The 44,848-nt window shown below is 71.2% G+C and carries 40 protein-coding genes and 3 pseudogenes; 22 read left to right on the top strand and 21 right to left on the bottom strand.

The annotated features are described in order from the left end of the window. Positions 1 to 202 (top strand): annotated as a pseudogene (locus ACFP2V_RS01360) (IS630 family transposase); the annotation flags it as partial. 288 nt (positions 203 to 490) lie between these two features. Here the strand turns inward: ACFP2V_RS01360 and ACFP2V_RS01355 are convergent. Beyond that, entirely contained in the window at positions 491 to 1,894 is a 1,404-nt protein-coding gene (locus ACFP2V_RS01355) for a DUF2786 domain-containing protein (RefSeq protein WP_381204420.1), read from the bottom strand. Between the two features lie 103 nt (positions 1,895 to 1,997). Between ACFP2V_RS01355 and ACFP2V_RS01350 the strand changes: the two genes are divergently transcribed. Further along, positions 1,998 to 2,819, top strand: coding sequence for a hypothetical protein (locus ACFP2V_RS01350; RefSeq protein ID WP_381204419.1), 822 nt, complete (start codon positions 1,998 to 2,000; stop codon positions 2,817 to 2,819). Positions 2,820 to 3,002: 183 nt separating this feature from the next. Here ACFP2V_RS01350 and ACFP2V_RS01345 read toward each other — a convergent pair whose 3' ends face one another. Continuing rightward, entirely contained in the window at positions 3,003 to 3,806 is an 804-nt protein-coding gene (locus ACFP2V_RS01345; RefSeq protein ID WP_381204418.1) for a VOC family protein, read from the bottom strand. 343 nt (positions 3,807 to 4,149) lie between these two features. Between ACFP2V_RS01345 and ACFP2V_RS01340 the strand changes: the two genes are divergently transcribed. After that, on the top strand, positions 4,150 to 5,001 hold the full coding sequence (locus ACFP2V_RS01340) for a sulfurtransferase (protein ID WP_381204417.1): 852 nt from the start codon (positions 4,150 to 4,152) through the stop codon (positions 4,999 to 5,001). Positions 5,002 to 5,095: 94 nt separating this feature from the next. On the opposite strand, the gene sepH is transcribed toward ACFP2V_RS01340, so the two are convergent. After that, positions 5,096 to 6,136, bottom strand: coding sequence for a septation protein SepH (sepH, locus tag ACFP2V_RS01335; RefSeq protein ID WP_381204416.1), 1,041 nt, complete (start codon positions 6,134 to 6,136; stop codon positions 5,096 to 5,098). 480 nt (positions 6,137 to 6,616) lie between these two features. Here sepH and ACFP2V_RS01330 point away from each other — a divergent pair, with 480 nt between their 5' ends. Continuing rightward, positions 6,617 to 7,474, top strand: a complete 858-nt coding sequence (locus tag ACFP2V_RS01330; protein WP_381204415.1) for a hypothetical protein — start codon at positions 6,617 to 6,619, stop codon at positions 7,472 to 7,474. Here the strand turns inward: ACFP2V_RS01330 and ACFP2V_RS01325 are convergent. After that, positions 7,398 to 8,726, bottom strand: a complete 1,329-nt coding sequence (locus ACFP2V_RS01325) for a D-arabinono-1,4-lactone oxidase (protein WP_381204414.1) — start codon at positions 8,724 to 8,726, stop codon at positions 7,398 to 7,400. The two genes, ACFP2V_RS01330 and ACFP2V_RS01325, sit on opposite strands and share 77 nt — an antisense overlap. Next, the gene (locus ACFP2V_RS01320; protein WP_381204413.1) at positions 8,686 to 9,945 is read right to left on the bottom strand and encodes an MFS transporter; all 1,260 of its coding nucleotides are present in this window, start codon (positions 9,943 to 9,945) and stop codon (positions 8,686 to 8,688) included. Before ACFP2V_RS01320 ends, ACFP2V_RS01325 begins: the two co-directional genes overlap by 41 nt. A gap of 147 nt (positions 9,946 to 10,092) precedes the next feature. Here ACFP2V_RS01320 and ACFP2V_RS01315 point away from each other — a divergent pair, with 147 nt between their 5' ends. Both ACFP2V_RS01315 and ACFP2V_RS01310 read left to right on the top strand, forming a co-directional pair. Beyond that, entirely contained in the window at positions 10,093 to 11,214 is a 1,122-nt protein-coding gene (locus ACFP2V_RS01315; RefSeq protein WP_381204412.1) for a ferrochelatase, read from the top strand. Positions 11,215 to 11,481: 267 nt separating this feature from the next. Next, positions 11,482 to 12,297: an inositol monophosphatase family protein gene (locus ACFP2V_RS01310; RefSeq protein WP_381204411.1), complete on the top strand. Its 816-nt coding sequence runs from the start codon at positions 11,482 to 11,484 to the stop codon at positions 12,295 to 12,297. A 97-nt stretch (positions 12,298 to 12,394) separates the two neighbouring features. On the opposite strand, the gene ACFP2V_RS01305 is transcribed toward ACFP2V_RS01310, so the two are convergent. After that, on the bottom strand, positions 12,395 to 12,568 hold the full coding sequence (locus tag ACFP2V_RS01305) for a hypothetical protein (RefSeq protein ID WP_381204410.1): 174 nt from the start codon (positions 12,566 to 12,568) through the stop codon (positions 12,395 to 12,397). Between the two features lie 544 nt (positions 12,569 to 13,112). Here ACFP2V_RS01305 and ACFP2V_RS01300 point away from each other — a divergent pair. The 4 genes from ACFP2V_RS01300 (at position 13,113) to ACFP2V_RS01285 (ending at position 16,711) form a co-directional block, all read left to right on the top strand. Next, complete coding sequence (locus tag ACFP2V_RS01300) at positions 13,113 to 13,766, top strand: response regulator transcription factor (RefSeq protein WP_266726523.1); 654 nt, start codon at positions 13,113 to 13,115, stop codon at positions 13,764 to 13,766. Positions 13,767 to 13,770: 4 nt separating this feature from the next. Further along, positions 13,771 to 15,018 carry a sensor histidine kinase gene (locus ACFP2V_RS01295; protein ID WP_381204409.1) on the top strand — a complete coding sequence of 416 codons (1,248 nt, stop codon included), beginning with the start codon at positions 13,771 to 13,773 and terminating at the stop codon, positions 15,016 to 15,018. A gap of 393 nt (positions 15,019 to 15,411) precedes the next feature. After that, positions 15,412 to 15,708 carry a DUF4193 domain-containing protein gene (locus ACFP2V_RS01290; protein ID WP_003993510.1) on the top strand — a complete coding sequence of 99 codons (297 nt, stop codon included), beginning with the start codon at positions 15,412 to 15,414 and terminating at the stop codon, positions 15,706 to 15,708. A gap of 13 nt (positions 15,709 to 15,721) precedes the next feature. Continuing rightward, positions 15,722 to 16,711, top strand: coding sequence for a hypothetical protein (locus ACFP2V_RS01285; RefSeq protein ID WP_381204408.1), 990 nt, complete (start codon positions 15,722 to 15,724; stop codon positions 16,709 to 16,711). 115 nt (positions 16,712 to 16,826) lie between these two features. Here the strand turns inward: ACFP2V_RS01285 and ACFP2V_RS01280 are convergent, their stop codons facing one another. Further along, positions 16,827 to 17,288 (bottom strand): DUF3093 domain-containing protein, encoded by a 462-nt coding sequence (locus ACFP2V_RS01280; protein WP_381204407.1) that lies wholly within the window; start codon positions 17,286 to 17,288, stop codon positions 16,827 to 16,829. 213 nt (positions 17,289 to 17,501) lie between these two features. Between ACFP2V_RS01280 and ACFP2V_RS01275 the strand changes: the two genes are divergently transcribed. From ACFP2V_RS01275 to ACFP2V_RS01245, 7 genes are all read left to right on the top strand, one after another. After that, positions 17,502 to 18,086: a PaaI family thioesterase gene (locus ACFP2V_RS01275; protein WP_381204406.1), complete on the top strand. Its 585-nt coding sequence runs from the start codon at positions 17,502 to 17,504 to the stop codon at positions 18,084 to 18,086. Then, entirely contained in the window at positions 18,083 to 18,658 is a 576-nt protein-coding gene (gene dut, locus ACFP2V_RS01270; RefSeq protein ID WP_381204405.1) for a dUTP diphosphatase, read from the top strand. Before ACFP2V_RS01275 ends, dut begins: the two co-directional genes overlap by 4 nt. 1 nt (position 18,659) lies before the next feature. Next, a complete protein-coding gene (locus ACFP2V_RS01265) occupies positions 18,660 to 19,421 on the top strand; it encodes a DUF3710 domain-containing protein (RefSeq protein ID WP_381204404.1) in 762 nt (253 codons plus the stop codon). A 285-nt stretch (positions 19,422 to 19,706) separates the two neighbouring features. Then, entirely contained in the window at positions 19,707 to 22,397 is a 2,691-nt protein-coding gene (locus ACFP2V_RS01260) for a sensor histidine kinase (protein ID WP_381204403.1), read from the top strand. Beyond that, positions 22,394 to 23,083 carry a response regulator gene (locus tag ACFP2V_RS01255; RefSeq protein WP_381204402.1) on the top strand — a complete coding sequence of 230 codons (690 nt, stop codon included), beginning with the start codon at positions 22,394 to 22,396 and terminating at the stop codon, positions 23,081 to 23,083. The genes ACFP2V_RS01260 and ACFP2V_RS01255 overlap by 4 nt, the downstream gene beginning before the upstream one ends. Before the next feature lie 96 nt (positions 23,084 to 23,179). Further along, complete coding sequence (locus ACFP2V_RS01250; RefSeq protein WP_381204401.1) at positions 23,180 to 23,578, top strand: OB-fold nucleic acid binding domain-containing protein; 399 nt, start codon at positions 23,180 to 23,182, stop codon at positions 23,576 to 23,578. A 3-nt stretch (positions 23,579 to 23,581) separates the two neighbouring features. Further along, the gene (locus ACFP2V_RS01245; RefSeq protein ID WP_381204400.1) at positions 23,582 to 24,361 is read left to right on the top strand and encodes a DUF3159 domain-containing protein; all 780 of its coding nucleotides are present in this window, start codon (positions 23,582 to 23,584) and stop codon (positions 24,359 to 24,361) included. Positions 24,362 to 24,451: 90 nt separating this feature from the next. Here ACFP2V_RS01245 and ACFP2V_RS01240 read toward each other — a convergent pair whose 3' ends face one another. Next, positions 24,452 to 25,129 (bottom strand): potassium channel family protein, encoded by a 678-nt coding sequence (locus tag ACFP2V_RS01240; RefSeq protein ID WP_381204399.1) that lies wholly within the window; start codon positions 25,127 to 25,129, stop codon positions 24,452 to 24,454. Then, entirely contained in the window at positions 25,129 to 25,800 is a 672-nt protein-coding gene (locus tag ACFP2V_RS01235; RefSeq protein ID WP_381204398.1) for a potassium channel family protein, read from the bottom strand. Before ACFP2V_RS01235 ends, ACFP2V_RS01240 begins: the two co-directional genes overlap by 1 nt. A gap of 584 nt (positions 25,801 to 26,384) precedes the next feature. On the opposite strand from ACFP2V_RS01235, the gene ACFP2V_RS01230 reads away from it, so the two are divergent. Further along, a complete protein-coding gene (locus tag ACFP2V_RS01230; protein ID WP_381204397.1) occupies positions 26,385 to 28,430 on the top strand; it encodes an APC family permease in 2,046 nt (681 codons plus the stop codon). 67 nt (positions 28,431 to 28,497) lie between these two features. Continuing rightward, entirely contained in the window at positions 28,498 to 29,826 is a 1,329-nt protein-coding gene (locus tag ACFP2V_RS01225) for a class I SAM-dependent RNA methyltransferase (protein ID WP_381204396.1), read from the top strand. Between the two features lie 339 nt (positions 29,827 to 30,165). Here ACFP2V_RS01225 and ACFP2V_RS01220 read toward each other — a convergent pair whose 3' ends face one another. After that, a complete protein-coding gene (locus ACFP2V_RS01220; RefSeq protein WP_381204395.1) occupies positions 30,166 to 31,296 on the bottom strand; it encodes a hypothetical protein in 1,131 nt (376 codons plus the stop codon). Positions 31,297 to 31,768: 472 nt separating this feature from the next. Here ACFP2V_RS01220 and ACFP2V_RS01215 point away from each other — a divergent pair, with 472 nt between their 5' ends. After that, the gene (locus ACFP2V_RS01215) at positions 31,769 to 31,996 is read left to right on the top strand and encodes a hypothetical protein (protein ID WP_381204394.1); all 228 of its coding nucleotides are present in this window, start codon (positions 31,769 to 31,771) and stop codon (positions 31,994 to 31,996) included. 9 nt (positions 31,997 to 32,005) lie between these two features. Here the strand turns inward: ACFP2V_RS01215 and ACFP2V_RS01210 are convergent, their stop codons facing one another. Both ACFP2V_RS01210 and ACFP2V_RS01205 read right to left on the bottom strand, forming a co-directional pair. Next, a complete protein-coding gene (locus ACFP2V_RS01210; RefSeq protein ID WP_381204393.1) occupies positions 32,006 to 33,268 on the bottom strand; it encodes a hypothetical protein in 1,263 nt (420 codons plus the stop codon). Next, positions 33,265 to 33,621 carry a hypothetical protein gene (locus ACFP2V_RS01205; RefSeq protein ID WP_381204392.1) on the bottom strand — a complete coding sequence of 119 codons (357 nt, stop codon included), beginning with the start codon at positions 33,619 to 33,621 and terminating at the stop codon, positions 33,265 to 33,267. The genes ACFP2V_RS01210 and ACFP2V_RS01205 overlap by 4 nt, the downstream gene beginning before the upstream one ends. Positions 33,622 to 34,018: 397 nt before the next feature. On the opposite strand from ACFP2V_RS01205, the gene ACFP2V_RS01200 reads away from it, so the two are divergent. After that, positions 34,019 to 34,723 (top strand): hypothetical protein, encoded by a 705-nt coding sequence (locus ACFP2V_RS01200; protein ID WP_381204391.1) that lies wholly within the window; start codon positions 34,019 to 34,021, stop codon positions 34,721 to 34,723. An 11-nt stretch (positions 34,724 to 34,734) separates the two neighbouring features. Here the strand turns inward: ACFP2V_RS01200 and ACFP2V_RS01195 are convergent, their stop codons facing one another. After that, the gene (locus ACFP2V_RS01195; RefSeq protein ID WP_381204390.1) at positions 34,735 to 35,049 is read right to left on the bottom strand and encodes a calcium-binding protein; all 315 of its coding nucleotides are present in this window, start codon (positions 35,047 to 35,049) and stop codon (positions 34,735 to 34,737) included. 634 nt (positions 35,050 to 35,683) lie between these two features. On the opposite strand from ACFP2V_RS01195, the gene ACFP2V_RS01190 reads away from it, so the two are divergent. Further along, positions 35,684 to 35,905, top strand: coding sequence for a hypothetical protein (locus ACFP2V_RS01190; RefSeq protein ID WP_381204389.1), 222 nt, complete (start codon positions 35,684 to 35,686; stop codon positions 35,903 to 35,905). A gap of 17 nt (positions 35,906 to 35,922) precedes the next feature. Here the strand turns inward: ACFP2V_RS01190 and ACFP2V_RS01185 are convergent, their stop codons facing one another. From ACFP2V_RS01185 to ACFP2V_RS01150, 8 genes and pseudogenes are all read right to left on the bottom strand, one after another. Next, positions 35,923 to 37,449 (bottom strand): ISKra4 family transposase, encoded by a 1,527-nt coding sequence (locus ACFP2V_RS01185; protein ID WP_381204388.1) that lies wholly within the window; start codon positions 37,447 to 37,449, stop codon positions 35,923 to 35,925. Between the two features lie 73 nt (positions 37,450 to 37,522). Further along, positions 37,523 to 38,005: a hypothetical protein gene (locus ACFP2V_RS01180; protein WP_381204387.1), complete on the bottom strand. Its 483-nt coding sequence runs from the start codon at positions 38,003 to 38,005 to the stop codon at positions 37,523 to 37,525. A 552-nt stretch (positions 38,006 to 38,557) separates the two neighbouring features. After that, on the bottom strand, positions 38,558 to 39,265 hold the full coding sequence (locus ACFP2V_RS01175; protein ID WP_381204386.1) for an IS6 family transposase: 708 nt from the start codon (positions 39,263 to 39,265) through the stop codon (positions 38,558 to 38,560). 203 nt (positions 39,266 to 39,468) lie between these two features. After that, positions 39,469 to 40,170, bottom strand: a pseudogene (locus ACFP2V_RS01170) (integrase); the annotation flags it as partial. Positions 40,171 to 40,563: 393 nt separating this feature from the next. Continuing rightward, positions 40,564 to 41,994, bottom strand: coding sequence for an NAD(P)-binding domain-containing protein (locus tag ACFP2V_RS01165; RefSeq protein WP_381204385.1), 1,431 nt, complete (start codon positions 41,992 to 41,994; stop codon positions 40,564 to 40,566). Positions 41,995 to 42,531: 537 nt separating this feature from the next. Continuing rightward, positions 42,532 to 43,377: a hypothetical protein gene (locus ACFP2V_RS01160; RefSeq protein WP_381204384.1), complete on the bottom strand. Its 846-nt coding sequence runs from the start codon at positions 43,375 to 43,377 to the stop codon at positions 42,532 to 42,534. 246 nt (positions 43,378 to 43,623) lie between these two features. After that, positions 43,624 to 43,815, bottom strand: a pseudogene (locus ACFP2V_RS01155) (telomere-protecting terminal protein Tpg); the annotation flags it as partial. A gap of 178 nt (positions 43,816 to 43,993) precedes the next feature. Further along, positions 43,994 to 44,500 carry a hypothetical protein gene (locus tag ACFP2V_RS01150; RefSeq protein ID WP_381204383.1) on the bottom strand — a complete coding sequence of 169 codons (507 nt, stop codon included), beginning with the start codon at positions 44,498 to 44,500 and terminating at the stop codon, positions 43,994 to 43,996. Between the last annotated feature and the right edge of the window lie 348 nt (positions 44,501 to 44,848).

Here is a 44,848-nt window from a genome sequence, read left to right as displayed (position 1 = left end):
CGCTGTCCAACAATCCCCGTACCGTGACAAACCCACTGAGGGCGTGTGGGCGAACCTGAGGAACAGCCTGGGGGACCTGGCCGCGTGCACCACCGACGAACTCGCCGCGCTGGTCCGCACCCGGCTGAAGAAGATGCAGTACTGTCCTGGTCCGCTCGACGGCTTCATCGCGGAGACCGGCCTTGTCCTGCGACCACCGTAGCGCCACCCCGAAGCGAAAAATTCAGAAGCGCACACGCCCCGGGGACGACGCACCGCCCCAAAGGCGTGAGCATTTTGGCTGCCACTGCCCTGATGCCGCTCATTTGAGCGCATACGTGACACATGCCCGCCGACTGCTCACGTTTTCAGCAGGGCATCCGTCTCCGGTCCCGCAGCGCCGGGACCGTGAAGATCACCTGCGCCACCCGATGGGACACCATCCTCCACCTGCGTCACAGCAGCGTCGGCCGCCGACTCGAACAGACGGAAAGGACACCGGATACCGAGCTCAGCGGAGCGCCTCGGCCCGACCGCGCAGTTGTACGTGGTTCGCGGCGGCCGTACCGTGCGCCCAGCCCTCCTGGTCCCGGACGTGCGTCTCACCGAGGTTGTAGGACAGGTCCGTGAACCATTCGTCCACCTGGCCGTCCACCGCCCGGGCCCGGGAGGCCAGCACCGGCAGCAGTCCGGGCCCGTGGTCTTCGCGGGCCGCCTCGGTGGTCTCGTCGGTCGCCCGGGTCAGCCGCTCGGTGATCCGCGTGGCGTAGGCCCACAGGAAGGACTGCCGGTAGGAGCGAGTACGCGACGCCCCGTCGTGATGGCTCCGGCTTCCGGCTGCCTGGAGCGCGGACTGTGCCTGGACCAGCAGGGAGGTGTACAGCAGTTCCACCGCCCGCGCGTCGGAGGCGAAGCCGACCACGGTGGAGAAGCCCAGGTGCCGCGACCACACCGTGCGGCACCGGTTGGCCTCCGCTGCCGCCTGCAACAGGTGCGCCTTCGGTTCCTCGTACGGTGCGTCCACGCCGACCCGCACACCCCCCGGCATCTGCCGGGTGTCCTGCTCGGCGTCCAACAGCGCCGCGTCAATGCTGTGCTGGGCCATGAGCTGCTGCGCCTTGGCGGTGAGAGCCTCGGCCTCCTCGTGGAACTCGGTGGACTCGGCCTTCGCCAGCAGCCCGCGAACCTTCGCCAGCACCGAAGCCTCCGTACCGCTGCCATGGGGCACGGCGCCGGAACCGGCCTCGCACGGGGGCGGCATCAGCTGCGGAATCTCCGGGAGGCCGCTGAGCAGGTCCAGCAGCTCCACCCACGCCCGCCCCAATACGGTCGGCTCGCACTTCTCGCGGGCGGCAGCGCCGATCAGATACACGTCGTCGTCGCCCCACCACACCTCGGCGGACAGAGCGGCCAGTTGGGCTGCCCAGCGCTCGTCCAGGGCCGTGGCCGATGCCGGGTACGCGCGGTGTTCTGCGGCGATCAGATCAGCGGCGAGTCGCCCGTGCCGCGCCTTGAGGTCACGCCGGGCGGCGCGCACCACATCGGCGGGCTGCCAGCCGCGATGCCACACCGCGTGCAGTGCCTCACCGCCTGCCGCCAGCACCGCGCGGCCCATGCCCGCCTTGGTGAACAAGGCGGCGGCCCGCCCCAGTGCGGCTTCGCGGCGTGCCGTGTCCGCGATCGGGACGGCACACACCTCGTCCATGGCCTCGTCGAGCAGATCGTCGACCGTCCGCGGGCCGCGCGGACGCGGGACGGACGCTCCGCCGCCCACCCCGCACAAGGGGTCGCCGCAGTCGCAGCCGCCGAGCCCGAACGCGGCGCCGAAGGCCCGCTCCTGCTCCGCCCGGGCACGTTGCCGCGCATCGCGCTGCTTCTTCTTGGCACTCCGTCGTTCCCGGTTGCGTTTGCCCACTGCCGTACCTCATGCCCACGGAGATGTTGCCGTATCCGCGCCCACCGTAGTGGACCCGGCCGTCCGCTCGCGGAGCCTCTCAAGCGTGCGCTTGAATGATCGAATGGCTGTAGCAATGGACGAGGAGACGGTGTACGCGTTCGCCGACGACACCGAGGTCACCGAGGGGCGGATCCTGCTCGCCGACGGCGCGGTGATCGAGGTGGGGAGCGAGCCCCGAGGCATCGGCGGTCTGGTGCGGGACGGCTCGGGCGCCGCCTGCGGGGTCTGGGTGCAGGTCATGGGGCGGGAACTGACGGCGGAATGCGGTGGTGCGTGCGCCCCGAGGTCAGGACGCTTGTGCCGGCATGCCGTCGCACTCGCCCTGCACGCCGTCGAACGGCGCCTGCCCTGGCACGCCACGCCTGCTGACGACGCTCGCCGCGCTCCGGGCGAAGCCCTGAACGCGCTTACCGCCGTGGAGAAGGCCGTAGTGCTGGACCGGCTGCTGGACGCCCGGCCCGAACTACGCGTGGAAGCCGACCGGTTGGCCGTGCGCGTGCTGGACCCGCGGGCGCGTGCCGAACTGACAGCCCTCCAGGAGAGGACCACGGCCGATGTCGAGCACGCCCTGCGCGCACTCGACATCGACCAGCTGAGTACCGGCCATCGCCCGGGCTTCGGGTACACCGACGTCCACGAGGCCGCGAGCCGCCTGATCGAGCCGGTCATCGAGCAGTACGAGGCCGATGTCCGTCGCCGTCTGGAGCTGGGCATGCCCGATGCGGCCGAGGCCGTGGCCCTCGGCGTACTCGACGGCCTGGACGCCTGTGAAGGCGACTACGACGGCGACGAGGTGCTGTGCTACGCCGGGGAGGACCTCGCCGGGACCTACGGGTACACCCTCCGCGAACTGATGCGCACCGCGGGCCGGGCCGTGGAGTAGCCCCGCAGCGCCCGGCCCGTCTCGTGTGGACGTGCAGGCCGACGGCAACGGGCTGTGCCGACGTCTACGAGGAGCGCGCACAGCACCGGAACCGGCAGCGACCGGGCCGGCCCGAAACCGCGTGAGCCTCCTGCCGGAGGAAGCGCCGCGTTCGCGGTGGTCGCCGACCGTGAAGCCCGCCCGTCAGCGAGGGCTCTGCACGAGGGCGAACCGCGCCCCCTCCGGGTCCGTCACCGTCGCGACCCGGCCGTGGGCGCTGTCGTGGGGCCGCTTGAGGACCTGGCCGCCCAAGTGCAGGACGTGGTCCACCGCGTGGTCCAGGTCGGCCACGGTGAAGTACGTCGTCCAGTGGGGTCCGCGGTCCCTCAGGAGGCTGTTGCCCACGCCGTGGATCCCGGCCACGGGCCGGCTCTCCACGCTCAGGGTCATGTAGTCGAGGTCGGCGGAGACCTCGGGTTGCGCGGTGTGGCCGAACACCGTCGCGTAGAACTTGGCCACGCGCTCCGACTCGAAGGTCGTCAGTTCGTTCCAGGCGGGCGCGCCGGGCACCCCGGTGACCGCCCGGCCCCGGCGCGCGGACGCCTGTCGGATGCCGAAGACGGCGCCCGAGGGGTCGGAGCCGATCGCCATCCGCCCGGCTTCGGCGGCGTCCAGCGGGCCGACGCCGATGGTGCCGCCGCACGACCGCACCGTCTCGGCGGTGCGGTCCACGTCCGCCGAGGCGAAGTAGGGCGTCCAGGCCACGGGGAGATGCAGATCCGGCGACAGCAGTCCGATGCCGGCCACCTCGCAGCCGTCGAGCAGGGCACGTGCGTAGGGGCCGGGTCGCTGCGGACCGGGTCGGAACTCCCAGCCGAACAACGCTTCGTAGAACGTCCGGGCCCTGTCCGGTCCGTGCACCATGAGACTCACCCAGCAGGGTGTACCGGGTGCGTGCCGGACGGGCGCTTCACCGTCTCGGCGGGCGGACCCCCGTGCGTCGGTCATCGTCACTCTCTTCTCGGCCACTCTCACGGTGGCCGTGCTCTTCTCGACCCGGGTGAGGGTCGTGTCGCGTCCGCTCTACGGATTCGTCCCCGTGCTGGTGCTGGTGCTGGTGCTGGCATCGGCCACGGTGTCGCGCGCTCCGGACCCACCCCGTACGGCGGTTCCTGTCTCCGGAGGATGCCCGATGTGCGGGTCCCCGTCCTTTTCGGCGCGCTTGCCGGAGGATGTCGATCGGTAGTACAGCATGTGCCCGATCCCGTACGCCTCGTGATCGGGTCTGCCCGGCCGAGCAGAGTAGCCGGACCTAGACGAGACGGCCACCCCGTACGTCAGGATGGTGACTATGAACGCCATCATCTCCGCATCCGAACTCGCCGCAGAACTGGCGGGCGGCGTCCCGCCGGTACTGCTCGACGTCCGCTGGCAGTTGAGCACGGCCGCGGTGGCCGGTGAGCCGCCGTTCGACGGACGGGCCGCGTACCGCGACGGACACCTTCCCGGCGCCGTATTCGTCGACCTGGACAGGGAGTTGGCCGCAGCGCCGACCGGGCGGGGGCGCCACCCGCTGCCCGATCCGGAGGAGTTCGGCGCCGCGATGCGCCGGGCGGGCGTGTCGGCGGGCACGCCGGTGGTCGTGTACGACGGCGGGATGGGCTGGGCGGCCGCCCGCGCGTGGTGGCTGCTGCGGTGGACGGGTCACCCGGACGTGCGGGTCCTCGACGGCGGGTTGCCGTCCTGGGACGGGCCGCTCGAGACCGCGCAGCCGGAGCCGGCCGAGGGCGACTTCGTGCCCGCATGGGGAGCGGCCGGGCTGCTCGACGCCGACGGAGCGGCTGCGCTGGCCCGGTCCGGGCTGCTCCTCGACGCCCGCGCGGGAGAGCGCTACCGGGGTGAGGTGGAACCGATCGACCCGGTCGGCGGCCACATCCCGGGCGCGGTCTCGGCGCCCACCACCGAGAACGTCGGCCCGGACGGACGCTTCCTGCCCGCCGGGGAACTGGGCGCGCGGTTCCGGGAGTTGGGTGCGTCCACGGACAAGCGGGTCGGCGTGTACTGCGGTTCGGGGGTCTCGGGGGCGCACGAGGTGCTGGCGCTCGCGGTGGCGGGCGTCCCGGCGGAGCTGTACGTCGGCTCCTGGTCGGAGTGGTCGTCGGACCCGGAGCGGCCGGTCGCGGTGGGACCGGACCCGCAGTAGACCGGAAGCGTGAAAGGGGCGCTCGCCCTGTGCGAGCGCCCCTTTCACGACCCCTCAGATCGGTTCGCTTGATTCAGCGGCCGCTTCCGCCGGGTCACTCCTGCTTCTTGCGCCGGGTCCCGAACACGATCTCGTCCCAGCTCGGCACCGCCGCGCGGCGGCCCGGACGGACTCCGTCCGCCTCCGCCTGACGGTCCGTGGAGCCGACGAGACGGTCCCGGTGACTGGTGACGGCACGGGGCATCAGGACGTCGGCGTAGGCGGAACCGGCCGAGGCCGCGGAAGCCGCCGGCTCCTCCGCCTCGGGTTCGCCGTCCGGCTCCTCGGCGGCCGGCTCGGGGGCCCGCTCGGGAACCACCAGGTCGCCCCGGAAGCTCGGCACCGCCTCCAGCAGGCTGGTGAGCGAGTCCCGCTCACCGCCGGCCGTGACCGCCAACTCCTCGTCGGGTTCGGAGTCCTGACCCGGTGGCAGGCCCTGCCGCTCGCGGTCGCCCGGACGGTCGCGGGGCAGCCGGGCGATGCGCGGCACGAACGGGAAGCTGGGCTCGGGCGTCGCGGCGAGGTCGTCGGACTCGCCGATCAGTGAACGCGCCTCGTCGTCGACGGCCTGGACGAGCCGCCGGGGCGGGTCGTACGTCCAACTGGCCGAGTGGGGTTCGCCCGCGACCCGGTAGACCAGCAGCACTTCCCAGGTGCCGTCGTCGCGACGCCACGAGTCCCACTGCACGGTGTCCTTCTCCGCGCCGCGCAGTGTCAGCCGCTCCTGCACGGCCTCGCCCAGCGGCGGACCGGAGTTCTCACCGGGCCGGCGGACGGAGGTCTTGCGGGCACGTTCCGCCATGAAGGCGCGCTCGGCGAGCACGGGGCCCTCGAAGCGGCGGACGCGGTCCACGGGGATGCCGGCCATCTGGGCGACCTCTTCCGCGGTCGCACCGGCTCGTATACGCGCCTGGATGTCACGGGGGCGGAGATGGCTCTCCACCTCGATCTCGATCTGGCCGAGGCGGGGACGGTCGCCGCGCACCGCGGCGCGCAGGCGTTCGTCGATCGGAAGCGTGTACTCCGTGCTGTCCGCAGCCTTCAGCACCAGCCGTGTGCCGTCATTCGAGACGGCCACGACACGCAGTTCGGGCATGGGGACCTCCCGGGTGGTGCCTGCCGACGTCACGTGCGTCGCTGCTTCCGCTAGTCGAGTGTGGCCTGCCCGGGTGCAGCCTGCCACAACCTTGCCGATTTGCCCGGCGTGTCGGGCGTGGGCCCTGGCTCGCCGTTATGGCACGGTTACCTATTCGCAACGCTAAGTGACCAACTGCGTCACCCTGTGCAACTGGCCCCCTCCCGGCGGTACTCGGGGAACCCGAGCACCCTGAGGGGCGACCGGACCCAGGGCTCGCAACAGTACTCCATTCGGGCCATGTGCGTGGATTGGCGCGCCGCCCCGACTTCCCGTAAGGGGGGCCACTTGGCCGCCCGGGTTCGGATCCGCCGAACCCGGGCGTGGGAAACTTCACGCAACCACCAGAAACGGAACTAATGATTCCGGTCGGACGTCCATGTGTCGTGCAGTTGATCGCCCGTGCACGGGAACGTAGGGGAAGGCAGGCAAGGTCCAGGAATGCGTGAAAGGCCGGTTGTCGCGGGTGAGCACGGTGACGCGGAGGAGGGGAAGCGCGCGCGGATCGATCTGAGCGTGCCGCAGGTCGCGGGCAGTGGGGTGGCAGCGGTGCTGGGCGCCCAGCTCGCCTCGTCCTTCGGCGTCTACGGGACGATCATCGGCGCCGGAGTCATGAGCGTCGTCGCCACCTGCGGTGGAACGGTCTTCCAGCACTTCTTCAAGCGCACCGGTGAGCAGCTCCGTGTGGCCGCCGTGGCGCCGGGTAGGGCCTCCGCCGTACCGGCCGGGAGGCAACCCGCGCGGGCGCCCGGCGAGTTCACCGAGGGCACCGTGTACCGGGGCCGGGCCAGGGGAGTGCGGTGGGGCTGGAAACGGACAGTGGGCGCGGCCGCGTTGGTGTTCGGGGTCACGATGGCCGGAATCACCGTCTACGAAGTCGCTTCGGGCCAGAGTCTCAGTGGCGCACCGGACACCACCGTCGGCAACGCGTTCACCGGTGAGCACACGTCCGGCTCCGGTGACTCGTCCGGCTCCGGCGGTTCGGACGAGCAGGACTCCGGTACCTCCGGTGACTTCGGGACGTCGGACGACTTCGGCACCTCGGAGGACTCCGGCGGGGACGGACCGGCCCCCGCGCCCTCCGCGACGCCTCGGGGCGAGGGAACGGCCACCGGCTCCGGCGGCGACACACCGGACGGCGCAGACGCGCCGACGGGCGCCCCGGACGACACCGGGAACCAGGACTCCGGCGACACCGCGAGCCCGGAACCGGACGCCTCCGCTACGTCCCCAGGACCCTCCGCAGATAGTCGTTCCGGAACAAGCGTTCCGGATCAAGACGGTCCCGCAGTGCCGTGAACTCGGTGAAACGCGGATACACCCGGGAGAGGTACTCGGCGTCCCGGGTGTTGATCTTCCCCCAGTGGGGCCGGCCCCCGTGGGCGGTGAAGATGCGCTCCGCCGCCGTGAAGTACCTCTGATAGGGGGCGCCCCGGAACATGTGGACCGCGATGTACGCGGTGTCGCGGCCGGAGGCCGTGGACAGGGGGATGTCGTCGGCCGGGGCCGTGCGCACCTCGACGGGAAAGCTGACCCGCAGGGAGGAGCGGTCGACCATGGCCTTCAGCTCGCGCAGCGTGTCCACCAGGGCCTCGCGCGGCACCGCGTACTCCATCTCCACGAAACGCACCCGGCGCGGCGACGTGAACACCTTGTACGGGATGTCGGTGTAGGTCCGCGCGGACAGGGCCTTGCTGGAGACGCGCGCGAGGGTGGGGACGGTCGCGGGCACCGCGCGGCCGACCCAGTTCGCCGCCTGGAAGACGCCGTTGGAGAGGAACTCGTCGTCGAACCAGCCCCGGACGGGATGCACCGGCCGCTGCGGGCCGGCGCTGCGGTTGTTCCGTTTGGTGTTGGTGCTCCCGGTGTGCGGGAACCAGTAGAACTCGAAGTGCTCGTTCTCGGCGTGCAGTTCGTCGAACTCGGCCAGCACCCGGTCCAGGGGCATCGGCTCCTCGCGGGCCGTGAGCAGGAAGATCGGCTCGATCGCGAAGGTGATCGCGGAGACGATGCCGAGGGCGCCGAGACCGATCCGGGCGGCGGCGAGGACCGCGCGCTCCTCGTCGGTCCCCTCCTCCGAGCAGGTGAGCACCGAACCGTCGGCGGTGACCAGCTCCAGGCCCCGGATCTGCGCGGCGAGGGAGGCCGAGTCGCGGCCGGTCCCGTGGGTGCCGGTGCTGGTGGCCCCGGAGACGGTCTGCTCCATGATGTCGCCCATGTTGGTGAGCGACAGCCCTTCCCGCGCGAGAGCCGTGTTGAGCCGCCTGAGCGGGGTGCCGGCCCCGACCGTGACGGTGCCCGCCTCGCGGTCGAGGTCCCGTATCCCCGCCAGCAGACGGAGGCGGATCTGCACGCCGTCGGTGGCCGCGATCGAGGTGAAGGAGTGCCCGGTGCCCACCGCCTTCACCGGGAGGCCGTCCTCGGCGGCGCGGCGCACGGCCGCCGCCAGTTCGTCGACGGAGGCCGGTGTGACCTCCCGCGCGGGGCGGGCGAGGACGGTGCCTCCCCAGTTACGCCATGTTCCGTTCCTCGTGCTCGCCGTGCTGCCCAACGGAGCCTCCCCGACCCGGAGCCGGCCGCTTGAGCCGGCGGTACCCGAGGAAACCGACCACGACCGCGACGGCTCCGGACACCGCCGGAACCCCGTACCCGGCGCGCGCCCCGGCCGCGTCGATCACCCAGCCGGACGCGGCGGAGCCGAGAGCGACCCCGACCGCGAGCCCGGTGCTCACCCAGGTCATGCCTTCGGTGAGCTGTGCGCGTGGTACGTGCTCTTCGATGAGGGACATCGTCGTGATCATCGTGGGAGCGATGGACAGACCCGCAACGAACAGCGTCACGGCCAGAAACGGCAGGTTCCCGACCAGTAGGAGGGGGATCATACTCACGGCCATGGCACACACGCCCAGCAGCCAGCGGCGCTCGGGCGCCCCGGCGAAGCGCATCAGCCCGAACGTCAGGCCCGCCACGCCGGAGCCCAGCGCGTACACGGCGAGCACCACACTGGCGGCGGCCTTGTGCCCGCGCTCCTCGGCGAAGGCCACGGTGACCACGTCCACGGCGCCGAAGATCGCCCCCGTCGCCGCGAAGGTGGCCACCAGGACCTGCAGGCCCGGCGAGCTCAGCGCCGTACCGCCGCCCGCGCCCCTGCCGCCGTCGCCCGTGCGCTCGCGCGGGTGCGGGGCCGGTTCGGTGGCGTGCTGGGCCGTCAGCCAGAAGACGCCGACCGCGAGGAAGCAGGCCGCGAGCAGCGGACCGGCCTCGGGGAACCACGCCGTGGACAGCCCGATGGAGATGATCGGCCCGAGGACGAAGCACATCTCGTCCACCACGGACTCGAAGGAGTACGCGGTGTGCAGGTGCGGGGTGCCGCGGTACAGGGCGGCCCAGCGGGCCCGGATCATCGCGCCGAGGCTCGGAACGCAGCCGATGCCGGCGCAGGCGGCGAAGAGCACCCAGTCCGGCCAGCCGTAGTGCGCGGCGAACAGCAGCAGTGCCGCCGCGGTGAGCGCGAGCAGCGTCGCCGGACGCAGCACCCGCCGCTGCCCGTACTGGTCCACCAGGCGGGAGACCTGAGGGCCCGCGACCGCGGCGGCCAGGGCGATGGTGGCCGACAGGGCGCCGGCGAGCCCGTACCGCCCGGTCAGCTGGGAGATCATCGTGACCACGCCGATGCCCATCATGGCCAGGGGCATCCGGCCGATGAACCCCGCGGCGGAGAAGGCCTTGCTGCCGGGGGCGGCGAACAGGGCGGGATAAGGGCTGGGCACGAGGGCTCCGAAGATCTCAGTAAGGCGCGACCGCAGGCGATACAGCTTACGGGTTAGGTAACCCTAATGTCTTCTGATCGCAGGGTCACGGCCCGGTCGGCCCCCCGCCGTTGCCCGGCGGCCCGCGGCGGGTGGCAGGATCGAGGCATGCCTGACGAGCTCGATCCCACCCCCTACGACGCCCTGCTCCTGCTCTCCTTCGGTGGCCCCGAAGGCCCGGACGACGTGGTCCCGTTCCTGGAGAACGTGACGCGTGGGCGCGGCATCCCCAAGGAACGCCTGAAGGAAGTCGGCGAGCACTACTTCCTGTTCGACGGGGTCAGCCCCATCAACGAACAGAACCGCGCCCTGCTGGACGCCCTGCGCGAGGACTTCGCCGACCACGGCCTCGCCCTCCCGGTCTACTGGGGCAACCGCAACTGGGCGCCCTATCTGACCGACACCCTGCGCGAGATGGTCCGCGACGGGCGCCGCCGCATCCTCGTCCTGGCCACCAGCGCCTACGCCTCGTACTCCGGCTGCCGCCAGTACCGCGAGAACCTCGCCGACTCCCTGGCGACGCTGGCGGCCGAGGGCTTGGAGCTGCCCCAGGTCGACAAGCTGCGGCACTACTTCAACCACCCCGGCTTCGTGGAGCCCATGGTCGACGGGATCGTCCGCTCGCTCGCCGACCTGCCCGAGGAGGTGCGTGAGGGCGCGCACATCGCCTTCTGCACCCACTCGATCCCCATCGCCTCCGCCGACACCTCGGGACCCGTCGAGCAGCACGGCGACGGCGGCGCGTACGTGGCACAGCACCTGGACGTGGCCCGGCTGATCGCCGACGCCGTGCGGGAGCGCACCGGAGTGGAGCATCCCTGGCAGCTCGTCTACCAGTCCCGCTCCGGCGCCCCGCACATCCCCTGGCTGGAGCCCGACATCTGCGACCACATCGAGGAGCGGCACGCGGCCGGGGCCCCGGCCGTGGTCATGGCCCCCATCGGCTTCGTCTCCGACCACATGGAGGTCCTCTACGACCTCGACACCGAGGCCACGGCCAAGGCCGGGGAACTGGGGCTGCCGGTGCGCCGCTCGGCGACCGTGGGCGCCGACCCGCGGTTCGCCGCCGCGATCCGCGACCTGACCGTGGAGCGCGCGGCCACCGAACGCGGCCAGGACGTCACCCCCTGCGCCCTGGGCGCCCTCGGCGCGAGCCACGACCTCTGCCCGGTGGGCTGCTGCCCGGCCCGTGCCTCGCGTCCGGCCGCCGCGGGCGCCGACAGCCCGTAGGGGCTGTCCGGCGGATCATGCCGGAGACGCGGGGTCCGGCACGCCCTCCCCCAAGCTCTTCGAGCAGGGGGCGCCCCCAGCGGCGTTGTCGTCGGTCGCCGACTCCCTCCCGCTCGGCTTCGCTCGCGCGGGAGGGACCCCCATCGCGTCGGCTCTCTCCTCCGCCGTGCAGTTGCACGCACCGGACCCCGCTCCCCCCAGATGGAAAGATGCCGCCAGTTACCTCCGACTTGATCCGCCGGAAAGCCCCTACTCCTGAGGAGCGCCGTGACCGACCCCCTGCACGCGGAACTGCTGGAGCTGGCCCGCGAAGCGGCACGCCGCGCGGGTGAGCTGCTGCGGGACGGCCGTCCGGCCGACCTCGAGGTCGCCGCGACCAAGTCCAGTCCGATCGACATCGTCACCGAGATGGACATCGCGGCCGAGAAGCTGATCACCGGGTTGATCGCCGAACACCGGCCCGACGACGGCGTCCTCGGCGAGGAGGGCGGCTCGACCGCGGGCACCAGCGGCGTGCGCTGGGTGATCGATCCGCTCGACGGCACGGTCAACTACCTGTACGGGCTGCCCACGTGGGCCGTCTCCATCGCCGCCGAGCAGGACGGCGAGACCGTCGTCGGGGTGGTCGCCGCCCCGATGCGGGGTGAGACGTATCACGCGGTCCGCGGCGGCGGGGCACGGGCCACCGGCGCGTGGGAGGGCGAGCGCACGCTGACCTGCCGTCCCGCGCCGCCCCTGGATCAGGCGCTGGTCTCGACCGGTTTCAACTACGTCGCCGAGGTCCGCACCCACCAGGCCGATGTCGCGCGGCGGCTGATCCCGCTCCTGCGGGACATCCGGCGCGGCGGCTCGGCCGCGGTCGACCTCTGCGACCTGGCCTGCGGCCGGCTCGACGGCTACTACGAGCGTGGGCTGCACCCCTGGGACCTGGCCGCGGGGGACCTGATCGCCCGGGAGGCGGGCGCGCTGACCGGTGGACGGCCCGGTGAGCGCCCCTCGTGGGACCTCGCGGTCGCGGCCACCCCGGGTGTCTTCGAGCCCCTCCAGAGGCTGCTGGAGGACTTCGGCGCCTGGCGCGACTGACGGACGGCCGGGACGACGGTCCCGGAGAACGACGAAGCGGGCCCCGGCGCTGGATTCGCCGGGGCCCGCTCGTGCCGGGCTCATTGCAGCGGGCTGATCAGACGCGGGCCGCGTCGACCTCCACACCGTGCTCGGCGGCGAGCCGGCGCAGGTCGTCGAGTTCGCCCTGCTCCACCTCGACGAGGAAGTCGTCTCCCTCGTCGAGGGCCCGGGACAGATCGGACTCGGTCGTCCTTATGCGCTGCAGAAGTCCTGCGGTGAAAGCGTCCATGCTGCGCCCCCTCGTCCTGGGTCGTGGGTCGTGGATCGATGGCACCGGGGTGTGCCGGTTCGAAAGGGACGATCACGTCTCCGGTGGATGACCGGCGCCGCTCGGCCGGGGGGCTACGGCTTCGGACATCCGGGTCCGCTCTGCGCAAAACGGACCGAAGCGCACCGCATGGTGGTGCGGTGCAAGCAGAGTGTGATCGCGGGATGTAAAACCCGTCCTCCCCAGGCTCCCTTCCGCGGAAACCTAACCGGACGAGAAAATCTCGTATTCCCCTTCCGTTCTCCGGGACGTTCCCCGGTCTCCCGCCCTCGTGCCACCGTCCGTTCCCCCGGACCCGCGCCCGCTCGCCACCGCCCGCTTCCCGGTCCGGTGGCCGTCCGCCGGGGCCTGCTGTCCGCCCCCGCCCCTTCCGCCGCCCGTCCGTTCCCCGGCTTACCGCCGACTTACGGCCGAAAAGGGCAGGATGGAGGCAACACACTCACCAGGACCCTGCGCGCATGCGCTCCGGAGCGCTGCCCGGCAGGACGTAGGAAGGACAAACGACGTGCGCGTACTCGTCGTCGAGGACGAGCAACTGCTCGCCGATGCGGTGGCCACCGGGCTGCGTCGGGAGGCCATGGCCGTCGATGTCGTGTACGACGGTGCGGCCGCCCTCGAGCGCATCGGCGTCAACGACTACGACGTGGTCGTCCTGGACCGCGACCTCCCCCTCGTGCACGGCGACGACGTGTGCCGCAGGATCGTCGAACTCGGCATGCCCACGCGTGTGCTGATGCTCACGGCCTCCGGCGACGTCAGCGACCGGGTCGAAGGCCTGGAGATCGGCGCCGACGACTACCTGCCCAAGCCCTTCGCGTTCAGCGAGCTCATCGCGCGCGTGCGTGCCCTGGGACGGCGTACCAGCGTGCCGCTGCCGCCGGTCCTGGAGCGCGCCGGGATCAAGCTCGACCCCAACCGCCGCGAGGTCTTCCGCGAGGGCAAGGAGGTCCAGCTCGCGCCCAAGGAGTTCGCCGTCCTGGAAGTGCTCATGCGCAGCGAGGGCGCCGTCGTCTCGGCCGAGCAGCTCCTCGAAAAGGCGTGGGACGAGAACACCGACCCGTTCACCAACGTGGTGCGGGTGACCGTCATGACCCTGCGCCGCAAACTGGGCGAGCCGCCGGTCATCGTGACCGTGCCCGGCTCGGGCTACCGGATCTGATCCCGTGGCCACCACCCCCACCCCCGCACCGCCGTCCCCGCCGGCTCCTCCGAAGCCCACCTGGGACCCCCGCAGGCCCGTACCGCCCTTCCCCTGGCTGCGCCCGACCATCCGGATACGGCTCACCCTGCTCTACGGCGGCATGTTCCTGATCGCCGGGATCCTGCTGCTGTCGATCATCTACCTGCTCGCCGCGAACGCGCTGAACGTGGGCAGCGACCTGCCCTTCCGGATCCTGTCCGGGCAGGTGTCCAGCGACACCTGCCGGCTGCGCAGCGCCCAGCTGCCCGCCGACGAGCTGAACGCCGCGCTGAACGCCTGTGTGAACGTGCAGCGCCAGCACGCCCTGGACAACCTGCTCAGCCGCTCGCTCCTCGCCCTGCTCGGCCTCGCGATCATCGCCTTCGCCTTCGGGTACGCCATGGCCGGCCGCGTCCTGTCGCCGCTGGGCCGGATCACCCGCACCGCGCGCGCGGTGGCGGGCTCCGACCTGTCCCGCCGGATCGAGCTGGACGGCCCGGACGACGAGCTCAAGGAGCTGGCCGACACCTTCGACGACATGCTGGAGCGGCTGCAGCGGGCCTTCACCGCCCAGCAGCGCTTCGTGGGCAATGCCTCGCACGAGCTGCGCACCCCGCTGGCGATCAATCGCACGCTGCTCGAGGTGCACCTCTCCGACCCGAACGCGCCGGTCGAGCTCCAGCAGCTCGGCAAGACGCTGCTGGCCACCAACGAGCGCAGCGAGCAGCTCGTGGAGGGCCTGCTGCTGCTCGCCCGCAGCGACAACCAGATCGTCGAGCGCAAGCCGGTGGATCTCGCCGAGGTGGCCTCCCAGGCCATCGACCAGGTGCATGCCGAGGCGCAGGCCACGGGTGTGGAGATCCACGGAGTGCGGAAGCCCGCGGTCGTCCGGGGCAACGGCGTCCTGCTGGAGCGGATCGCCCTGAACCTGGTCCAGAACGCCGTGCGCTACAACGTGGCCGAGCGGGGGTGGGTGGAGGTCACCACCGATGTCGAGCACGGGCAGGCGGTCCTGGTGGTGTCCAACACGGGCCCGGTGGTACCGGCGTACGAGGTCGACAATCTGTTCGAGCCCTTCCGGCGGCTGCGCACCGAGCGGACGGGCAGCGACAAGGGGGTCGGCCTGGGACTCTCCATCGTCCGGTCGGTGGCGCGGGCGCACGGCGGGCACGTCTATGCCCAGCCGCGCGAGGGTGGCGGGCTCGTGATGCGCGTCACCCTGCCGATCTGACATTATGTCGCCGACACGACGGGGTGTTCGCTTTGGGCGGAATCGCCGGAGGGCCCCTCCGGCGCCTCCGTGTGGGATCGATCACAGGGACGACGTTCGGCCCGTCGACACTCCGTGATTACGAAGTCCCCGGAAGGCCGGGTATCTCCCGGTTTTCAGAGGCTTCGATTACGGGAAGTACACGGTGAGGCGGCTTTGAAGTGCCGCGTTCGGACCGTGTACGGTCCCCATCGCCATCCAAGCCGACCGCTCATGAGGGGTTCGGTTGGGTGTCGATTGAGTAACAGACCTTGATGTGAGGCAAAATCTCCGCCTCGGGTCGGGCACAAGTCCGGCCTCTCGCGCGTTACGTGCGCTGAAGAGACCGCATACACCCAGAGGGGGAGAGCGACCATGGCAACCGATTACGACACTCCACGCAAGACCGACGACGACGTCGACTCGGACAGTCTTGAAGAGCTGAAGGCCCGCCGCAACGACAAGTCGGCCTCGGCCGTGGATGTCGACGAGTTCGAGGCCGCGGAAGGCCTCGAACTGCCCGGAGCGGACCTGTCGAACGAAGAGCTGGCCGTCCGGGTCCTGCCCAAGCAGCAGGACGAGTTCACCTGCATGAGCTGCTTCCTGGTGCACCACCGCAGCCAGCTGGCCCGGGAGAAGAACGGCCAGCCGATCTGTCGCGACTGCGACTGAGGGCGGGTCGGCCGTGACTGGCTCGACCCCTCCTCGGAAGCGCCGCTTTCTCTCGGGGGAAGCGGACTCGGGGCCGCAGGACGGCCCCCGGCGCGACGCGCGTGACCACGAGCGAGGCTCAACCGATACCGGCTCGACCGATACCGGGGCGGCCTCGCTCGGACCCGCGGCCTACCGGGGTGACCTCCCGGGACCCGTGGAGGTCACCGCCCCCGCCCCGGTGGCCCGCAGACGTGCCGCGGCGTTCCGGGACAAGGCCAGGGAAGGCGCCCAGAAGGGCGGCGCCCGCGCGCGTGCGGGCCTGGCACACCTCGCGGACCTGATCATCGAACTCGCCCCGCGGGTGCCCGTACGGGACCTGGAGACGCTGCGCAGGCAGTTCCCGGGACTCGGTCCCGAGGAGCTCGCGGAGAAGCTCGTGGTGGGCGCCTGCAGGGCCACGGCCTCCGTCGGGGCCGGTGTCGGCGCGGCGGCGATGATGCCCGTACCGCCCGCGATGCCGACGGAGCTGGCCGCCGAGATCACCGGCGTCGCGGCGATCGAACTCAAGATGATCGCCGAACTCCACGAGGTCTACGGCGTACGCCCGGCCGGCAACCTCGGGCAGCGCAGCACCGTGTACCTGAACTCCTGGTCGCAGGAGCGCGGGATCGAGGCGACGAGGCCCTCGACCGTGAGTGCGGCGCTGAACAGCCGCATGAAGCGCGAACTGCGTCAGCAGATCATGAAGCGCACCGTCCGCAACCTGCCGAACCTGATGCCGTTCCTGGTGGGAGCCGCCGTCGGCGCGGTCATGAACCGCCGGGACACCAGGAAGCTCGCCACCCGCATCCGGACCGACCTCCGCAAGATCCAGGTGTCCTGGGAGGAGCTGCCCGCCCTCCCCGCCCTCGAGGTCCCGGCCGACGCCCTGGAGATGGACAGGCTCACCGGCGGCGCCCTCCGCAAAGTGCTCGGCAGCGGTGGCCACCCGGACGGGAGCGACGGCCCCGGGAGAGCCTGATCCGGCTGATCCGGGTACGGCACAGCGGGAACGACGGGGCGGTGGGCGACGGACGTCGTCGGGCGCCCTGCTCCCGCCCGACGGGCGGCAGTTCGCCCGGGCGTTCCCCGCCGTGCTACGCGGCGGCCTTCGCCGCCCGCAGGGCCTCCGCCAGCCGTTCCGGCTCGCGCGTCGACAGGAAGGCGTACGGCGTCGGGTCCTCCGGGTCGGTGATCTCCACCCGCAGCGCCCCCGGCACATAGGCCCGCAGCAGCATGAAGCAGCGCGGATCGGCCCGGTGGGTGCGCCAGGCGCGAGCCTCCTCGGCGTCCAGGACCTCCATCGTTCCCAGCGCCGCCACCGGGATCTTCGCCTCACCGGCGATCAGCAGGCCGCCCACGACCCGGATCCGTACCGAGCCGTACGCGCTGGCCACCACCGCGGCCGCCGCGGTGCCGCCGGCCAGGCCGCCGAGCATCGGCAGGATGCCGAACGGCAGCACGATCAGTGCCATCGAGACGCCTGTGAGCAAGGAGACCAGCCACCAGGAGCGGGGAGCCGTCAGGCGTTCTTCGTAGGGGAGGGCGGAGAGCTGCATGGATCCAAGCTTGGCACGGTGCCGGGACGGGGCCGCGGTCAGGGCGGCCGGCGCCAGGGCCTGTCGGGCGGATCAAGGCGGAGGCGGCGGGCGGCATCCGTCCGGCCGGGGTGTGCCGGACTCCGCGAGCCCGGCATGATCCGAACGAGAGGCCCCAAGTGCTGCCGGGCAGGGCGGTGGTGGGTGGCGGGAGGGCGGGTAAGGTCTGCGCCTGTGAGTGGTACTTCCTCAGGTCTTCAGCCCCCCGCCGACGCCGTGGCACCGGTGCGCCACCCGGACGCCCCCGCACCCGGTGAGCTGCTCGGCGCGCACTACGACCAGTGCTTCGGCTGCGGCGGCGAGCAACCCCACGGGCTGCACATCGAGGCGCGGGCCGGCGAAGGCGTGTCGGTCACCGCCCTGTTCACCGTGCGCCCCGCCCACCAGGGCGCCCCCGGCCTCGCGCACGGCGGAGTGCTCGCCACCGCCCTCGACGAGACGCTCGGCGCGCTGAACTGGCTGCTGCGCACGATCGCCGTGACCGGCAGGCTCGAGACCGACTACGTCCTGCCCGTGCCGGTCGACGCCACCCTCCACCTGGAGGCGGAGGTGACCGCGGTGGCCGGACGGAAGATCTACTCCACCGCCACCGGACGCATCGGCGGTCCCGACGGCCCCGTCGCCATCCGCGCCGACGCGCTGTTCATCGAGGTCAAGGTCGACCACTTCGTCGACCACGGGCGCCCGGAGGAGATCCGGGCAGCCATGGACGACCCCGACCAGGTCCGTCGCGCCCGCGCCTTCGAGGTGAACCCGTGACCGTGCCCCGCGGCGACGCGCGCCCCGACGGCCGGCTCGAGGTGCTGATCCGGCGCGTCGACCCGGACGTGCCGCTTCCGGCGTACGAGCACCCCGGTGACGCGGGTGCCGATCTGCGGACCACCGAGGCGTGCGAGCTGGCACCCGGGAAACGGGCCGTCCTGCCCACCGGAGTGTCTGTGGCCCTGCCGGAGGGGTACGCGGCCTTCGTGCACCCGCGATCCGGACTGGCCGCGCGCTGCGGTGTCGCCCTGGTGAATGCCCCGGGGACGGTTGATGCCGGGTACCGTGGGGAGATCAAGGTGATCGTGGTGAATCTCGACCCGCGCGAGGCCGTGCGGTTCGAGCGTTTCGACCGGATTGCCCAACTGGTCGTCCAGCAGGTCGAGCGGGTCCGTTTCGTGCCGGTCGCGGAGCTGCCCCGCTCGGTACGGGCCGAGGGGGGCTTCGGATCCACCGGCGGCCATGCCTCGGTGGAAGGTAAGAGCGGCACAAGCGTTCAGGCCGCCGTCGGCGGTACAGCGGGTGGGAATCGATACGCTTCGGTCGTATCCGACCGGGAAGGACAGTGACGTGTTCGGACGTCGCAAGAAGAGGGATGCCGCCGAGGACGCGGCCGGCGAGGCCGAGCAGGTCGTCGACGGTGTCGACACGGAGGCGGCCGGCGAGGCCGAGCGGCTGAGGCTCGAGCCGGCGCCGCGGCCCGACGGGCCGTGGGACAGCACCGAGGTGAGAGAGCCCGGCGAGGGCAGGGTCGACCTGGGCGGTCTGTTCGTGCCCGGAGTGGACGGCATGGAGCTGCGGGTCGAGGTCGCCGGCGACGCGATCGTCGCGGCCACCGTCGTGCTGAGCGACAGCGCCATCCAGTTGCAGGGTTTCGCGGCCCCCAAGCGTGAGGGTATCTGGGGCGAGGTCCGTGAGGAGATCGCGTCCGGCATCACCCAGCAGGGCGGCATCATCGACGAGGTCGAGGGCCCGCTGGGCTGGGAGCTGCGGGCCCAGGTGCCGGTGCAGCTGCCGGACGGTACGGGCGGTTTCCAGGTCGTCCGGTTCGTCGGAGTGGACGGCCCGCGCTGGTTCCTGCGCGGGGTGATCTCGGGTCAGGGCGCGGTGCAGCCGCAGGCCGCCGGGCTGCTGGAGCAGATCTTCCGGGACACGGTCGTGGTGCGCGGGGACGGCCCGATGGCGCCGCGCGATCCGATCGTCCTGAAGCTGCCCGACGACGCGCAGATGGTCCCCGAGGGCGTGCAGCAGGAGGAGGCCTCCGAAGGCTCCCGCTTCGCGGGCGGCATGGGACAGCTGGCGCGCGGACCGGAGATCACCGAGGTCCGCTGATCGCGTAGCGCTTCGCAGCCACGACGGCGGGGCCGCACCCGACCGGGACGCTGTTGACCGACAGCGTCCCCACCGGGCGCGGCCCCGCCGTCGTCGACGGGTTCCCCGCCGGAACCCCGGCGGCCCCCCCCGCAGCCGCCCGTCAGGGTTCCGTCAAGGGCGCGTCCCGCCTCCGGGGCCGCCGCCTTCGGCCGCCCCGGACGAACGTAGGGTCGACTCCGCGCAGACAGCGGTGAACCGGCGACCGGCAACCGCGCTGTCCGGAACCGGAAGACAATGAGGGGCATGGGACGCGGCAGACTTCGGATCCACCTCGGCGCGGCACCGGGCGTCGGCAAGACGTACGCGATGCTGTCCGAGGCACAGCGCCGTGTCGAGCGGGGCACCGACTGCGTGGTCGGGTTCGTCGAGCACCACGACCGGCCGCGTACCAGGGCACTGCTGGAGGGCCTGGAACAGATACCGCGCCGGGAGCTGGAGCACCGCGGCGCCGTCCTCCCCGAGATGGACCTCGACGCCGTCCTCGCCCGCCGCCCCCAAGTGGTCCTCGTCGACGAACTCGCCCACACCAACGTGCCCGGCTCGCGCAACGCGAAGCGCTGGCAGGACGTGGAGGAACTGCTGGCCGCCGGCATCGACGTGCTGTCGACCCTCAACATCCAGCACCTGGAGTCCCTCGGCGACGTCGTGGAGTCGATCACCGGCGTCCGGCAGCAGGAGACCGTACCGGACGAGGTGGTGCGGCGGGCCGACCAGACGGAGCTGGTCGACATGACGCCCGAGGCGCTCCGCCGCCGGATGGCGCACGGCAACGTCTACCAGCCGGACAAGGTCGACGCGGCCCTGTCGAACTACTTCCGTCCCGGCAACCTCACCGCGCTCAGGGAACTCGCGCTGCTGTGGGTGGCCGACCGGGTCGACGAGTACCTCCAGCGGTACCGCAGCGAGCACGACGTCTCGGCGATCTGGGGCTCACGCGAACGGATCGTGGTCGGTCTGACCGGCGGGCCCGAGGGCCGCACCCTGATCCGCCGTGCCGCGCGGCTGGCCGAGAAGGGCGCCGGGGGCGAGGTGCTCGCGGTCTACATCGCCCGCGGGGACGGTCTCACCGCCGCCTCGCCCGGCGAACTGGCCGAGCAGCGGACCCTGGTGGAAAGCCTGGGCGGCACCTTCCACCACGTGGTCGGGGACGACATCCCGGCCGCTCTGCTCGCCTTCGCGCGCGCGGCGAACGCCACCCAGATCGTGCTGGGCTCCTCGCGCCGCAAGGCGTGGCAGTACGTCTTCGGCCCCGGCGTCGGCGCGACCGTCGCGCGGGACTCAGGTCCCGACCTGGACGTGCACATCGTGACCCACGAGGCGATCGCCAAGGGACGCGGACTGCCGGTGGCCCGGGGCGCCCGGCTCGGCCGGTCGCGGGTGGCGTGGGGCTGGGCGGTCGGAGTGGCGGGTCCCGCGGTGCTGGCCCTGCTGCTCAGCGCCTTCGACCCGGGCCTGGCCAACGACATGCTGCTGTTCCTGTCGCTGACCGTGGCCGCGGCGCTGCTCGGCGGGCTTCGGCCGGCCCTGGCCTCGGCGGCGTTCGGCTCGCTGCTGCTGAACTACTTCTACACACCGCCCCTGCACCGCTGGTCGGTCTCCGACCCGAAGAACATCATCGCCATCGTGATCTTCGTCGCCGTCGGCGCGGCGGTGGCGTCCGTCGTCGACCTCGCCGCCCGCCGCACGCACCAGGCGGCCCGGCTGCGCGCCGAGTCGGAGATCCTGTCGTTCCTCGCCGGCAATGTGCTGCGCGGCGAGACCGGCCTGGAGGAGCTGCTGGAACGGGTCCGCCAGACCTTCGGTATGGAGTCGGCTGCGCTGCTGGAACGCGCGGGGGATGTCGAGCCGTGGACCTGCGCCGGCCGGACCGGCACCGGCCCGGCCCTGGAACGGCCCGACGACGCCGACGTGGACGTTCCGGTGGGGGACCACATGGCGCTCGCGCTGACCGGCCGGGTCCTGCCCGCCGAGGACCGCCGGGTGCTGGGCGCCTTCGCCGCCCAGGCCGCCGTCGCCCTGGACCGCCGCCGGCTGCGCGCCGAGGCCGACCGGGCGCGCACCCTCGCCGAGGGCAACCGCATCCGCACCGCCCTGCTGGCCGCCGTCAGCCACGACCTGCGCACTCCGTTGGCCGGGATCAAGGCAGCGGTCTCCTCGCTGCGCTCCGAGGACGTCGACTGGTCGCCCGAGGACCGGGCCGAGCTGCTCGAGGGCATCGAGGGCGGCGCCGACCGCCTGGACCACCTGGTGGGCAACCTGCTCGACATGTCCCGCCTGCACACCGGCACGGTCACCCCGCTGATCCGCGAGGTCGACCTGGACGAGGTGGTGCCCATGGCACTCGGCGGGGTGCCCGAGGGCAGCGTCACCCTGGACGTCCCGGAGACCCTTCCCATGGTCGCCGTCGACCCCGGGCTGCTGGAGCGGGCGATGGCCAATCTGGTCGAGAACGCCGTCAAGTACGCTCCCGCCGGTACCCCCGTCCTGGTGGCCGCCAGCGCGCTCGCCGATCGGGTCGAGGTGCGGGTGGTCGACCGCGGCCCCGGCGTCCCGGACGATGCGAAGGACCGCATATTCGAGCCTTTCCAGCGCTACGGCGACGCCCCGCGCGGGGCCGGGGTGGGCCTCGGCCTGGCGGTGGCGCGGGGCTTCACCGAGGCCATGGGCGGCTCCCTGAACGCCGACGACACCCCGGGCGGCGGCCTCACCATGACACTGACCCTCCGCGCGGCGGCAACGGCGGCGATGTCGGAGACGGCGGCGACGGAGGCAACGGCGGCGATGTCGGAGACGGCGGCGACGGAGGCAACGGCCGCGACGAGGGCCCCGGTGGCGGGACCCACGGAGCCCGTTCGCCCCGCAGAACCGGAGCCCGTTCGCCCCGCAGAACCGGAGCCCGTGGGCCCCGCAGGACCGGAAAGGCAGCCCTCATGACCCGTGTGCTGGTGGTCGACGACGAGCCGGCGATCGTGCGCGCCCTCGTGATCAACCTCAAGGCCCGCTCGTACGAGGTCGACTCCGCCCACGACGGAGCCGAAGCCCTCCGCCTGGCCGCCGCCCGCCATCCCGACGTGGTCGTCCTGGACCTGGGCCTGCCCGACATGGACGGCGTCGAGGTGATCCGGGGACTGCGCGGCTGGACCCGGGTGCCGATCCTGGTGCTGTCCGCCCGGCACGCCTCCGACGAGAAGGTCCAGGCGCTCGACGCGGGAGCCGACGACTACGTCACCAAGCCCTTCGGCATGGACGAACTGCTGGCCAGGCTGCGGGCCGCCGTGCGCCGTGCCGAGCCCTCCGGCGAGAACGAGGACGAGGGCGACCTGGTGGTGGAGACCGACGGGTTCACCGTCGACCTGGCCGCGAAGAAGGTGCACCGCGACGGCAAGGACGTACGGCTGACCCCCACCGAATGGCATCTGCTGGAGGTGCTCGTACGCAACGGCGGCCGGCTCGTGGCGCAGAAGCAGCTGCTCCGGGAGGTCTGGGGGCCGTCGTACGGGACGGAGACGAACTACCTGCGCGTGTACATGGCGCAGCTGCGCCGCAAGCTGGAGGCCGACCCGGCCCACCCGAAGCACTTCATCACCGAGCCGGGCATGGGCTACCGCTTCGAGCGGTGAGTGCGTGGGGGCCGGCCGGGAGCGGCCGGGAGCGGCCGGTTCGGGCCGGGCAGGCAGCGGGTACGTAACCTTCGGGTGCCCCGGTACGCTTCACGTATGAGTGCTCTTCCTCGCTCGGAGAAACCGGCGGGCCGGTTCCGGCGCATGCTCGACCGGCTCTCCTCGTCGCAGGAGGACCTGGAGTCCGAGGAGCTGCGTGAGGACGCCGAGACCACCGGCTGTACCCGGATAGGTGACTGTCAGGACCGGCAGATAGTGACGGTTACTGGTACCTTGCGCACGGTCACGCTGCGGCCGCGCGCGGGAGTCCCGGCCCTGGAGGCCGAACTGTTCGACGGCTCCGCCGCGCTGGATGTGGTGTGGCTGGGCCGGCGCTCCATCGTCGGGATAGAACCGGGGCGCAGGCTGATCGCATCGGGCAGGATCTCCCTGAGCAGAGGCCGCCGGGTGCTGTTCAATCCGAAATACGAACTGAGACCCCTCGGACGGGAGTAGCCGGTGACGTCGCTCGACAAGCCGACAACCGAAGACACATCCGCGGACGACGCCAGGGCGGTGACCGAGGCCGCCCTGTTCGAGGCGTTCGGCGGGGTGCGGGGCATGGTCGAGACGGTGCTGCCCGGCCTCCTGTTCGTCAGCATCTACACGATCAACAAGAACCTGCACATGGCGGCGATCGCGGCGCTCGCCGTGTCGCTGGCGATGGTCGTGGTCCGGCTGGCGAGGAAGGACACCGTCAAGCACGCCTTCAGCGGCGTCTTCGGCGTCGGCTTCGGCGTGGTCTTCGCGATGATGACCGGCAACGCCAAGGACTTCTACCTGCCGGGCATGCTCTACACCACGGGCCTGGCCCTGGCGTACATCATCACCGCGCTGGCCGGTGTCCCGCTGATCGGCCTGATGCTGGGCCCGATCTTCAGGGAGAACCTCTCCTGGCGCACCCGCAACCCGGGGCGCAAGAAGGCTTACACCAAGGCCAGTTGGGCCTGGGGCCTGATCCTGCTCGGCAAGAGCGCGATCCTGTTCCCGCTGTACTGGTGGGCGGACACGACACAGCTGGGCTGGGTCCTGATCGCGCTGAAGATCCCGCCGTTCCTGCTCGCGGTGTACCTGACGTGGGTGTTCCTGGCGAAGGCGCCGCCGCCGATCGACGTGTTCGCGGAGATGGAGGCGGAGGAGCGCGCCGAGGAGGAGCGCAAGGCCGCGCGAGAACAGGAGAAGGCGCAGTACGCGGAGGACGGCGAGGCGACGACGACGGGCCGCCACCGCCGGCCCTGAGTCACCTCGTTCGGCACGTGAGGACGTGAGTGGGGGCGCCCGGAGATCTCCGGGCGCCCCCACTCACGTCCCACCGCCACCGGACCGGTGTCAGCGCACGGTGTCGGTCCTGCGTACCGACAGGAGGTCCTCCAGCTGCTCCTCGCGTGCCTGGGCGGCCACGAAGAGCAGCTCGTCGCCCGCCTCCAGGGAGTCCTCCCGGGTCGGGGTGAGGACGCGCGTCCCCCGGATGATCGTGACCAGCGAGGTGTCCTGCGGCCACTGGACGTCGCCGACCTGGGTGCCGGCCAGCGCCGACTCCTCGGGCAGGGTCAGCTCGACCAGGTTGGCGTCCCCGTGGCTGAAGCGCAGCAGCCGGACCAGGTCACCGACGCTGACCGCCTCCTCGACCAGGGCCGACATCAGGCGCGGGGTGGAGACAGCCACGTCCACGCCCCAGGACTCGTTGAACAGCCACTCGTTCTTGGGGTTGTTCACCCGGGACACGACGCGCGGAACGCCGTACTCCGTCTTGGCCAGCAGGGAGACGACCAGGTTGACCTTGTCGTCGCCGGTCGCGGCGATGACGACGTTGCAGCGCTGGAGCGCCGCCTCGTCCAGGGAGGTGATCTCGCAGGCGTCGGCGAGCAGCCACTCGGCCCGCGGAACGCGCTCGACCGAGATGGCGGTCGGCGCCTTGTCGATGAGCAGGATCTCGTGCCCGTTCTCCAGCAACTCGCCCGCGATCGAGCGGCCCACCGCGCCGGCTCCGGCAATGGCGACCCTCATCACTGACCGCCTTCCTCTTCGGGGCCCTTGGCGAACGCCGCCTCGACCCGGTCGATCTCGTCCGTGCGCATCATCACGTGCACCAGGTCCCCCTCCTGCAACACCGTCTGGGAGCTGGGCAGGAGCGCCTCGCCGAGCCGGGTGAGGAAGGCCACGCGGACGCCGGTCTGGTCCTGCAGTCTGCTGATCCGGTGCCCCACCCAGGCCTGCGAGGTGTGCACCTCGGCGAGCTGCACACCGCCGGTCGGATCGCGCCACAGCGGCTCGGCGCCCGAGGGGAGCAGCCTGCGCAGCATCTGGTCGGCCGTCCAGCGGACCGTCGCCACCGTGGGGATGCCCAGGCGCTGGTAGACCTCCGCGCGGCGGGGGTCGTAGATGCGGGCGGCGACGTGCTCGATGCCGAACATCTCGCGGGCCACCCGCGCGGCGATGATGTTGGAGTTGTCCCCGCTGGAGACGGCGGCGAAGGCGCCCGCGTCCTCGATGCCCGCCTCGCGCAGGGTGTCCTGGTCGAAGCCGATCCCGGTGACCCGGCGGCCGCTGAACGAGGAGCCCAGCCGACGGAAGGAAGTGGGGTCCCGGTCGATGACGGCGACCGTGTGTCCCTGCTCCTCCAGGGTCTGGGCCAGGGCGGAACCCACCCGCCCGCACCCCATGATCACAATATGCATCGCGTCACACCGCGCTTCCTGCAGGCCCGTCGACCTTCATGACCATCGTGCTCATGTCTCTCTTTCGGCTCGCCGGGCAACCCGTGGCGGCCTGAGTGCGGGCCGCCGGGCAACATCATGCCGGGACGGCGCGCCCCCGGTACCCTCCGGGGGCCGACCGCCGCGCCGGGTACCCGGGACCAACGTATGCGCACCGGGAGGCGGTCAACGGCGGGTGATGCTGCGCACGCTCGCCAGGGTCAGGATCCCGAGGCCGAGCAGTGCGGCGAGGGCGCCGATCAGTTCTGCGGTCACGTGCATGGGGACCTCCACGGAGCGGCGACGGACGGGGCGCGGCCGCCCGTCCGGACCGGCCGCCCCGGACGACGGACAGGGGCGGCTCGGCCGTGACGGACAGGGCCCAGTCATATAGGCATGGAACCGGTGTGTGCCGCGGAACCCGCAGCGCCACCACCCCAAGATTTCACCCGGAGAGCAGAGGCCGTACGCCCGCACCACGGCGGTGGCACGAGTGCCGTACGGAAGCCGTATGGATCTGGGTGGCGGGTGGGTTGCCCGTGTTCGAACGCCTACGATCCCCTGTTGTGTCCAAACTGACCGACGTGCCCAAACGCATTCTCATCGGGCGCGCGTTGCGCAGCGACCGACTGGGCGAAACGCTTCTGCCCAAGCGCGTCGCACTCCCCGTCTTCGCATCCGACCCGCTGTCCTCCGTGGCGTACGCGCCCGGTGAGGTCCTGCTCGTCCTCTCCGTCGCGGGTCTGTCGGCGTACCACTTCAGCCCCTGGATCGCGGTCGCGGTCGTCGTCCTGCTGTTCACCGTGGTCGCCTCCTACCGGCAGAACGTCCACGCCTACCCCAGCGGCGGCGGCGACTACGAGGTGGCGACGACCAACCTCGGTCCCCGGGCGGGCGTGACCGTCGCGAGCGCCCTGCTCGTCGACTACGTCCTCACCGTGGCCGTGTCGATCTCCGCCGGCACCGAGAACCTGGGCTCGGCCATCCCGTTCGTCGTCGAGCACAAGGTGGCCTGCGCGATCGCGGCGATCGTGCTGCTGACGCTGATGAACCTGCGGGGCGTACGGGAGTCGGGCACCCTCTTCGCGATCCCGACCTACGTGTTCGTCGCCGGCGTCTTCACCATGATCGCGTGGGGCACCTTCCGCTCGGTGGTACTCGGCGACGACATGCGGGCACCCACGGCGGACTACGAGATCAACCCCGAACAACCGGGCCTGGCGGGCTTCGCCCTGATCTTCCTCCTGCTGCGCGCCTTCTCCTCCGGCTGCGCCGCGCTCACCGGCGTCGAGGCGATCTCCAACGGCGTACCGGCCTTCCGCAAGCCCAAGTCCAGGAACGCGGCGACCACCCTCGCGATGATGGGCCTGCTCGCCGTCACCATGTTCTGCGGCATCATCGCCCTGGCCGGCGCGACCGGCGTCCGCATGGCCGAGAACCCGGCCACGGACCTGTTCCACGACGGCGTACCGCTCGGCCCGGACTACGTACAGCACCCGGTGATCTCGCAGGTCGCCGAGGCCGTGTTCGGTGAGGGCAGCCTGCTCTTCCTCGGCCTGGCCGCCGCCACCGCACTGGTGCTGTTCCTCGCGGCCAACACCGCCTACAACGGTTTCCCCCTGCTCGGCTCGATACTCGCCCAGGACCGCTACCTCCCGCGCCAGCTGCACACCCGCGGCGACCGGCTCGCCTTCTCCAACGGCATCGTGCTGCTCGCAGGCGCCGCCATCGTGCTGGTATGGGTCTACGGCGCCAGCACCACGCGCCTGATCCAGCTCTACATCGTCGGCGTCTTCGTTTCCTTCACCCTCAGCCAGATCGGCATGGTCCGGCACTGGAACCGCCTGCTGGCCACGGAGAAGCAGCAGGCCGCACGCCGCCACATGACCCGCTCCCGGGCCATCAACGCCTTCGGCGCCTTCTTCACAGGCCTGGTCCTGGTCGTCGTACTCGTCACCAAGTTCACCCACGGCGCCTGGGTCGCGATGCTCGGCATGTGCTTCTTCTACGTGCTGATGACGGCCATCCGCCGGCACTACGACCGCGTCTCCGAGGAGATCGCCGCCCCCGAGGCCCCCGGCGACGACATGGTGCGTCCCTCCCGCGTCCACTCGGTCGTCCTGATCTCCAAGATCCACCGTCCCACGCTGCGCGCCCTCGCCTACGCCAAGCTGATGCGCTCCGACAGCCTCGAGGCCCTCAGCGTCAACGTCGACACCGCGGAGACCCGGGCCCTGCACGCGGAATGGGAACGGCGCGGCATCGAGGTGCCCCTGAAGGTGCTGGACTCCCCGTACCGCGAGGTCACGCGGCCGGTCATCGAGTACGTCAAGAACCTGCGCAAGGAGTCCCCGCGGGACGTGGTGTCCGTGATCATTCCGGAGTACGTGGTCGGCCACTGGTACGAGCAGCTGCTGCACAACCAGAGCGCGCTGCGGCTCAAGGGCCGGTTGCTGTTCACGCCGGGCGTGATGGTGACCTCGGTGCCCTACCAGCTGCAGTCCTCCGAGGCGGCCAAGCGGCGCGCCCGCAAGCGGGCGGACTGGGCGGCACCGGGTTCGGTGCGGCGCGGTCCGGCGGAGCGGTCGAAGGACGCCTCCCCGCACACGTAGACTGGACGGCTGTTGTCGCGGGCCATCGCCCGCACCTTCGCCCCCGATGTTGTGGAGTCACCCCGCCATGCAGGCAGAACCGAGAAAATCGTTGGTGGGGGAGGAGTACGAGGTCGAGGTCGGCCCCGTCGCCCACGGCGGCCACTGCATCGCCCGTACGGCCGAGGGCCAGGTGTTGTTCGTCCGGCACGCGCTGCCCGGCGAGCGGGTCGTCGTCCGGGTGACCGAGGGCGAGGAGGGTGCCCGCTTCCTGCGCGCGGACGCGGTGACGGTGCTGGACGCCTCCAAGGACCGGATTGACGCCCCCTGCCCGTACGCCGGGCCCGGCCGCTGCGGCGGCTGCGACTGGCAGCACGCCAAGCCGGGAGCGCAGCGTCGCCTCAAGGGCGAGGTCATCGCCGAGCAGCTCCAGCGGCTCGCCGGGCTCACGCCCGAGGAGGCCGGCTGGGACGGCACCGTCGTACCCGCCGAGGGCGACAAGCTCCCCGCCGGCCAGGTCCCGGCGTGGCGTACCCGCGTGCAGTACGCGGTGACCGCCGACGGCCGCGCGGGCCTGCGCCGGCACCGCTCGCACGAGGTCGAGCCGATCGACCACTGCATGATCGCCGCGGAGGGCGTCAGCGAACTCGGCATCGAGAAGCGGGACTGGACGGGCATGGACTCCGTCGAGGCGATCGCCGCGACGGGCTCCCAGGACCGCCAGGTCGTCCTGACCCCGAAGCCGGGCGCGCGCCTGCCGCTGGTCGAACTGGACCGTCCGGTCTCCGTCCTGCGCATCGACGAGCGCTCCGGCCAGGTCCACCGCGTCCACGGCCGCCCCTTCGTCCGCGAACGCGCGGACGGCCGCACCCACCGGGTCGCCAACGGCGGCTTCTGGCAGGTCCACCCGAAGTCGGCGGACACCCTGGTCACCGCGGTCATGCAGGGTCTGCTGCCCCGCAAGGGCGACATGGCCCTCGACCTGTACTGCGGTGCCGGCCTGTTCGCGGGCGCCCTCGCCGACCGGGTCGGCGACGCGGGAGCGGTCCTCGGCATCGAGTCCGACAAGCGCGCCGTCGAGGACGCCCGGCACAACCTCGCCGACTTCCCCCGCGTCCGCATCGAACAGGGCAAGGTCGACTCCGTCCTGCCGCGCACCGGCATCAACGAGGTCGACCTGATCGTCCTCGACCCGCCCCGCGCGGGCGCCGGCCGGGCAACGGTCGAGCTCCTGTCGTCGCTGGGCGCGCGGAAGATCGCTTACGTGGCGTGCGATCCGGCGGCGCTGGCCCGAGACCTGGCGTACTTCCGGGACGGGGGGTACCGGGTGCGGACACTGCGGGCGTTCGATCTGTTTCCGATGACGCATCACGTGGAGTGCGTCGCCATCCTTGAACCGGCGGCTAAGGGCTCCTGACCTGCGGTTTTGCCCGTGCGCATGATGTGCGGTGTGGGCGTTACGGGCGATATCTTGACGCTGAAATGACGCTCGTGACGCTCATTTGACGCTCGTTCTGATGGGGTGCCAGGTGGCTTCGGGTTGCAGAGTGCGGGGCTCGGGTGAGGGGGGAGAAGCGCCTGAACGATCTGCTGCGAACCACGCGGCAACTGTCTCGGAAAGAGACGGCGAGGAGTCACGACGCGGTGACCGTGGAGACCGGCGCTCCATGGGGCCGTGCGCGTTCCGGCGCTCACGCTGTCTCCCTGAGGTGGGGAGGGGGCGGTTCGGCCCGATCGGTGCCAGGCAGGAGGGGGCCTATCGGAGGCCGTGGCGGTCGAGGCGGTGGATGAGGCCGGGGCGGCGGTGATTGTCCTCGCGAAGGCGGGTCAGCCGCTGGTGGAAGTCCGTGTTGTGCCCGGTGTGGGAGTAGGCGTCGCGCAGTTCCGCGAGGAGGGTGACGGCCTGGTCGTAGGCGCTGGTCTTCTTGGTGGCGATGTGCGCCTCGATCTTCTGCCAGGCTGATCCGGCCTCGCTCGCGAGGGCGGTCAGGCGCTGGGCGCGGGCGGTGGTCCGTTCGTGTTCGGCGCGCTTCTGGCGTTCGGCGCGCCGTGTGTGGGCGGCGTCCAGGAGTCGGGCGGCGGAGCGGCGCCCGGGGACCGTGGTGGGTGCGTCGGCGCCGTGCAGGCGGTGCAGGAGTTCGGTGCGCAGCCCGGGTTCCGGGCCGAGGGCGAGCCGCAGCAGCAGAGCGTCCTTCTCCTTCTGGGGCAGTGCGGCGATCAGCGGGGCGAGTTCCTTCTTCGTGGGCCTGGCCGGTTTCCTGGGCGCGGCGGGACTGGCCTGGGCCGCGACGGTCAGCAGATCGTCGTCCACGCGCAGGAAGTCCGCGAGCGCGCGCTGCGGGGCGGTCAGTTCGCCGAGCCCGGCCGGGACGGGCGGTTCCGGGCAGGTCTGGTACTCCTCTTCGTCGTCGTCCTCGAGTTCCCAGGCGGTGAGCGCGGAGAGCCAGGCGAGGTAGAGGGGGCGCAGGTCGCCGGTGGTGAGTTCGTCGCGGATGCCGATGAGGGCGGCCAGGGAGTCGTCGGCGCCCTCGATCCAGTCGCCGCCTTCGTCGTCGCTGGTGAGGTCGAGCAGGAGGTGGGTGCGGGTGGTCCAGGCGTCGACGTGGTGGTCGAGGCAGTACGGCTTCACCGTGGGCAGAGCCAGGGTCTGCCTGGGCAGGCGGAGCATCAGACGGTGGGTGCCCCAGTTGGTGACGTACAGGTGCGCGTCGAAGCAGCGCTCGACCATACGGCGCGGATTCCCGCTCAGGTCACCCCAGTGGTAGGTGTTGGTGAAGCTGGTCGCGGTGATCCGGGCCCGGGTGGAGATGGCCCGCAGCTGTTCCTGTTCCTCGCGGCTGAGCGGCCGGTCGAGGGCCTGGAACTCGTAGTACTGGTACTCGCTCACATGGCGGACCCTACCGCCGCCGCGGGTGGGTGCGGGCGGGGAACGGCAGCGGTGCTGCAGCTGGCCGCCGCGGACAGGCTGCGGTGCAGCGACAGACGAAGCGCCCCTCCGCGGCCACGATCCGAGCGCTGGGCGAGATCCTCACCGGCGGTGACTTCTACGGAGGCGAGGCGGTCAGGGCCTTCGCCTGGCCGCTGGTGCTTACCGGGCCGGGTCCGGCACCCGCTGTCGGGGCGCAGAGCCCGGTCAGGGTCCTGCCGAACTTCGACGTCGTGGCACTCGACGGCCCGGCCCCGGCCGAGGCGCTGCTGCTCGACGCGTGCGCGACCCGGCCCGCCGAGCATGTCTGGACGCTGTCCACCGCCTCCCTGCTGAAGGCCCTCCACGCAGGCCGCGGCCTGGAGGACCTGCGCCGCTTCCTGACCGGGGGGGGAGCAGCCCGGGAGAGGAACTGCCGCAGACCGTCACGGTTTTGCCGGCCGACGCCGCCTCCCGCACCGAAAAGGTGCGGGATCTGGGCACGTGCCACCTGCTGGAGTGCGTGGACGAGGCACAGGCCGTGATGATCGAGAAGGACCGCAGGGCGGGCGCGCTGTGCTCCCGGATCGGCCCGAGGCACCTCATGGTGGCTCCCGACGATCTCCCGGCCTTCCGCACCGCGCTGCTGAAACTCGGCTGCGTCCTGCCCGCCCGCCCCTGAGCGGAAGGTTCACGCCCAGGGCGCGGTCCGCGGGGCGTGGGCACGTGCTCGGAGCGCGGTGAGGGCGGCGGCTCGGCCGGCGGGGGTGAGGAAGAGGGTGGAGCGGCGGCGGTCGCGGTACGCCAGGAAACCCAGGGCCTCGCCGGGACGCAGCCACTGCCACAGGAAGTGGCGGGTGTCGTCGGGCCGTGGGGCGCTGCCGTCGGCGAGGGTGAACGCCTCGGCGGCCAGGGTGTGCACGGCGGCGGTGAGGTCGTCGAGCGTGAGCTCCCCGTCGAGCAGGGCTGCGGCGGCGGCTTCGGCGAGCTCGGCTCGGACGCCGTCGCCGAACCAGGCGTGGGCCGCGGTGGCCTGCAACAGGGCCGGGTCGGCGAGGTGCTGTCGGCCACGGGCGGTCAGGGCGAGCTTGCGGTGCCGCTTGGCGAGCAGCCGCGCCGCACGGGCGAGTTCGTGCAGTTCGGCGAGGCGGACGACGTCGTACTCGGTGCGCGGCACCATGCCGGGCAGATACCAGTCGTAGCGTGCGGCGGCCTCGATGACCAGGGCGCGCGGCAGGTAGCCGGCCTGGGTCAGCGTCACTCCGTCGCCGACCGACTCCAGCAGCCAGCGCAGGGGTTCGGCCGTGTCGGCGGGTGCCTCGGGCGCCACGCTCAGCAGGTCCGTTACGGTGCCGCGCAGTCGGCGTCGGGCGGCGGGCGGGGCCTCGGCCCAGGTGCGGCGGCGCTCGCCGTGGACGGCGTCCAGCGGGGCACGGCCGTCGTGCGCGGGGTGCGGGGTGGTGAGCCAGCGCTCCAGATGTTTGATGCGGGCGGCGGCGTAACCCCGGGCGCCGGGCACCAGGGCGCCGTCGTCCAGCGCCCGCTCCAGCAGCCGCGAGGCGTTGCCGCGGGCGACAGCCTCGCCGATGCCCATCACCGGCCCCCAGGTGAGCAGGGCGGTGTCCGGCGGGGCCACCGGGGAAGCGTCCACCGCCCGCCGGTAGGCGGCCCGCCCCTGATCGGGCGAGTGCTGCCACGCGCCGAGGATCTCGCGGGTGACCTCCGACGTGCAGACGGCCGCGGTCCGGGGCCTGCCGGCGTCCTGGAGGAGTTCGGCCAGGGCGGTGAGGATGTGCGGGTATTCGGCGGGCGCGGCCATCCACTTGACGGGCAGCTCGTACCAGCAGAACCGCTCCACATCCTCCTGGGCAAGCGAGCCGGCCGGGCCGCCGTCCGGCAGCAGCCAGCCCAGCAGCCGGTCCCGCACCTCGCTCGTGTCGTCGGCGCGCGTCATACGTGTCCTTCCCTATCGAGTTCCCGGTCGAGTTCGCTGGTCCGGCGCCGTACCCGGTCCCGGTGGAACCCCGGCCGGTCCGCCGCCCGGAGAACGGCACGGGCGGTCGCGGCGTCACCCTGCTGCAGGGCGTAGGAGACCAGAGCCAGCGGCTGCCAGTCCTCCGAGCCCAGCACAGTCGCGGTGGCGGTGAGCCGGTCCACCGCCCCGGCCGCGACCTGGGCGTAGGCGCGAAGGCCCAGAATCTCACGGGCGCGGAAGTCCCAGCGGGCAGAGACGTACTCGCTGTGCAGCGCGCAGGCCAGAGTCTCACCAGGTCCAGGCCGGCCCGATCCTCCAGCGCCTGCTTCCACACCTTGGCACGGGCCCGGGCGACGACCTTCGGAGCATGCGCAGCGCCTCCAGCCAGCTCGGCCGCACCGAGCCCGTCCGCCGCAAGACGCTCCCGTAGCTCCAGCAGATGACTCCACCACGGCTCCAGATCCACCCCGCGCACCACCCCGCCCGACCGCTCCCGCGTCAGCCGCGCATCGAAGTCGTCCCAGTCGCCGCCGCAGTCCACCACGCACGCCACGGCGAACCACACGTCCCAGTGCGACCACTCGCCAGACGGTGCCGGATGAGGCCACGGCTCCGGGCCGAACGTCGGCAGCCTGCGTCGGGGAGAGGACTTGTCCGCCGTGCTCACCAGCGCATTGTCGCACCGAAGACGATGGCGCTCGCAGCGCGCCTCGGCATAGCCTCGCGGACATGACCGAGGCATGGACCGACCACGAGCTGAAGGCGCTCCGCGCCGCCTGCCACACCGCGGACGGCCCCTCCCTGCTTGCCCTGCTGCATACGCATGACCCCGCCAGCGTGCTGCAGCAGTGCGGAGACGCACTCACCGCAGCCGTCTTTCGGGGTGTGCCCGGTGGCCGGGAGACGGCGATCGCGTGCACGTCCACCCTGCGTGAACGGGGCTGGCCCGGCGACGAGGTCCTCGCCGAACAACTCGACACGGTGGGCGGCGGTGCCGTCTTGGTGCTGAGGCCGCTGCCGGTCGATCTGGAGGAACTCTCCGGTCTGCTCGAAGGCGACCCGGCCTGGGGCGGTGGCCGCATCGACCTGGACACCGGCGAGTGCCGGCCCGCCCTCGCGGACACCGAGGAGTCATGGGACGAGGACGAACCGGAAGGCACCGAGCGGTGGCTCCCTGTTCCGTGCGCCGGATCACGCGATGCCTACCGTGACATGGAGGACTTCATCTCCACCCTCGACGACCGGGACCTCGCCCGGTTCCTCGGCATCGCGATCCAGGGCCCGGGAGCCTTCCGCCGTTTCAAGGACATGCTGGCCACCTCACCGGCACAGCTGCGGCGGTACTGGTTGTTCGCCGCGGAACGGCAGTACGGCCGGGCTCGAGCCTGGCTCGCCGATCAGGGCTACCGGCCCGCGCCACCAGGCGGTCGTTGATCTGGGCGCGCTTACGGTCCCCAGTGCCGGTACGCCTCGATCCACTCGGCCCCCTCGGGCGCCGGGTCCGGCAACGGAAGGTCGAGAATGCCGATCGCCTGCCGGTGCCTGCCTCGCGTACAGACCGCCACGATCTGACTGCCGGGCAGCAGGTCCACCTTCTTCACGGTGACCTCGACCCCGAGAACGACCGTCTTGAACGGGACGGCCAGATGCTCGGAGAGCATCGTGTAGAGGCCCGTGAGCTGCTCCTCGTCGTCGTAGGCGTCCACGGTGGCCTGCTCGACCAGCTCATCGAGTTCCGCGTCACTCAGCTCCCCGGCCACAGGGAACACGGTACCGGCGGGGCCCGCAGTTCCCCTCTCTCGGTCAATCGCCGGCCGCTCCGTCCTGGGCCACGATGGTCGTTCCTCCCGTCCCGGCGTGCCGCCTGGTAGTGCGTACCGACTTCCCGGCACCCGTCACGGGTTGGTGCGGAGAGGGCCGCCGACTGTACGGGGCGATCAGGCGCAGACTCCCCGTTCGCGACGACTACCGATGACCGCCGGGGCTCATGGCCTTGACAGGGGACCAGCCATGTTCTGGGTGCCTCGTGGGACTCGAACCTGCGGCCAAGCGCTTAGAAGGCGCCTGCCCTGTTCCTTGCCGCTCGCCGTCAGGCGAGCCCGTTGGCGGCGACGGTCTGCGGTGATGCTGGATCTTCTGATTCGCCGAGGGCAGACACATTGAGGGCGCAACGGACTGGAATGACGCGGCGAAGCAAGCAAACCTAGAACAGTCCGCAGCAGCGCGACTACGCCTTGCTTTTCGTGCAGGCGTCGAGATGTCACGAGTGTCGTGCCGGGCGCAACATAGCCGACGATCGCCGGTTAGCCAAACCGGCAATTCTGCAGACCATTGAACCTGCCGCGCTGGCCCCGCATGGCGTGTTTCATCATTCCCCGTGAGGAGTTCAGATCTATGTCGGTCGAGGTCATGGAAGAGGAATGGCTGTATTCCAAGGAGGAGGTAGGAGCGCTGCTCGAGTGGGTGCGTGGACATGTGAGTGCCGAACCCGCGGTATACCTCTTCATGCGCATCGTGGCCGAGCAAGCTCTGCGCCCGAGCGAGGCCCGGAACCTGCGAGTGGCCGACGTTGTCCTCCCAGCGCGTGGCTGGGGGGGTGCGTTGCTTCTTGAGTGATGGGTGGGTGGCTGCGGTCACGCCGCGAGGGCGAGTTGTCCCTGGTAGCGGACGGCGTGGGTGTGCAGGTGGTCGAGTTCGGTGAAGTAGCGCCAGTACCGCTCGAAGTCGCCGTTGTCGATGACGGCGCGTAGGAGGAGGACCGCCTCGGCGCCGGTCAGGCCCCATCTCGCCCCGGTCACGTCCAGGCGGTCCTTGACGAGGAAGCGACAACTTCCCTCGATCACCCCGGTCGCGATGGGCCAGCCCATGGCGAGGGCGAGGTGGTAGCGCAGGTAGGGCTCCTTGGCCTGCAGGTAGGCGGCGGTGCGGGCGACGGCGGACAGTTGCTTCGCGTCCTCGGGGCGGGTGCGCAGGTGCTGGCGCAGGGCGGCGACGACGCGGGGGCTGTGCCCGTCCAGCACGGTGCGGGCGGCCTCGGCGACCCAGGCCGCGCGCGCTGCGTGGCCTGGGTGGAGGTCCTCGGAGGCCCGCCACAGATATTCGATCACATGCACGATATCCACGATCGTGTCGACATGGACGCCGCGGGCGGCCGCTTCCCTTGCGATGCAATCAAGTTGGTGGTTGGCGCCGTCGACCAGGACGATCCAGCGGCGCCGGTGATCGGGGTCACGCTGTTCGGCGTGGTCGAACATGGCGGTGACCATGGCCGCGGTGGAACGCTGAAGAGAGCCTTCCAGGTGCCGGCCCCGTGCGCGCGGGCCGTGGGTGCGGGCGGCGCGTTCGCCCGCGGTGGCCGGCAGGACGTCCGCACCGGTGCGTGGGACCGGGTCGGCGTCGTAGACGGCGAAGACGGTCGCCATCCGACGGCGTCCGGTGTGCTCGCGACTGGACAGCTGGGCCGAGGGCGGCTGCGGGCCGTCGGCTGCCCGTGCGGCGCGGACCGGCTCCCGCAGATCGGACGGGATCATGTTCACGCCGGTCGCGTCGCAGCTGAGCACCAGCAGCCGGTCCCCCTCGTTGCCGACGGCCGGGGCGGGGGCGGGCGTGTCCTGCTGGTAGAAGGCGGGGATGTGGGCGGCGACGCGGCACGCGATCTCCATCAACTGCCGGGTGCCGAGCCGCCCGCCGGTGGTGCGCTCCAGGTGAGCGCCCGCCCGGCGCAGGGGTGTCCCGGCGACCTCGAGGGCGACGGCGCGCTGCAGCGGGTAGGAGTAGACCTGCCGCGGCAGGGCCAGGGCGGCGTCGCCGGGGTGCAGGTTGGCCGCACCGGGGGCGCGGTAGGCGACCCGGGTCGCCTCCACCCGGCCCAGCGTGGTGGCCAGCAGCCGGCGGTGGCCCCGTTCGGCCCGAGGGCGCACCACGGCGTCGCTGCCGGTGACCACCTCCACGCGCACCTCGGCGGCGGCGCGGGCGTCCAGCTGGTCCTGCAGCATCTGCCGCAGCACTTCCCGCCCCGCGGCGGTGATGTAGTCCTCCAGTCCTTCGGCGGTGGCCGAGGCCATGACCGGTGCGGACAGATGGGCGAGCATCTCCTCCATCCGGGTGCGAGTGGCGGTGAACGGGTCGGGGGCCTGGGGCGCGGACGTGTAAGGTGCCACCGGGTCTTCTTCCTTGCGTGGTCTGGCTGTTCACCCGACCAACAAGAAGGAGGCCCGTTTCCGTATCGGCAGGTCACCCGCGCGCCGCGGCACCTCCACGCGCCAGGGTGAACAGGCCGCCCGGGGTCTGCACCACCCGCCCGGCGGCAGCGGCCTTTTTCAACTGGTGGCGCACTCGCTCCACTTCACGGGGCGTGGCCTCCAGCCCGAGCCCCTCCACCACCTGACGGCACCGCACCGGACCGGCGTACGCGGCCAGCACCCCCAGCATCCGCCCGGTGAACTCGCCAGTTTCCTCGGCAGCTTGACTGCCGACGGTGCCCGACACCACCTGTGCTCGCGGGGCCGGGATCCGACCCCGCCCCGCCCCGGCCTCGCCGTGCGCCGCCGGGAGCTCGCCCACGACCTGGCACGCCGTCGCCACCCGGGCCAGCTCCTGCTTACACACCTGAAGCAGCCCGGCGATCCGCTCGGCCTCCCCGCGCAACCGCTCCGCCTCCCGACGGCAGGCCGCCTCCCGCTCCCGCAGCAGCGCGAGCACCTCGCCGCAGCCCATCCGACCCCGCCTCTCCCACGCCAGCCGATCAACAGCTACCGCAACGAGAACACCGGTCCACCAGACACGCACTCGTCACTCAAGAGGAAACGCACCCCCACGTGGAGTGTGTCGCGATCCTCGAACCGGCCGCGAAGGGCTCCTGACCTGCGATTTTACCCGTGCGCATGATGTGCGGTGTGGGCGTTACGGGCGATATCTTGACGCCGAAATGACGTTCGTGACGCTCATTTGATGCTCTTTCTGATGGGGTGTCAGGTGTGTTGGGATGCTGGTCAGGCCGCCTGTAGCGGCGTGGGAATGGGGGGCTCTGCAGGGAAAAAAGGGCCCCAGCGTTGGCCGGTGGACGGCACGTGCTGGAGCGCAGGTTGGCCCAGCTCAGCGCGGCGTGCAGCACGCCGGTGCGGGCGCGCGTCAGCCGTGTGGTGACGGACACGGTGGCGTCTCCGCTGCCAGTGTTTCTGGGGCTGCGAATGGTGCTGTCACGTTGTTGAGTGTGTGAGTGCCTGATGGTGTGTCGGGCGCGGTGGGGCCGGGTTCCGGCTTCCGTGCTCAGGCCGCGGCAGGCAGGCCGGCGACGCCGGTGGCCTGATCCCGGATGGCGAAGCGGGTGGTCATCTCGGCTCGGTATTCGCCGGCGGTCATCAGATGGCGGCGGGGTCGGAAGTGGGGTGAGATACCGCTGAACGCGGCCAGGAACCGCTGGGCTCCTCCGACACTGCGGAAGCCCTTCATCGCGCGTTCACGCTGCCTCGTCGGCTGGTGGCTGTTCTCCGCCCGATTGTTCAGGCCCTGGTGGGAGCGGTGCTCGACGGAGGGCATCACCTCGCGGTGGGCCGCCCCGCAGGAGCGCAGCCTGTCCGTGACGACCACCCGGGTCTTCTTCAGCAGCCTGCGGAAGAAGCGCCTGGCCGCAACGGTGTCCCGGCGGTTCTGCAGGAGGATGTCCGGCACGGTGCCGTGCTGGTCCACGGCCCGCCACAGGCACTTCGGCTCGCCGTTGACCATGAGGAAGACCTCGTCCAGATGCCATGTGTCCCCAGGCCGGGGCCGCCGACAGTGCAGCGCGTTGGCGTAGGCCTGCCCGAACTTGGCGCACCAGCGGCGGACCGTCTCGTGGGAGACGACCACGCCGCGCTCGAGCATCAGTTCCTCGACCTCGCGGAACGACAGCGGGAAGCGGAAGTACAGCCATACGCAGTGGGAGATGATCTCGACCGGGTACCGGTGCCCCTGGTACGACGGCGACGTACTGCCCACGGACGATCCCTCCCCGGCATGACCACCCAGAAGATCACCCCACCCAGTCAGCCAACGTGACAGCACCGTCCGCTTCGTGATCTGGGACCAGATCACCGGCAGCACCGGCCTGCTCGCGGGGGCCTGAGCCCAGACCCCCGCGGATCCCCACGACACCTGACATGCCGTCAAGCGATCACATCCTCGCCAACGTGACAACGCCCGTCGAAGGCGGCGGTGAACTTCGCGTCCCGGTTGCGGATCAGGAACCTGGCCCTGCTGCCCGAGTCCTCCAGGTCCATGACGAGATTGCGGCCGAGCTGCACGATCCACTCCGCGGTCGGGTGTCCGGTGGCGCCCAGAATCCGGACGCGCCTCGTGAAGTGCGCGAGGACGGCGAAGACGTACAGGCGCGCCCCGGTCAGCGTCCGGGTCTCGAAGAGATCGCAGGCGAGCAGTGCGGTCGCCTGGCTGCGGAGGAAGTCGGCCCAGGTGGTGCTCTGCCGTGCGGGCGCGGGCGGGATGCCGTGCTCGCGAAGGATCTCCCAAACCGGGCAGGCGGCGACCTCGATGCCGAGCGCCGCGAGCTCGCCGTGGATCCGGCGGTAGCCCCACGAGCTGTTCTCGCGGGCCAGACGCAAGACCAGGATGCGGATCGAGCGGACGGTGGGTGGGCGCCCGCGGTGCTTGGGCGTGCAGGTTGCAGCAGGGCGTCGCCTGGGCAGGTCACGGTGCCGGCGCAGGATCGTGTCGGGGCGTACCAGCAGCGGGAGGTGGCGCAGCTTGCCCATGGGGAGGTGGTGGAGCAGGCCGGCGAGGACCACACGGTCGGTGTCCGTGAACGTGGGCTTGCCGACCTGGCGCTGCAGGACGAGCAGCTGGTGCCGCAGGGCGAGGATCTCGATGTCTTTGTCCCGCTCGCTCATCGGCAGGAGACGGAGCAGGGCGAAGATGTTGGTGGCGGCGAGGTAGGCCAGGCGCAGCGGCCCGACCGGTCATGATGCCGTCCTCCCTCGCCCAGGTGAAGACAGCGGAGCGGCCGGCAGCCGCATCAGAGATGGCCGGTCAAGGCCGTGGCCTGGGCGGATGATTTATCGGCACCCGCAGTCTTCGCAGGGCTGCGGCTCGGTCCCCACCCCTCACACACAAGCCATCCGGCACGGCCCACGGCACGCTCCCATGGCCCACGGCGCACTCCCCCTGGCCCCGGCAACCGACATCCACCAGTTGTGCCCACCCCATGGATACGGGTCAGGGGCCCGCAGTGAGAGCTGCTGGGCCCCTGACCCGTAGTGGGGTCCGCCCCCGACCTCGGGGAGTTACGCCGCTGCGCTGAGCTCAGCGTTCTGCGGGGCCTTGGCGGGGTCTTCGGCGAGGTAGCGCTCGATCGAGTCGTCGAATTCTTCGAGCCACGGTGTGTGGTGCTCGGCGGCCAGGGTTTCCGTCATGACCGAGCGGTAGACACGGTCGCGGTAGCCCATGATGTCGGCCTTCTTGTCGCGCTTCCACGCGAGGAAGATCTCGACGACCCGGTCGAGGTCGAACTCGGGGTAGTCCGTCTGCCGCAGCAGATCACGCACGTAGTCGGCCTGGAAGCGGACCTCTTCAGCGTCCGAGGAAAGCTTCTCGAAACGTTCCCGCCACTCGGCGATGGACGCGGAGCGTTCAGTCTCCGACGGCAGCTCGGCGCGGCCCAGGATGAGGTCGCGTACGTACCAGGCCTGCGCGTCGAACATGTTGAAGGTGAACCACTGGTCCTGCGCGCCGAGGTAGGCCAGACGCGGGTTGTCCTGCCACACGACACCGCGGTAAAGGCCGTCCGGGTACACGTTGTTCGGGGAGGCCAGCGCGAGCTCGTCGGGCAGGAACGGGTACTTGTGCAGGTAGCCGGTGCACAGGATGACGGCGTCGATGTGCTTCGAGGTGTCGTCGGCGAAGTGGACCGTGTTGCCCTCGATGCGCTTGATGAGGGGGCGTTCCTCGAAGCCCTCGGGCCAGTCGTAGCCCATCGGCGCGGAACGATAGCTCGCCGTCACCGAGCGTGCGCCCATCTTGAACGCCTGGCTGCCGATGTCCTCGGCCGAGTAGCTGGAGCCGACGACGAGGACGTCCTGCCCCTTGAAGGCTTCCGCGCCGCGGAATTCGTGCGCGTGGGCGATGTGCCCGGGGAAGGTCTCGATGCCAGGGAATTGCGGCACGTTGGGGAAAGCGAAGTGGCCGCTGGCGACGACCACATGGTCGAACTCCTCGGTCGTCGTTTCTCCGGTGGGGAGATTCTCGACCGTGAGCGTGAAGACCTCACGCTCGGCGTCGTATTCCGTCCAGCGCACGACGGTCTGGAAACGGATGAAATCGCGCACGTTCGTCTTCTTCAGCCGGGCGGCGATGTAGTCCCACAGAACCGGGCGCGGCGGGTATGAGGAGACGGCGCGACCGAAGTGCTCGTCGAAGGTGTAATCAGCGAACTCCAGCGCTTCCTTCGGCCCATTCGACCACAGATTGCGGTACATGCTCGAGTGCACGGGCTCGCCGTACTCGTCGAGTCCGGTGCGCCAGGTGAAGTTCCACTGGCCACCCCAGTCAGCCTGTTTCTCAAAACAGACAATCTCGGGGATGTCCGCCCCCGCGCGCGCTGCGGTTTCAAAAGCCCGCAGCTGAGCCATGCCCGAGGGGCCGGCACCGACAATCGCTACTCTTTTTCTGTTCGTCACGTATGTCCCTTTATTTTCGCCATGCGGCCCCGTGTCCACCCTCACAGGCAGGGCGGAGCCATCCGGTCGCCAGAATCCGCACGTATCGACCGGTTCAGCGAGGCGGCTTTCTTTTGACCGTAGCAGGATTGGCTCAATTGCACTAGTTTGCTATCGCAATCAACAGCGTCAACCCGTCGGGGGTGCGGGCCGCGACAGCCGGTCCGGCCGTGCGGCTACAGGTCGACATCAAGCCCCACTCTCGGCGGATGAACTGCAGCTTTGCCACCTCGTCGGGTGCGACGGGGGTTCGTCCGCCGGGCTGGCCGCGAAGGTCGTCGCCCTGCAGTCTTCACCCTTTGAACTTCACATCGGCAACGCAGCAGAAAGGGTGGATGGCGCCCTGGCGGAAATGTGCCCGACCACAGCTCCTTCCCGGTCTGCGCAATCTCATTCCTCCGAGATGCAGAAGGAAGCGGATCCGTAATCTGGTTCTCCGTCTTGTCCGGTGCTCCCCGCCGGCGCAGGGGAGCAGGTGCCGGTCTCCTCAGGCTGTTCAAGGGCAGAGCACGGGAGCACCGCCTGGAGGGGCTGTGCTCATCGCCGCATCGGCAGCTCCAGCAGGCCGGCGAGCTCAGCGTCGGTCGCCGGCCTGAGCGTCGACAGAATGTGCCGGGCTGCGGACAGATCGGTATGGAAGCCTTCCACGGTCACGGTGTAGACCAGGCCGTCGCGGCGCAGACGCAGTTCCTGGTGCTCGTAGCCGCCCTCGTAGGTCAGCAGCCGGCGGCCTCCGCCGTCGTCCGTGCAGCGGATCAGCTCGCCGATGGGAACGGGGCAGCCGCGCGCGTCGACGCGCCGGGTGTCGTGTCCCACGCGTGTCACGCCGAGGTGTAGTCGTGTGGAGTGGGGCCGCTCGTAATCGGCACCGAAGCCGGCCTCGCTCGCGCCCAGGACGTGCAGTGCGTAGCCCGGCGGCGGGTCGCCGACCCGTAGCAGGGTGTAGCCCACGCCATTGGCGGTGATCCACTCGTCGAGAGTGGGGGGCTGCGTGGCTGCCCAGGTGGCGTACGCTCCGCCAGCGGCAAGGGCGGTCGCTGCCCCGAGAGCGCCCAGCCTGACGCGGGCGCCTGGAAGGAAGAGCGCGGCTGCGAGCGCGTAGCAGGTGCCTCCGGCCAGGGAGAGCAGAAGACTTTTCTCCAGGTGATTGATCTTGAAGTTCACCACGGCGGCCCCGAACGCGCCGACCGTGCCGAGCGCGTAGACGCTCGCTGCCCATGCCCACAGTCCGCGCGCCCGTCGCATGAGCGGCACGACCGTGCGGACGGCGGTTCCGAGCCCCGCGAGCGCGACTACCGACAGAAGAGCCACACCGACGAGAGCGGCGGTGAACGGAGCCGCTCCGTCGGCGAAGAGGGCGACGAGCACCGCCTGCAACTGCACGCCGGTCAGGGCACATCCGGCCAGCCAGACAGCCGCCAGATGAGCGATTGCGTGCCCCGCTTTCCTTCTCTGCGTCATTCGCATGATCACGCCGGGCGATCGACTACGGTTCCCCGACCACAGCAGAGAGCGACACAGAACTCGCCCGACCCGTCGAACAACCACACTGGCCAGCCAAAGCGTTCAGCGGCCGACCGAGACGCCCAGTCACAGCCGGGAGCGTGACACCCAGTGTCCGGTCGGCTGCTACAGGTCGAACTCCACGTGCTCGATGTCGGTGAACCGCACCGCCAGGCCGGTCGCGCGGCGGCCGCCGTCGCGGAAGTAGACCTCGCCGAGCGCTTCGGCCGCGAGGTCGCGCAGCTGCTGTTCGTTGGCCCCGGCGTCCTGGGCGGCGTAGCGGCGCGGAAGCCGGGCCGTCAGGTCCGGCTCAAGAGCCGCCAGGCTCTCCGCCGCCGCCTGCCAAAGCGCGCCCCGACCCACCACCGCCCGCGCACCGCCGACAATGATGAGGCTTCGTGAAAATCCTCAGCCGCGCTCTGCATTCCTCATTTCGTTGACCGATCACCCGTGGACCGGAGCCGACCGTTTCGGGTGGTCAAGGCCCTACCCGCCGTCAAGGGCCCTCGACTGATCCGTCCTGGTGCCAGGCGTAGACGCGCACGGGGTCCAGGTGTAGTTCATTGGGGCCCAGGCAGTCAGCGGCCCAGGTGGCCAGGCGAGAGCCACAGACGCAGGCCAGGTTGGGGCCGCGCGCGCCGGTGGGACCGCAGCACCCGAGCCAGTTGTCCCCGAGCGTGAAGGGTTCAAGGCGTGGCAGGACATCGTCCGGGTGGACGACGACGCTGTCACGCCAGCCGGCGGAGACGGTGGCCCCTGCGCCGGTTCGCAGCAGCTCGCGGCCTGCGCTTCGGGCAGGCCGGCGGGGTGCGGCGGCTGCGACGAACGGGGCACCCCACGGGCCGGGGTCGATGGCGTAGTGCCCGCGCGGAACGGCGGAGCGGGCCTGGCCAGTCTTCTGGTCCCGGCCATGATCAGGGTCATCGACGTCCGGGACGACCGGCAGTGCCACCAGGTCCCCGGTGAGCGCGGTCCCGCACTTGGCGCAGTAGAAGACGGTCACATGTCGGGTTCTACCGTGCGGCGGGCCGGACCGTCACGCGGATTCGGCTGGCTGACGGGCGCGACTCCTGGCTCAACCTGCCACAGCCCGCACCCGCAGGTGGGGAATCGGGGCGAGCAGGTCTGTCCCATCCCTGAGCAACGGGTGGGGATTTCCAAAGAGCCCATCAACACCTGGCGGCGGGACTCCCTGGCGCTGCCCAGCGGCCTGGTCGTGATCGGCCCCTGGCTTCGTTGATCTCTAGGAACAGCGTTTGGCGATCGGTTCCGGAGGCAGTTGGTGATCACCTGGCTCCCGGATCTCGATGAGAAACGACGGCACTGTCGTGTCCACGAACGTGGGACGGCC

It is taken from the genome of Streptomyces incanus, from assembly GCF_042656345.1.
Taxonomy (GTDB): Bacteria; Actinomycetota; Actinomycetes; order Streptomycetales; family Streptomycetaceae; genus Streptomyces; species Streptomyces incanus.
This window is presented reverse-complemented; position numbering and strand designations above follow the sequence as displayed.

Coding starts and splice junctions, on each gene's coding strand:
- ACFP2V_RS01350 (WP_381204419.1), top strand. CDS start 1,998: ATGGCTGTAGCAATGGACGAGGAGACGGTGTACGCGTTCGCCGACGAC.
- ACFP2V_RS01345 (WP_381204418.1), bottom strand. CDS start 3,806: ATGACCGACGCACGGGGGTCCGCCCGCCGAGACGGTGAAGCGCCCGTC.
- ACFP2V_RS01340 (WP_381204417.1), top strand. CDS start 4,150: ATGAACGCCATCATCTCCGCATCCGAACTCGCCGCAGAACTGGCGGGC.
- sepH (WP_381204416.1), bottom strand. CDS start 6,136: ATGCCCGAACTGCGTGTCGTGGCCGTCTCGAATGACGGCACACGGCTG.
- ACFP2V_RS01330 (WP_381204415.1), top strand. CDS start 6,617: ATGCGTGAAAGGCCGGTTGTCGCGGGTGAGCACGGTGACGCGGAGGAG.
- ACFP2V_RS01315 (WP_381204412.1), top strand. CDS start 10,093: ATGCCTGACGAGCTCGATCCCACCCCCTACGACGCCCTGCTCCTGCTC.
- ACFP2V_RS01305 (WP_381204410.1), bottom strand. CDS start 12,568: ATGGACGCTTTCACCGCAGGACTTCTGCAGCGCATAAGGACGACCGAG.
- ACFP2V_RS01290 (WP_003993510.1), top strand. CDS start 15,412: ATGGCAACCGATTACGACACTCCACGCAAGACCGACGACGACGTCGAC.
- ACFP2V_RS01280 (WP_381204407.1), bottom strand. CDS start 17,288: ATGCAGCTCTCCGCCCTCCCCTACGAAGAACGCCTGACGGCTCCCCGC.
- ACFP2V_RS01260 (WP_381204403.1), top strand. CDS start 19,707: ATGGGACGCGGCAGACTTCGGATCCACCTCGGCGCGGCACCGGGCGTC.
- ACFP2V_RS01255 (WP_381204402.1), top strand. CDS start 22,394: ATGACCCGTGTGCTGGTGGTCGACGACGAGCCGGCGATCGTGCGCGCC.
- ACFP2V_RS01250 (WP_381204401.1), top strand. CDS start 23,180: ATGAGTGCTCTTCCTCGCTCGGAGAAACCGGCGGGCCGGTTCCGGCGC.
- ACFP2V_RS01240 (WP_381204399.1), bottom strand. CDS start 25,129: ATGAGGGTCGCCATTGCCGGAGCCGGCGCGGTGGGCCGCTCGATCGCG.
- ACFP2V_RS01235 (WP_381204398.1), bottom strand. CDS start 25,800: ATGCATATTGTGATCATGGGGTGCGGGCGGGTGGGTTCCGCCCTGGCC.
- ACFP2V_RS01225 (WP_381204396.1), top strand. CDS start 28,498: ATGCAGGCAGAACCGAGAAAATCGTTGGTGGGGGAGGAGTACGAGGTC.
- ACFP2V_RS01210 (WP_381204393.1), bottom strand. CDS start 33,268: ATGACGCGCGCCGACGACACGAGCGAGGTGCGGGACCGGCTGCTGGGC.
- ACFP2V_RS01200 (WP_381204391.1), top strand. CDS start 34,019: ATGACCGAGGCATGGACCGACCACGAGCTGAAGGCGCTCCGCGCCGCC.
- ACFP2V_RS01190 (WP_381204389.1), top strand. CDS start 35,684: ATGTCGGTCGAGGTCATGGAAGAGGAATGGCTGTATTCCAAGGAGGAG.
- ACFP2V_RS01180 (WP_381204387.1), bottom strand. CDS start 38,005: ATGGGCTGCGGCGAGGTGCTCGCGCTGCTGCGGGAGCGGGAGGCGGCC.